Annotated in this window: 49 protein-coding genes and 1 pseudogene (1 of these 50 only partly in view); 29 read left to right on the top strand and 21 right to left on the bottom strand. The window is 71.9% G+C overall.

The window, feature by feature from the left end; all coding sequences use genetic code 11:
- Together AC07CM_RS05620 and AC07CM_RS05615 are read left to right on the top strand one after the other, a co-directional pair.
- Positions 1–1,201, top strand: partial view of an HTTM domain-containing protein gene (locus tag AC07CM_RS05620; RefSeq protein WP_478875057.1) — the 3' portion only. 17 nt of this gene lie to the left of the window's left edge; 1,201 of the gene's 1,218 nt are visible here — the last part of the coding sequence; the start codon falls outside the window, past its left edge; it ends in the stop codon at positions 1,199–1,201.
- Positions 1,198–1,953 (top strand): TrmH family RNA methyltransferase, encoded by a 756-nt coding sequence (locus tag AC07CM_RS05615; protein WP_478875056.1) that lies wholly within the window; start codon positions 1,198–1,200, stop codon positions 1,951–1,953. Before AC07CM_RS05620 ends, AC07CM_RS05615 begins: the two co-directional genes overlap by 4 nt.
- On the opposite strand, the gene paaN is transcribed toward AC07CM_RS05615, so the two are convergent.
- On the bottom strand, positions 1,950–3,641 hold the full coding sequence (paaN, locus tag AC07CM_RS05610) for a phenylacetic acid degradation protein PaaN (RefSeq protein ID WP_478875055.1): 1,692 nt from the start codon (positions 3,639–3,641) through the stop codon (positions 1,950–1,952). The genes AC07CM_RS05615 and paaN overlap by 4 nt on opposite strands.
- 159 nt (positions 3,642–3,800) lie before the next feature.
- Here paaN and AC07CM_RS05605 point away from each other — a divergent pair, with 159 nt between their 5' ends.
- Together AC07CM_RS05605 and AC07CM_RS05600 are read left to right on the top strand one after the other, a co-directional pair.
- Positions 3,801–5,324, top strand: coding sequence for a 3-hydroxyacyl-CoA dehydrogenase (locus tag AC07CM_RS05605; RefSeq protein WP_478875054.1), 1,524 nt, complete (start codon positions 3,801–3,803; stop codon positions 5,322–5,324).
- Positions 5,321–5,908, top strand: a complete 588-nt coding sequence (locus tag AC07CM_RS05600; RefSeq protein WP_478875053.1) for a TetR/AcrR family transcriptional regulator — start codon at positions 5,321–5,323, stop codon at positions 5,906–5,908. The genes AC07CM_RS05605 and AC07CM_RS05600 overlap by 4 nt, the downstream gene beginning before the upstream one ends.
- Positions 5,909–6,008: 100 nt before the next feature.
- On the opposite strand, the gene AC07CM_RS05595 is transcribed toward AC07CM_RS05600, so the two are convergent.
- The gene (locus AC07CM_RS05595; RefSeq protein ID WP_478875324.1) at positions 6,009–6,494 is read right to left on the bottom strand and encodes an Lrp/AsnC family transcriptional regulator; all 486 of its coding nucleotides are present in this window, start codon (positions 6,492–6,494) and stop codon (positions 6,009–6,011) included.
- A 190-nt stretch (positions 6,495–6,684) separates the two neighbouring features.
- On the opposite strand from AC07CM_RS05595, the gene pdhA (AC07CM_RS05590) reads away from it, so the two are divergent.
- The 7 genes from pdhA (AC07CM_RS05590) to AC07CM_RS05560 all read left to right on the top strand — a co-directional run bounded on the left by pdhA (AC07CM_RS05590) (position 6,685) and on the right by AC07CM_RS05560 (position 14,638).
- The gene (gene pdhA / locus AC07CM_RS05590) at positions 6,685–7,830 is read left to right on the top strand and encodes a pyruvate dehydrogenase (acetyl-transferring) E1 component subunit alpha (protein ID WP_478875052.1); all 1,146 of its coding nucleotides are present in this window, start codon (positions 6,685–6,687) and stop codon (positions 7,828–7,830) included.
- Entirely contained in the window at positions 7,827–8,831 is a 1,005-nt protein-coding gene (locus AC07CM_RS05585; protein ID WP_478875051.1) for an alpha-ketoacid dehydrogenase subunit beta, read from the top strand. Before pdhA (AC07CM_RS05590) ends, AC07CM_RS05585 begins: the two co-directional genes overlap by 4 nt.
- Positions 8,831–10,126, top strand: a complete 1,296-nt coding sequence (locus tag AC07CM_RS05580) for a dihydrolipoamide acetyltransferase family protein (RefSeq protein WP_478875050.1) — start codon at positions 8,831–8,833, stop codon at positions 10,124–10,126. The genes AC07CM_RS05585 and AC07CM_RS05580 overlap by 1 nt, the downstream gene beginning before the upstream one ends.
- Positions 10,127–10,228: 102 nt before the next feature.
- Positions 10,229–11,164 (top strand): NTP transferase domain-containing protein, encoded by a 936-nt coding sequence (locus AC07CM_RS05575; RefSeq protein WP_478875049.1) that lies wholly within the window; start codon positions 10,229–10,231, stop codon positions 11,162–11,164.
- Positions 11,161–12,513, top strand: a complete 1,353-nt coding sequence (locus tag AC07CM_RS05570; protein ID WP_478875048.1) for a molybdopterin molybdotransferase MoeA — start codon at positions 11,161–11,163, stop codon at positions 12,511–12,513. The genes AC07CM_RS05575 and AC07CM_RS05570 overlap by 4 nt, the downstream gene beginning before the upstream one ends.
- Positions 12,510–13,610: a potassium channel family protein gene (locus AC07CM_RS05565; protein WP_478875047.1), complete on the top strand. Its 1,101-nt coding sequence runs from the start codon at positions 12,510–12,512 to the stop codon at positions 13,608–13,610. Before AC07CM_RS05570 ends, AC07CM_RS05565 begins: the two co-directional genes overlap by 4 nt.
- Positions 13,611–13,657: 47 nt before the next feature.
- Positions 13,658–14,638 carry an NAD(P)H-quinone oxidoreductase gene (locus tag AC07CM_RS05560; RefSeq protein WP_478875046.1) on the top strand — a complete coding sequence of 327 codons (981 nt, stop codon included), beginning with the start codon at positions 13,658–13,660 and terminating at the stop codon, positions 14,636–14,638.
- An 8-nt stretch (positions 14,639–14,646) separates the two neighbouring features.
- Here AC07CM_RS05560 and AC07CM_RS05555 read toward each other — a convergent pair whose 3' ends face one another.
- On the bottom strand, positions 14,647–15,216 hold the full coding sequence (locus tag AC07CM_RS05555) for a hypothetical protein (protein WP_478875045.1): 570 nt from the start codon (positions 15,214–15,216) through the stop codon (positions 14,647–14,649).
- Between the two features lie 164 nt (positions 15,217–15,380).
- On the opposite strand from AC07CM_RS05555, the gene AC07CM_RS05550 reads away from it, so the two are divergent.
- Positions 15,381–15,923 carry a bacterial proteasome activator family protein gene (locus AC07CM_RS05550; RefSeq protein WP_478875044.1) on the top strand — a complete coding sequence of 181 codons (543 nt, stop codon included), beginning with the start codon at positions 15,381–15,383 and terminating at the stop codon, positions 15,921–15,923.
- A gap of 93 nt (positions 15,924–16,016) precedes the next feature.
- Here the strand turns inward: AC07CM_RS05550 and AC07CM_RS05545 are convergent, their stop codons facing one another.
- Positions 16,017–17,654: a protein kinase domain-containing protein gene (locus AC07CM_RS05545; protein WP_478875043.1), complete on the bottom strand. Its 1,638-nt coding sequence runs from the start codon at positions 17,652–17,654 to the stop codon at positions 16,017–16,019.
- Positions 17,655–17,997: 343 nt separating this feature from the next.
- Between AC07CM_RS05545 and AC07CM_RS05540 the strand changes: the two genes are divergently transcribed.
- Entirely contained in the window at positions 17,998–19,599 is a 1,602-nt protein-coding gene (locus tag AC07CM_RS05540) for a protein kinase domain-containing protein (protein ID WP_478875042.1), read from the top strand.
- 188 nt (positions 19,600–19,787) lie between these two features.
- Here AC07CM_RS05540 and AC07CM_RS05535 read toward each other — a convergent pair whose 3' ends face one another.
- Entirely contained in the window at positions 19,788–20,804 is a 1,017-nt protein-coding gene (locus AC07CM_RS05535; RefSeq protein ID WP_478875323.1) for a phosphotransferase, read from the bottom strand.
- A 588-nt stretch (positions 20,805–21,392) separates the two neighbouring features.
- On the opposite strand from AC07CM_RS05535, the gene pdhA (AC07CM_RS05530) reads away from it, so the two are divergent.
- The 3 genes from pdhA (AC07CM_RS05530) to AC07CM_RS05520 are packed head-to-tail and all read left to right on the top strand — an operon-like array spanning position 21,393 to position 25,008.
- Positions 21,393–22,604, top strand: coding sequence for a pyruvate dehydrogenase (acetyl-transferring) E1 component subunit alpha (gene pdhA / locus AC07CM_RS05530; RefSeq protein ID WP_478875041.1), 1,212 nt, complete (start codon positions 21,393–21,395; stop codon positions 22,602–22,604).
- 2 nt (positions 22,605–22,606) lie between these two features.
- Positions 22,607–23,593 (top strand): alpha-ketoacid dehydrogenase subunit beta, encoded by a 987-nt coding sequence (locus AC07CM_RS05525; RefSeq protein ID WP_478875040.1) that lies wholly within the window; start codon positions 22,607–22,609, stop codon positions 23,591–23,593.
- Between the two features lie 11 nt (positions 23,594–23,604).
- Positions 23,605–25,008, top strand: coding sequence for a dihydrolipoamide acetyltransferase family protein (locus tag AC07CM_RS05520; protein WP_478875039.1), 1,404 nt, complete (start codon positions 23,605–23,607; stop codon positions 25,006–25,008).
- Between the two features lie 88 nt (positions 25,009–25,096).
- On the opposite strand, the pseudogene AC07CM_RS05515 reads toward AC07CM_RS05520, so the two are convergent.
- Positions 25,097–25,522, bottom strand: a pseudogene (locus AC07CM_RS05515) (DNA-binding protein); the annotation flags it as partial.
- A 56-nt stretch (positions 25,523–25,578) separates the two neighbouring features.
- Between AC07CM_RS05515 and AC07CM_RS05510 the strand changes: the two are divergent.
- A complete protein-coding gene (locus tag AC07CM_RS05510; protein ID WP_478875038.1) occupies positions 25,579–26,241 on the top strand; it encodes a hypothetical protein in 663 nt (220 codons plus the stop codon).
- A gap of 117 nt (positions 26,242–26,358) precedes the next feature.
- Positions 26,359–27,255: an alpha/beta fold hydrolase gene (locus tag AC07CM_RS05505; RefSeq protein WP_478875037.1), complete on the top strand. Its 897-nt coding sequence runs from the start codon at positions 26,359–26,361 to the stop codon at positions 27,253–27,255.
- On the opposite strand, the gene AC07CM_RS05500 is transcribed toward AC07CM_RS05505, so the two are convergent.
- From AC07CM_RS05500 to AC07CM_RS05490, 3 genes are all read right to left on the bottom strand, one after another.
- Entirely contained in the window at positions 27,252–27,704 is a 453-nt protein-coding gene (locus AC07CM_RS05500) for a hypothetical protein (RefSeq protein ID WP_478875036.1), read from the bottom strand. The two genes, AC07CM_RS05505 and AC07CM_RS05500, sit on opposite strands and share 4 nt — an antisense overlap.
- Positions 27,701–28,243 (bottom strand): RNA polymerase sigma factor, encoded by a 543-nt coding sequence (locus AC07CM_RS05495; RefSeq protein ID WP_478875035.1) that lies wholly within the window; start codon positions 28,241–28,243, stop codon positions 27,701–27,703. The genes AC07CM_RS05500 and AC07CM_RS05495 overlap by 4 nt, the downstream gene beginning before the upstream one ends.
- Positions 28,244–28,310: 67 nt before the next feature.
- On the bottom strand, positions 28,311–29,216 hold the full coding sequence (locus AC07CM_RS05490) for a D-alanyl-D-alanine carboxypeptidase family protein (protein WP_478875034.1): 906 nt from the start codon (positions 29,214–29,216) through the stop codon (positions 28,311–28,313).
- Positions 29,217–29,405: 189 nt separating this feature from the next.
- Here AC07CM_RS05490 and AC07CM_RS05485 point away from each other — a divergent pair, with 189 nt between their 5' ends.
- Positions 29,406–30,056, top strand: coding sequence for a GntR family transcriptional regulator (locus AC07CM_RS05485; RefSeq protein WP_478875033.1), 651 nt, complete (start codon positions 29,406–29,408; stop codon positions 30,054–30,056).
- Entirely contained in the window at positions 30,053–31,348 is a 1,296-nt protein-coding gene (locus AC07CM_RS05480; RefSeq protein ID WP_478875032.1) for an MFS transporter, read from the top strand. The genes AC07CM_RS05485 and AC07CM_RS05480 overlap by 4 nt, the downstream gene beginning before the upstream one ends.
- A gap of 96 nt (positions 31,349–31,444) precedes the next feature.
- Here the strand turns inward: AC07CM_RS05480 and AC07CM_RS05475 are convergent, their stop codons facing one another.
- Together AC07CM_RS05475 and AC07CM_RS05470 are read right to left on the bottom strand one after the other, a co-directional pair.
- Entirely contained in the window at positions 31,445–32,224 is a 780-nt protein-coding gene (locus AC07CM_RS05475; RefSeq protein WP_478875031.1) for an SAM-dependent methyltransferase, read from the bottom strand.
- Between the two features lie 61 nt (positions 32,225–32,285).
- Positions 32,286–33,110, bottom strand: coding sequence for a maleylpyruvate isomerase family mycothiol-dependent enzyme (locus AC07CM_RS05470; RefSeq protein ID WP_478875030.1), 825 nt, complete (start codon positions 33,108–33,110; stop codon positions 32,286–32,288).
- Between the two features lie 169 nt (positions 33,111–33,279).
- Here AC07CM_RS05470 and AC07CM_RS05465 point away from each other — a divergent pair, with 169 nt between their 5' ends.
- On the top strand, positions 33,280–34,074 hold the full coding sequence (locus AC07CM_RS05465; protein WP_478875029.1) for a carbon-nitrogen family hydrolase: 795 nt from the start codon (positions 33,280–33,282) through the stop codon (positions 34,072–34,074).
- Positions 34,075–34,120: 46 nt separating this feature from the next.
- Here the strand turns inward: AC07CM_RS05465 and AC07CM_RS05460 are convergent, their stop codons facing one another.
- The gene (locus tag AC07CM_RS05460) at positions 34,121–34,615 is read right to left on the bottom strand and encodes an LURP-one-related/scramblase family protein (protein ID WP_478875028.1); all 495 of its coding nucleotides are present in this window, start codon (positions 34,613–34,615) and stop codon (positions 34,121–34,123) included.
- Between the two features lie 31 nt (positions 34,616–34,646).
- Positions 34,647–35,639, bottom strand: coding sequence for a GlxA family transcriptional regulator (locus AC07CM_RS05455; protein ID WP_478875027.1), 993 nt, complete (start codon positions 35,637–35,639; stop codon positions 34,647–34,649).
- 51 nt (positions 35,640–35,690) lie between these two features.
- On the opposite strand from AC07CM_RS05455, the gene AC07CM_RS05450 reads away from it, so the two are divergent.
- From AC07CM_RS05450 to AC07CM_RS05440, 3 genes are all read left to right on the top strand, one after another.
- Complete coding sequence (locus AC07CM_RS05450; protein ID WP_478875026.1) at positions 35,691–36,077, top strand: cupin domain-containing protein; 387 nt, start codon at positions 35,691–35,693, stop codon at positions 36,075–36,077.
- Positions 36,078–36,217: 140 nt separating this feature from the next.
- Complete coding sequence (locus tag AC07CM_RS05445; protein ID WP_478875025.1) at positions 36,218–37,078, top strand: calcium-binding protein; 861 nt, start codon at positions 36,218–36,220, stop codon at positions 37,076–37,078.
- A gap of 47 nt (positions 37,079–37,125) precedes the next feature.
- Positions 37,126–38,949 (top strand): thioredoxin-like domain-containing protein, encoded by a 1,824-nt coding sequence (locus AC07CM_RS05440; RefSeq protein WP_478875024.1) that lies wholly within the window; start codon positions 37,126–37,128, stop codon positions 38,947–38,949.
- A gap of 24 nt (positions 38,950–38,973) precedes the next feature.
- Here AC07CM_RS05440 and AC07CM_RS05435 read toward each other — a convergent pair whose 3' ends face one another.
- The 4 genes from AC07CM_RS05435 to AC07CM_RS05420 all read right to left on the bottom strand — a co-directional run bounded on the left by AC07CM_RS05435 (position 38,974) and on the right by AC07CM_RS05420 (position 44,309).
- Positions 38,974–39,225 carry a DUF6458 family protein gene (locus tag AC07CM_RS05435; RefSeq protein ID WP_478875023.1) on the bottom strand — a complete coding sequence of 84 codons (252 nt, stop codon included), beginning with the start codon at positions 39,223–39,225 and terminating at the stop codon, positions 38,974–38,976.
- Between the two features lie 94 nt (positions 39,226–39,319).
- A complete protein-coding gene (locus tag AC07CM_RS05430) occupies positions 39,320–40,954 on the bottom strand; it encodes a hypothetical protein (protein ID WP_478875022.1) in 1,635 nt (544 codons plus the stop codon).
- 123 nt (positions 40,955–41,077) lie between these two features.
- Complete coding sequence (locus AC07CM_RS05425; protein WP_478875021.1) at positions 41,078–42,376, bottom strand: M18 family aminopeptidase; 1,299 nt, start codon at positions 42,374–42,376, stop codon at positions 41,078–41,080.
- Positions 42,377–42,482: 106 nt separating this feature from the next.
- Positions 42,483–44,309 carry an acyl-CoA dehydrogenase gene (locus tag AC07CM_RS05420; RefSeq protein WP_478875020.1) on the bottom strand — a complete coding sequence of 609 codons (1,827 nt, stop codon included), beginning with the start codon at positions 44,307–44,309 and terminating at the stop codon, positions 42,483–42,485.
- A 143-nt stretch (positions 44,310–44,452) separates the two neighbouring features.
- Between AC07CM_RS05420 and AC07CM_RS05415 the strand changes: the two genes are divergently transcribed.
- The 3 genes from AC07CM_RS05415 to AC07CM_RS05405 all read left to right on the top strand — a co-directional run bounded on the left by AC07CM_RS05415 (position 44,453) and on the right by AC07CM_RS05405 (position 47,180).
- Positions 44,453–44,917, top strand: coding sequence for an SseB family protein (locus tag AC07CM_RS05415; RefSeq protein WP_478875019.1), 465 nt, complete (start codon positions 44,453–44,455; stop codon positions 44,915–44,917).
- A 114-nt stretch (positions 44,918–45,031) separates the two neighbouring features.
- On the top strand, positions 45,032–46,009 hold the full coding sequence (locus tag AC07CM_RS05410) for a pirin family protein (protein ID WP_478875018.1): 978 nt from the start codon (positions 45,032–45,034) through the stop codon (positions 46,007–46,009).
- 127 nt (positions 46,010–46,136) lie between these two features.
- On the top strand, positions 46,137–47,180 hold the full coding sequence (locus AC07CM_RS05405; protein ID WP_478875017.1) for an AI-2E family transporter: 1,044 nt from the start codon (positions 46,137–46,139) through the stop codon (positions 47,178–47,180).
- Here the strand turns inward: AC07CM_RS05405 and AC07CM_RS05400 are convergent.
- Entirely contained in the window at positions 47,153–49,300 is a 2,148-nt protein-coding gene (locus AC07CM_RS05400) for an ATP-binding SpoIIE family protein phosphatase (RefSeq protein WP_478875016.1), read from the bottom strand. The two genes, AC07CM_RS05405 and AC07CM_RS05400, sit on opposite strands and share 28 nt — an antisense overlap.
- 239 nt (positions 49,301–49,539) lie before the next feature.
- Here AC07CM_RS05400 and aspS point away from each other — a divergent pair, with 239 nt between their 5' ends.
- A complete protein-coding gene (aspS, locus tag AC07CM_RS05395) occupies positions 49,540–51,303 on the top strand; it encodes an aspartate--tRNA ligase (RefSeq protein WP_478875015.1) in 1,764 nt (587 codons plus the stop codon).
- Positions 51,304–51,410: 107 nt separating this feature from the next.
- The gene (locus AC07CM_RS05390; RefSeq protein WP_478875014.1) at positions 51,411–52,283 is read left to right on the top strand and encodes an intradiol ring-cleavage dioxygenase; all 873 of its coding nucleotides are present in this window, start codon (positions 51,411–51,413) and stop codon (positions 52,281–52,283) included.
- A 77-nt stretch (positions 52,284–52,360) separates the two neighbouring features.
- Here the strand turns inward: AC07CM_RS05390 and AC07CM_RS05385 are convergent, their stop codons facing one another.
- From AC07CM_RS05385 to AC07CM_RS05375, 3 genes are all read right to left on the bottom strand, one after another.
- Complete coding sequence (locus tag AC07CM_RS05385; protein ID WP_478875013.1) at positions 52,361–55,477, bottom strand: FG-GAP repeat domain-containing protein; 3,117 nt, start codon at positions 55,475–55,477, stop codon at positions 52,361–52,363.
- Between the two features lie 88 nt (positions 55,478–55,565).
- Positions 55,566–56,261: a nucleotidyl transferase AbiEii/AbiGii toxin family protein gene (locus AC07CM_RS05380; protein ID WP_478875012.1), complete on the bottom strand. Its 696-nt coding sequence runs from the start codon at positions 56,259–56,261 to the stop codon at positions 55,566–55,568.
- A gap of 60 nt (positions 56,262–56,321) precedes the next feature.
- Positions 56,322–56,621, bottom strand: coding sequence for a hypothetical protein (locus tag AC07CM_RS05375; protein ID WP_478875011.1), 300 nt, complete (start codon positions 56,619–56,621; stop codon positions 56,322–56,324).
- Between the last annotated feature and the right edge of the window lie 95 nt (positions 56,622–56,716).

The following is a 56,716-nucleotide window of genomic DNA, read 5'->3' as shown; positions in this document are numbered from 1 at the left end:
GACACTGTCGCGGGGCATCGCCCGTGTCACCGAGTCGCCGCTCGGCCGGTACCAGAGCGCCGTGATCCGCATCGGTTTCGCCGCGACCTGGCTGCTGTTCCTGCTGCGCGAGTTCCCCCACCGCCAGGAGCTGTACGGTCCCGACGGCCCCTGGAGCTGGGACCTGGCCCAGCAGCTGACCTCCGACAACCACGCCTTCACGGCCCTGATGTGGTCCGACGGGCAGGCCTGGTTCGAGGTCTTCTACCTGCTGGCGATCCTCTCCAGCGCCGCGCTGCTGCTCGGCTGGCGCACCCGGACCGCGTCCGTGCTGTTCATGGTGGGTGTGCTGTCGCTGCAGAACCGCAGCGTCTTCGTGGGCGACGGTGGCGACAACGTCCTGCACCTGATGTCCCTCTACCTGGTGTTCACGCGCTGCGGTCAGGTGTGGTCGCTGGACGCGCGGCGGGCCGCCCGTCAGGAGGCGGCACGCGCGCGGGGGGAGCGGGTGCGTGGTGACCGGGTGGGGCCGGTGCTGTGGGCGGTGCTCGGGCTCGCGCTCGGTGCCGTGACGCTGGCGGGCCGGTTCGACAACGGGTGGCTGGTGCCCGCGCTGCTGTGGACGGCATGGGTGGCGCTCGGCCTGTGGGGTGCGGTGCAGCGCCGGGAGCGGGCGCGCGAGCCGCGGATCCTGCTGGACGTGATCGCCAACGTCCTGCACAACGGCGCCCTGTTCGTGATCATGGCGGAGGCGTGTCTGATCTACGCCACGGCAGGCTGGTACAAGATCCAGGGCTCGCGCTGGCAGGACGGCACCGCCGTCTACTACCCGCTCCACCTGGACTACTTCTCCCCCTGGCCCGCCCTGGCCGACCTGATGTCCTCCAGCGGCACGATCATGATGATCGTGACCTATGGGACGGTCATGGTGCAGGTCGCCTTCCCGTTCACCCTGTTCAACCGGCGGGTCAAGAACGTCCTGCTGGTGCTGATGATGACCGAGCACGCCGTGATCGCGGTCGTCCTTGGCCTGCCGTTCTTCTCGCTGGCGATGATCACCGCCGACGCGGTGTTCCTGCCGACGTCGTTCCTGCTGCTGCTCGGCGGTCTCGCGGCACGCGCGCGTGGTCGGCTGATACGGCGCGGCGACGGCGACCGCACGCTGCCGCCGCCGCGCACGCCGGAGGAGAGCGCGCAGGGCCGCGTAGGGTTCACGGCATGACCGATCCCGCGTCCCGCTGGCGCGAGCGCGCCGGTGCCGCCGTGCTGCTCGACGGCTTCCACGCCCTCAAGCACGCGCTGCGCTTCGGCGCGGAGGTGCCGGTGGCGGTCACCACCGACCGGCGGGCGGCGCTGGCCCTCGCCGAGGAGCTGGCCGGCGACGTCCGGGACGCGCTGGACGCGCTGCTGAGCGAGGTGCCCCAGGAGACGTACGCCTCGCTCGTGCCGCGCCCCCATCCGACGGGTGTGGCGGCCCTGGCCGTACGGCCCTCTCGCGAGGTGAGTCTGCGGGCGCTCGCCCGCACGCCCCGCACCGCGCCGGTCGTGGTCCTCGACAACCCGCGCAACCTCGGCAACGCCGGTGCGGTGATCCGGCTGGCCGCCGGTTTCGGGGCGACCGGGGTGGTCACCACGGGCACGCTCGATCCCTGGCACCCCACGGTGGTGCGCGGCGGAGCGGGGCTGCACTTCGCCACCGCCGTGGAGCGGCTCGACGTCGGGGAGCTGCCTCCCGGGCCGCTGTTCGCCCTCGACCCGGAGGGCGACGACATCCGGGGCACGGAACTGCCGGACGACGCCGTGCTGGCGTTCGGCTCGGAGCGCAGCGGGCTGTCGCCGCAGGTGCGCGCGCGTGCCGACCGTCTGCTGCGGCTGCCGATGCGCCCCCAGGTCTCCAGCTACAACCTGGCCACGAGTGTGGCCATGACGCTGTACCACTGGAGTGTCACCGGGGGCGCACCCGCGCTCTCCTAGGCCTGTCGGCGGACCTCCACCACCCGGAACCGGCTCGCCACGAACGCGCCGTCGGTGAGGGCGGCGTTCGCCGCCGGGTTGCCGCCCGAGCCGTGGAAGTCGGAGAAGGCTGCGGTCTGGTTCACGTACACTCCGCCGGTCAGGTTGAGGGACAGCTGGGCGGCCTCCTCCAGGCAGACCTCCTCGACGGCCCGCTCGACGTCCGCGTCGGTGGTGTAGGCGCCGACCGTCATGGCGCCCTTCTCGCGGACCGTGCGGCGCAGCAGTTCGACCGCGTCGCTCAGCGAGTCGACCGCGACGGCGAAGGAGACGGGGCCGAAGCACTCGCTCATGTAGGCGGCCTCGTCGTCCGGCTTGGCGCCGTCCAGTTTGACGATCACGGGGGTGCGGACGACGGCGCGCGGGAACTCGGGGTTGCTGATCTCCCGGGAGGCGAGGGCGACCTCACCCAGGCCGGCCGCCGCCTCCAGGCGCGCCTTGACGTCGGGGTTGACGATCGCGCCCAGCAGGGCGTTCGCGCGGGCGTCGTCGCCGAGCAGGCCGTCGACCGCGCGGGCGAGGTCGGCGGTGACCTCGTCGAAGGTCCGGGGGCCCTCCTCGGTGCGGATGCCGTCGCGCGGGATCAGCAGGTTCTGTGGGGTCGTGCACATCTGGCCGCTGTACAGCGACAGGGAGAAGGCCAGGTTGGACAGCATCCCCTTGTAGTCGTCCGTCGACTCCACGACGACCGTGTTGACGCCGGCCTTCTCGGTGTAGACCTGCGCCTGGCGGGCGTTGGCCTCCAGCCAGTCGCCGAAGGACGTGGAGCCGGTGTAGTCGATGATCCTGATCTCGGGGCGGGTGGCGAGCGTCTTGGCGATGCCCTCGCCGGGGCGCTCGGTGGCCAGCGCGACCAGGTTCGGGTCGAAGCCGGCCTCGCTGAGTACCTGGCGGGCGACCTGAACTGTCAGGGCGAGCGGCAGCACCGCGCGCGGGTGGGGCTTGACCAGGACCGCGTTGCCGGTGGCCAGGGAGGCGAACAGGCCGGGGTAGCCGTTCCAGGTCGGGAAGGTGTTGCAGCCGATGACCAGGCCGATGCCGCGCGGGACCGGTGTGAACGCCTTGGTCAGCGCCAGCGGGTCGCGCTTGCCCTGCGGCTTGGTCCACTCCGCCGTGTCCGGTGTGCGGACCTGCTCGACGTACGCGTAGGCCACGGCTTCCAGGCCGCGGTCCTGGGCGTGCGGGCCGCCTGCCTGGAACGCCATCATGTAGGCCTGCCCGCTGGTGTGCATGACCGCCTGCGCGAACTCGTGCGTGCGGTCGCTGATCCGCTTCAGGATCTCCAGACAGACCACCGCGCGGGTCTCGGCGCCCGCGTCCCGCCAGGCGCGCTGTCCCGCCTTCATGGCGGGCAGCAGTGCGTCGACGTCCGCGTGCGGGTAGCTCACGCCCAGTTCGATGCCGTACGGCGAGACCTCGCCGCCGACCCAGTCGTCGGTGCCGGGCTGGTCGAGGTCGAGGCGGGTGCCGAGCAGGGCGTCGAAGGCGGCCTTGCCCGCGGCCGTGTCCAGACTGCCGTGCTCGCCGTAGGCCTTGGGGTGCTCGGGGTGGGGGGACCAGTACGCGCGCGTGCGGATCGCTTCCAGCGCCTGGTCGAGAGTGGGCCGGTGCTTCGCGATCAGCTCGTGCGCGGTCAGTTCGGCGGCCATGCGGGACCAACTCCTCGTCTGGTGAACTCGTGGTCGAGTTCACGACCTGGCAGAAAGAGCAGCGGGATGGGACGGTCAGGGCTAGAGTAACCGAACGATCGGTCGGGACAAGGGGGTCCGCCGCATCTGTGGAAAACGCCGTGCGGGAGGATCGCGCACATGACAGCACTCGCCCTCAGCAGCCCCGTGGCCGTCGTCGGCACCGGCACCATGGGCCAGGGCATCGCCCAGGTCGCGCTGGTCGCCGGCCACCCCGTGCGGCTCTACGACGCCGTTCCCGGGCGGGCCCAGGAGGCGGCCGAAGCGATCGGCGCGCGCCTCGACCGGCTCGTGGCGAAGGACCGGCTCACCGCCGCCGAACGGGACGCGGCCCGGGCCCGGCTCGCGCCCGCGGCCGGCCTCGCCGAGCTGGCCGACTGTGCGCTGGTCGTCGAGGCCGCCCTGGAGCGGCTGGACGTCAAGCAGCAGCTCTTCCGCGAGCTGGAGGGGATCGTCGCCGACGACTGCCTGCTCGCCACCAACACCTCGTCGCTGTCGGTGACGGCCATCGGTGGCGCCCTCGGCAACCCCGGCCGCTTCGTGGGCCTGCACTTCTTCAACCCGGCCCCGGTGCTGCCGCTGGTCGAGGTCGTCTCCGGGTTCGCCACCGACGTCACGTCGGCCACGCGCGCGTACGAGACCGCACGGGCCTGGGGCAAGACCCCCGTGGCCTGCGCGGACACCCCCGGCTTCATCGTCAACCGCATCGCCCGGCCCTTCTACGCCGAGGCCTTCGCCGTCTACGAGGCGCAGGCCGCCGACCCGGCCACCATCGACGCGGTCCTGCGAGAGTCCGGCGGCTTCCGGATGGGCGCCTTCGAGCTGACCGACCTCATCGGGCAGGACGTCAACGAGTCCGTCACCCACTCGGTGTGGCAGTCCTTCTTCCAGGACGTCCGCTTCACACCCTCGCTCGCCCAGCGCCGGCTGGTCGAGTCCGGGCGGCTCGGCCGCAAGAGCGGGCACGGCTGGTACGACTATGCCGATGACGCCGGTGCCGCCGAGCGCCCCGAGCCGCACACGGCGGAGAAGGAGCGGCCGCCCGCCCACGTCACCGCCGAGGGCGGCCTCGGCCCCGCCGCCGAGCTGCTCACGCTGATCCGCGAGGCCGGCATCCAGGTCCGCGAGGAGGACGAGGACAACGGCACCCGGCTGGTGCTGCCCAGCGGTGGCCAGCTGGTCCTCGCCGACGGCCAGACCTCCGTGGAGTTCCGCGACGTCGTCTACTTCGACCTCGCCCTCGACTACCGCAAGGCCACCCGCATCGCCCTGTCCGCCTCCCAGGACACCTCCCCGCGGACCCTCGCCGAGGCCACCGGCCTCTTCCAGGCGCTCGGCAAGGACGTCAGCGTCATCGGCGACGTGCCCGGCATGATCGTCGCCCGCACGGTCGCCAGGATCGTCGACCTCGCGCACGACGCCGTCGCCAAGGGCGTGGCCACCGAGGAGGACATCGACACCGCGATGCGTCTGGGCGTCAACTATCCGCTCGGCCCCTTCGAGTGGAGCCGCAGGCTCGGCCGGGGCTGGGCCTACGCCCTGCTGGACGACCTGCACCTGCGCGATCCCTCCGGCCGGTACGCGCCGTCCCTCGCGCTCTACCGTCACGCGTACGCCACCGAGAAGCGGGAGGGCACCGCATGACCACCGCCAAGCGCGACACGTACACCCCAGAGACGCTGCTCTCCGTCGCCGTCAAGGTCTTCAACGAGCGGGGCTACGACGGAACCTCCATGGAGCACCTGTCCAGGGCGGCCGGCATCTCCAAGTCCTCGATCTACCACCACGTCAGCGGCAAGGAGGAGCTGCTGCGCCGGGCCGTCAGCCGGGCGCTGGACGGGCTGTTCGGGATCCTCGAGGAGGAGCACGCGCGCGAGGGGCGCGCCGCGGACCGGCTGGAGCACGTCGTGCGGCGCATGGTCGAGGTGCTCATATCCGAGCTGCCCTACGTGACGCTGCTGCTGAGGGTGCGCGGCAACACCGAGACCGAGCGCTGGGCGCTGGAGCGGCGCCGCGACTTCGACCACCAGGTCGCCGAGCTGCTGAAGGCCGCGGCCGCCGACGGGGACATAAGGGGCGACGTCGAGGTGCGCCTGGCCACCCGGCTGGTCTTCGGGATGATCAACTCCGTCGTGGAGTGGTACCGGCCGGACACGCGCGGTGCCAGCGGCCGCGAGGTGGCCGACGCGGTGGTCCGGCTGGTCTTCTCGGGCCTGCGCCAGAGCTGAGGGCCGGGCCACCCCGGCCGGCTCGGTGCCCGGGCTCAGCGCTCCGGCTCTGGGCTCCGGCTCCGGGCTCCGGCTTTCGGCTCCGGCTCAGTGCTCCGGTTCAGGCCTCCGGCTCCAGGTCCTCCTCCTCGAACACCAGCAGCGTGCGGGTGCTGAGCACCTCTGGGATGGCCTGGAGCCGGGTGAGCACCAGCTCGCGCAGCGCCCTGTTGTCGGGCGTGTGCACCAGCAGCAGCACGTCGAAGTCACCGCCCACCAGGGCGATGTGGGAGGCGCCCGGCAGCTGCCTGAGCTGCTCGCGGACCGTGCGCCAGGTGTTCTGGACGATCTTCAGCGTGATGTACGCCGAGGTGCTGTGCCCCGCCCGCTCGTGGTCGACACGGGCGCTGAACCCCCGGATCACCCCGTCCTCGACCAGCCGGTTGATGCGCGCGTAGGCGTTGGCCCGGGAGACGTGGACACGCTCGGCCACCGACCGTATCGAGGCGCGGCCGTCCGCCTGGAGAATCTTCAGGATGTCCTGGTCGATGGCGTCCAGCGGACGCGGTGGCGGCAAGAGGGCCCCGTCCTGCGGTCCGTCGACCATTTGTTCAGCTGCCATGTCCCCCCGCTTCATCGCCGTGGACGTCCTGCATTCATTCCAGGTTGTGGAGAACCGTTTGTCCACAGCCTGACGGGGCCTGTAGCCAAAATGTGCCGACGACCGAACAATCGGTAGGTGAGGCGCTTCACAGCCGACGCGCCTCCCGTAGCCGCTCCCACGAGGAGGTGCCGTCATGACGGTCATGGAGCAGCGAGGCGCGTACCGGCCATCGCCGCCGCCCGCCTGGCAGCCCCGTATGGACCCCGCGCCGCTGCTGCCCGACGCCGAGCCGTACCGCGTCCTCGGCACCGAGGCGGCCGCGAAGGCCGACCCGGACCTGCTGCGCCGGCTGTACGCCCAGCTGGTGCGCGGCCGCCGCTACAACACGCAGGCCACCGCGCTGACCAAGCAGGGCCGCCTCGCTGTCTACCCGTCCAGCACCGGCCAGGAGGCCTGCGAGGTCGCCGCCGCCCTGGCCCTCGAGGAGCGCGACTGGCTGTTCCCCAGCTACCGCGACACCCTCGCCGTGGTCGCCCGGGGCGTCGACCCCGTCGAGGCCCTCACCCTGCTGCGCGGCGACTGGCACAGCGGCTACGACCCGCACGCCCATCGCGTGGCACCCCTCAGCACCCCGCTGGCCACCCAGCTCCCGCACGCCGTCGGCCTCGCCCACGCCGCCCGCCTCAAGGGCGACGACGTGGTCGCGCTCGCCATGGTCGGCGACGGCGGCACCAGCGAGGGCGACTTCCACGAGGCCCTGAACTTCGCCGCCGTCTGGCAGGCCCCGGTCGTCTTCCTGGTGCAGAACAACGGCTTCGCCATCTCCGTCCCGCTCGCCAAGCAGACCGCCGCGCCCTCCCTGGCCCACAAGGCCGTCGGCTACGGCATGCCGGGCCGGCTGGTCGACGGCAACGACGCGGCCGCCGTGCACGAGGTCCTCAGCGACGCCGTACGGCACGCGCGCGCCGGCGGCGGGCCGACCCTGGTGGAGGCGGTGACGTACCGCATCGAGGCCCACACCAACGCCGACGACGCCACCCGCTACCGCGGCGACGCCGAGGTCGAGGCGTGGCGCGCCCACGACCCGATCCAGCTGCTGGAGCAGGAGCTGACCGCGCGCGGCCTGCTCGACCGGGCCGGCCTCGAAGCCGCCCGGCAGGACGCCGAGGACATGGCCGCGGACCTGCGAGAACGCATGAACCGGGACCCCGAACTGAACCCCATGGACCTCTTCGACCACGTCTACGCCGAGACCACCTCGCAGCTGCGCGAGCAGCGCGCCCTGCTGCGCGCCGAGCTCGAGGCGGAGCAGGACGACCAGGAAGGCGGCCTGCGATGACGACGGTCGCCGTCAAGCCGGCCACCATGGCGCAGGCCCTCACGCGCGCCATGCGCGACGCGATGGCCGCCGACCCCTCCGTGCACGTCATGGGCGAGGACGTCGGCACCCTCGGCGGTGTCTTCCGGGTCACCGACGGGCTCGCCAAGGAGTTCGGCGAGGACCGCTGCACCGACACCCCGCTCGCGGAGGCCGGCATCCTCGGCACCGCCGTCGGCATGGCCATGTACGGCCTGCGCCCGGTCGTCGAGATGCAGTTCGACGCCTTCGCCTACCCGGCGTTCGAGCAGCTGATCAGCCACGTCTCCCGGATGCGCAACCGCACCCGCGGCAGGATGCCCCTGCCGATCACCGTGCGTGTCCCCTACGGCGGCGGCATCGGTGGCGTGGAGCACCACAGCGACTCCTCCGAGGCCTACTACATGGCCACCCCGGGCCTCCACGTCGTCACCCCCGCGACCGTCGCCGACGCCTACGGGCTGCTGCGCCAGGCCATCGCCTCCGACGACCCCGTGGTCTTCCTGGAGCCCAAGCGGCTGTACTGGTCGAAGGACACCTGGAACCCCGAGCAGCCGACGGACGTCGAGCCGATCGGCCGGGCGGTCGTCCGGCGCACCGGCCGCAGCGCCACGCTCATCACCTACGGCCCGTCCGTCCCCGTCTGCCTGGAGGCCGCCGAGGCCGCACAGGCGGAGGGCTGGGACCTGGAAGTCGTCGACCTGCGCTCCCTGGTGCCGTTCGACGACGAGACGGTCTGCGCCTCCGTCCGGCGCACCGGACGCGCGGTCGTGGTGCACGAGTCGACCGGGTTCGGCGGACCCGGCGGCGAGATCGCGGCCCGGATCGGCGAGCGCTGCTTCCACCACCTGGAGGCGCCGGTGCTGCGCGTGGCCGGCTTCGACCTGCCCTACCCGCCGCCGATGCTGGAGCGGCACCACCTGCCCGGCGTCGACCGCATCCTGGACGCCGTGGCGCGCCTGCAGTGGGAGGCCGAGGGCTGATGGCACAGGTGCTGGAGTTCAAGCTCCCCGACCTCGGCGAAGGCCTCACCGAGGCGGAGATCGTCCGCTGGCTGGTGCAGGTCGGTGACGTCGTCGCCGTCGACCAGCCGGTCGTGGAGGTCGAGACGGCCAAGGCGATGGTCGAGGTCCCCTGCCCCTACGGAGGGGTGGTCACCGCCCGCTTCGGCGAGGAGGGCACGGAACTGCCCGTCGGCGCCCCGCTGCTGACGGTGGCGGTGGGCCCCCAGGCCTCCCCGGCCCCCGGAGGCGGCAGCGAGGGATCGGGCAACGTCCTCGTCGGATACGGCACCTCTCAGGCGCCTGCGCGGCGCCGCAGGGTGCGCTCGACGGCTGCCAACGGGCAGGTCAGGGAGCCCTCTCCGGCACCGCCCGCCCCGGCCCCCGAGCCCGCCGAGGGCCCGGTGCCGGTGATCTCCCCGCTGGTGCGCAGGCTCGCCCGTGACAACGGCCTGGACCTGCGGCAGCTGACCGGTTCGGGTCCCGAGGGGCTGATCCTGCGGGCCGACGTCGAGGGCGCTCTGCGGGCCAATGCCGCTCCCGCCCCGGTGGCGGAGGCACCGGCCGTCCGTACCTCCGCGGTCCGCAACGGCATCCGTACCCCGCTCAAGGGCGTCCGGGGCGCCGTCGCAGACAAGCTCTCCCGCAGCCGCCGCGAGATCCCCGACGCGACCTGCTGGGTCGACGCCGACGCGACGGAACTCATGCGCGCGCGGGCCGCGATGAACGCCGCCGGAGCACCGAAGATCTCCCTCCTCGCGCTGCTCGCCCGGATCTGCACCGCCGCGCTCGCGCGGCACCCCGAGCTGAACTCCTACGTCGACACCGACGCCCGCGAGGTCGTCCAACTCGACCAGGTGCACCTCGGGTTCGCCGCGCAGACCGAGCGCGGCCTGGTCGTGCCGGTCGTCCGGGACGCCCACGCCCGCGACGCCGAGTCGCTGACCGCGGAGTTCGCCCGGCTCACCGAGGCCGCCCGCACCGGGACCCTGACGCCCGGCGAACTCACCGGCGGGACCTTCACGTTGAACAACTACGGCGTCTTCGGCGTCGACGGCTCCACCCCGATCATCAACCACCCCGAGGCGGCCATGCTCGGCGTCGGCCGAATCGTCCCCAAGCCCTGGGTGCACGAGGGCGAGCTGGCCGTGCGCCAGGTCGTCCAGCTCTCGCTCACCTTCGACCACCGGGTGTGCGACGGCGGCACGGCGGGTGGCTTCCTGCGGTACGTGGCGGACTGCGTGGAACAGCCGGCGGTGCTGCTGCGCACCCTCTGACCCGGCGGGCAGTCTCCCGGGGAACGCCGCACGCGCGCGTTCCCCGGGAGCCGCCGCCGCCCCTCGGTTCCCTGTGATCAGTGCGGCACGCATACTCGGGGGGTGACCGAGAACGCTCCCGCCGCCTCCGGGACCACCGTGCCGTACGACGCCGTCGTGCTGGCCGGCGGGGCCGCGCGGCGGCTCGGCGGGGTCGACAAGCCCGGTCTGCGCGTCGGAGGGCGCGCGCTGCTCGACCGGGTGCTCGCGGCCTGCGCCGGTGCGGCCACGACCGTCGTCGTCGCCGAACCCCGGCCCACCGTCCACCCGGTGCGCTGGACCCGCGAGGAGCCGTCCGGTGCCGGTCCCGTCGCCGCGCTGGAGGCCGGCCTGCGGCACACCACCGCCGACCACACCGTCGTCCTCTCCGCCGACCTGCCGTTCCTCGAAACGACCACGCTCGAGCGGCTGTTGACCGCACTGCGCGGCACGGGCGCCGACGGCGCGCTGCTCACCGACGCCGACGGCCGCGACCAGCCGCTCGTCGCCGCCTACCGCACCACCGCGCTGCGCCGCGAACTGGCCGCCCTCGCCACCGAGCACGACGGCCTGACCGGGCTGCCCCTGCGCCGGCTGACCGGCGCCCTCCGTCTCACCCGCGTCCCGGACCCGCTCGCGTCCTTCGACTGCGACACCTGGGACGACATCGCCAACGCCAGGGCACGCATCAGGGAGCATGGGCACGTGTTGGATGAATGGATCTCCGCAGTCAAGGACGAGCTGGGCATCGACCTGGACGTCGACACCGGCGTCCTGCTCGACCTGGCCCGCGACGCCGCGCACGGCGTGGCCCGGCCCGCCGCGCCACTGACCACCTTCCTCGTCGGCTATGCCGCCGCCCAGGGCAAGGGCGGCCCGGAGGCCGTCGCCGAAGCCGCCCGCAAGGCCGCCGCGCTGGCGCTGAGCTGGGAGGAAGACAACCCGAAGAACGCAGGGAACCCAGAGAACCCAGAGAACCCAGAGAAGGGTGCGGGCCCCACCGGCCCGGACGCCGGATGACCGCCCCCGGCATCCGGGCCCAGGCGCCCGCGGAGGACGGCGACGACCTCGACGTTGAGGAGGCCCTGGCCCTAGTGAGGGAACCGAAGGACGCCGGCGACGGACCCGTGCCCGCCCCCGCGCACGGCGAGCGGCGCCACGAACGGCACAAGGCCACCCCCTGGCCCAGGGCCCGCGAGATCGCCGCCCGCGCCGCCCGCTCGGGCAGTCGCCGCACCCCCGCCTCCGTCCCCCTCGGCGACGCCCTGGGGCTGGTCCTGGCCGACCCCCTGGACGCGCTCACCGACCTGCCCTCCTTCGACACCTCCGCGATGGACGGCTGGGCGGTCGCCGGACCCGGCCCCTGGGAGGTACGGGACGAGGGCGTGCTCGCCGGACACGCGCAGCCCGGGCCGCTGACCGACGGCGAGGCCGTCCGTATCGCCACCGGCGCCCGCATCCCCACCGACACCACCGCCGTCCTGCGCAGCGAACACGGCCGCATCGACACCCAGGGGCGGCTGCACGCCACCCGCGAGGCAGGCCACGGTCAGGACATCCGCCCGCGCGGCCAGGAGTGCCGCAACGGCGACCAGCTGCTGCCCGTCGGCACCCTCGTCACCCCGGCCGTCCTGGGCCTGGCCGCGGCGGCCGGATACGACACGGTCACCGTCGTGCCCCGTCCCCGCGTCGAGGTTCTTGTCCTCGGGGACGAGTTGCTCACCGAAGGGCTTCCGCACGACGGGCTGATCCGGGACGCGCTCGGCCCGATGCTGCCGCCCTGGCTGAGCGCGCTGGGTGCCGAGGTGACCGCCGTACGCCGACTGGGTGACGACGCCAGGGCGCTGCGCAGGGCGCTGACCTCCTCCACGGCCGACCTCGTCGTGACCACCGGCGGTACCGCGGCCGGACCCGTCGACCATGTCCACCCGACCCTGGACCGCATCGGCGCCGAACTCCTCGTCGACGGCGTCAAGGTGCGCCCCGGCCACCCCATGCTGCTGGCCCGCACCAAGGAGAACCAGCACCTCGTCGGCCTGCCCGGCAACCCCCTCGCGGCCGTCTCCGGCCTGCTCACGCTCGCCGAGCCCCTGCTGCGCACCCTCGCCGCCCGCCCCGCCCCCGAGCCGTACACGCTGCCGCTCAGGGAGACGGTCCAGGGACATCCGTACGACACGCGGCTCATCCCCGTGGTGCTGCGCGGCGACCACGCCGTACCGCTGCACTACAACGGCCCGGCCATGCTGCGCGGCATCGCCGCCGCCGACGCGCTGGCCGTCGTACCGCCGGGTGGCGCCCGGCAGGGGGAGGAGACGGAGCTGCTGGACCTGCCGTGGGCGGCGGCCGGAATCGGGGTGTGTTTCACGTGAAACTTCCGGGCCATGACGCCATCGCCCGCCAAGCGGACGAGCATCTGGTGACCCATCGGGTGAAACTCCCGAGGAAAGTGGTGGAGCGCCCGATCCGCCAGGTCGTCAAACGGCTGCTCATGGCCCTCGCGGTGCTGGTCGCCACCGCGCTGATCGTCTACGCCGACCGGGACGGTTACAACGACAACTCCGATGGCTCGGTCGACTTCCTCGACGCGTTCTACTACGCGACCGTCACCCTCTCCACCACCGGGTACGGAGACATCACCCCGGTCAGCGACAGCGCCCGGCTCACCAACATCTTCGTCGTCACGCCCCTGCGCGTGCTCTTCCTGATCATCCTGGTCGGCACCACGCTGGAAGTCCTCACCGAACGCACCCGGGAGGAATGGCGCCTGAACCGCTGGAGGTCCACCTTGCGTGACCACACCGTCGTCATCGGCTTCGGCACCAAGGGGCGGTCGGCCGTCCAGACCGTCTGCGCCACGGGACTGAAGAAGGAGCAGGTGGTCGTGGTCGACCCCAGCTCCAAGGTGATCGACGCGGCCACCGCCGACGGCTACGCGGGTGTCACGGGCGATGCCACCCGCAGCGACGTCCTCAGGCGCGCCGAGGTGCACAGGGCGCGGCAGATCATCGTGGCCCCGCAGCGCGACGACACCGCGGTCCTCGTCACCCTGACCGCCCGCCAGCTCAACCGGGGCGCGAAGATCGTCGCCGCCGTGCGCGAGGAGGAGAACGCCCCGCTGCTCAAGCAGTCCGGCGCCGATGCCGTCATCACCAGCTCAGGCGCGGCCGGCCGGCTGCTCGGCCTGTCCGTGCTCAGCCCGGCGGCCGGCATGGTCATGGAGGACCTGATCCAGCAGGGCAGCGGCCTGGACCTCATCGAACGCCCGGTGGTCCGGGCCGAGGCGGGCAGGTCCCCGCGCGAGACGGACGACCTGGTGGTGAGCGTCGTACGCGGACACCGGGTGCTCGGCTACGACGACCCCTCCATCGGCAGCCTCCAGCTGACCGACCGCCTGATCACCATCGTCCGGGTGACCCCCGGCGCAGCCGTGGTCGCCCCGCACACCCGCCCGCTGCCCGGTGACTGAGCGGGCCTGCCCCGGAGGCGGCGCCCGCGGGGAGTAGCGTCGCGTCCATGCATGCGATCACGATTCCCGAACCTGGTGGGCCCGAGGCGCTGGTGTGGGACGAGGTCCCCGACCCGGTGCCCGGCGAAGGCGAGGTGCTGGTCGAGGTGGTGGCCAGCGCCGTCAACCGTGCCGACATCCTGCAGCGGCAGGGCTTCTACAACCCCCCGCCCGGCGCGTCCGCGTACCCCGGCCTGGAGTGCTCCGGCAGGATCGCCGCGCTCGGCCCCGGTGTCTCCGGCTGGGCCGTCGGGGACGAGGTGTGCGCGCTTCTCGCGGGCGGCGGCTACGCCGAGAAGGTCGCCGTTCCGGCCGGGCAGTTGCTGCCCGTGCCCGACGGTGTCGACCTGAAGCGGGCCGCCGCGCTGCCCGAGGTGGTCTGCACCGTGTGGTCCAACGTCTTCATGGTCGCCCACCTGAGCCCGGGCGAGACCCTGCTGGTGCACGGCGGCTCCAGCGGCATCGGGACGATGGCGATCCAGCTGGCCAAGTCCATCGGCGCCAAGGTCGCGGTGACCGCCGGTACGAAGGAGAAGCTGGACTTCTGTGCCGAGCTGGGCGCGGACACGCTCGTCAACTACCGGGAGCAGGACTTCGTCGCCGAGATCGGGCAGGCCACGGACGGGGCGGGCGCCGACGTCATCCTCGACAACATGGGGGCCAAGTACCTGGACCGCAACGTCCGGGCGCTCGCCGTCAACGGCCGGCTCGCGATCATCGGCATGCAGGGCGGGATCAAGGGCGAGCTGAACATCGGCACGCTGCTGAACAAGCGGGCCGCGATCACCGCGACCTCGCTGCGGGCCCGGCCGCTGAGCGAGAAGGCGGCCATCGTGGCCGCCGTACGCGAGCACGTGTGGCCGCTGCTCGTGTCGGGGCACGTCCGTCCAGTCGTCGACCGAGAGGTGCCGATGCCGCAGGCGTCGGAGGCACACCGGGTGGTGGAGGCGAGCGGGCACATCGGCAAGGTGCTGCTGGTCGCGCCGTAGCGGGCCGGTCAGTTTCGCCGCACCCGAAGGCCGAGGAAGGCCAGGGCCAGGCCCAGGCCGATGAGGACCAGGCCGGTGCCCAGGGGCAGGATCTGCAGGGTCTGTTCGGCAGGGGACCCACCCTGGTGGACGGCGTCCTGCGCGGCGGGTCGCTGCGGGGGCCGGGCGGGGTCCAGCCCGGCCTCCGCGGGCGAGTCCGAGGCCGCCGGTGTTCCGGCCGGGGAGTCCGCCGTCTCCGGCTCCTCCGGGTAGCCGTCATGCGGGTTCGCGGTGCCGGGGGCCCGGGTGACCGTGCCGTCGTCGCCCTCCTCCTCGGCGAACGGCCCGTCCGGGCGTCCCGGACGCATCCGGCCCTCACCGGCGCCGCTCCCGGCCCGCGACGGCTCGGCGGTGGCGGAGAAGGCCGAGGACCGCGCTGCCGGGGCGGCGGACGCGGTGGGCCGGGACGAGGGCATGGGGGAGTCCGGCGGGGTGGCCTCCGCGCCGAAGGCGGAGGCCGTGCCGTAGACCGGTGCGGCCGTCGCGAGGACGAGCAGCAGTCGTACGAGCCGGAGCGTGAGTCGCAGCCATGGAGTCACGTCGGTGACCTCCCGGAGCCCAGTCGTCGAACATCGACGAGAGCCAGCCTCACATTTCATGGCGTACAGGGCATTTTGGATTGGGCCGTCGGGTCTAAACGGTGGATCAGCCCCCTGAGGGGGCAGCACGGTGATGAGGTGTAGGCGTGCGAGAGAATGGCGGCATGGAGATGCCGAGGAACGAACGGTCGCCGGAGAATCCTCAGATCCTTGTCGTGGGCCAGGACGGGTTGGCCCTCGGCGGCGGAGGAGACGAGGACTCCCGCGAGATCCCGGTGACGGAGCAGGTCGAACAGCCGGCCAAGGTCATGCGGATCGGCAGCATGATCAAGCAGCTTCTGGAGGAGGTGCGGGCGGCTCCTCTGGACGAGGCCAGCCGGGTGCGGCTGAAGGAGATCCACGCCAGCTCGGTCAAGGAGCTGGAGGACGGCCTGGCGCCGGAGCTGGTCGAGGAGCTGGAGCGGCTCTCCCTGCCGTTCGCGGACGAGGCGACCCCGAGCGACGCGGAACTGCGTATCGCGCAGGCCCAGTTGGTGGGTTGGCTGGAGGGTCTGTTCCACGGCATCCAGACGACGCTGTTCGCCCAGCAGATGGCCGCGCGGGCCCAGCTGGAGCAGATGCGCCGCGCGCTCCCGCCGGGCGTGGGAGGCCATGAGGGCGGCGACGAGAACCGGGCCGGGGGACGCTCGGGCGGACCGTACCTGTAAGCCGCATGAGCGAAGGGCCCGGCGGACGGTCGCCGGGCCCTTCGCTCATGCGGTGATGCCGGTCCCGGCACCTCGGTGCGGCGGGACCGCCCGTCACTGCTGGGGGTTGCCCGTCGACACGCTCAGCTCGACCGGCTGGTCACCCTTGGGGTCCACGTCGGTTCCAGGCGAGGGGAACTGGTTCAGGACGGTCCCGTCGCCCCAGGTGTTGTCGTCTTCCTTCTTGATCTTGTACTGCCAGCCGGCGGCCTGGAAGCACTCCTTCACGGAGTCGATGTTCTTGTATCGGAAGTCGGGCATCCGGACCTTCTTCGGATCGCTGTACGACTCCTGCGGCTCCGTGCACTCGGTCTTGTCGACCGTCTTCGACTTGTCCGGGCCCCGGTAGCCCGCCGCGTGGGTCGACGCCGAGGGGCTGGCGCCGCCACCGCCCCCGGTGTCGTCGCCGCCCTTGTTCAGCGTCAGCGCGACGATCAGGCCGGCGACCGCGACCAGGGACACGACGACGGACCCGATGATCACCGGCTTGTTGCCCTTGCCGCCGCCCCCGCCCGGGTTCTGGACCGCGGTCTGGGGCGTGATGTTGTACGGCGGCGGGGTCGCGGGCGCCTGCTGCCCGTACCCGGCCGGCGGGGTCTGGTAGCCGCCCTGCTGCGGATAGCCGTACGCCGGGGCCGGGGTGGGCGCCGGGGTGCCGTACGGGTGCGGGGCCGGAGTCGGCTGGTACGGCGTCTGGACCGGCCCGGTGGGTGCCGGGGTCGCCTGGTCGACCGGCGGGAACACGGCGGAGCCGACGCCCGCGCCGCTCTGCGCCGGCGCGGCGCCCGGCACGATGCTCGGTGCCACCGCCTGGAAGGAGGCGGCGACGCGCAGGCACTCGTCGCGCATGGACTCGGCGGTCGGGAAGCGCTCGTTCGGGTTCTTCTTCAGCGCGCGGGCGACCAGTGCGTCCACCGCGGGCGGCAGGGAGCGGTTGACCGACGAAGGAGCCACCGGCTCCTCCTGCACATGGGCGTACGCGATCGCCAGCGGGGAGTCCGCCTCGAACGGCAGCCGCCCGGTGACGAGCTGGAACAGCATGATGCCGACCGAGTACAGGTCGGAGCGGGCGTCCACTCCGCGGCCGAGGGCCTGCTCTGGCGAGAGGTACTGCGGGGTGCCGACGACCATGCCGGTCTGGGTCATCGAGGTGACGCCGGACTGCATGGCGCGGGCGATGCCGAAGTCCATGACCTTGACCACGCCGCGCTTGGTCATCATCACGTTGCCCGGCTTGATGTCGCGGTGGACCAGCCCCTTCTCGTGGCTGATCTCCAGCGCCGCCAGCACGTCCGCGGTGATCTTCAGCGCCTTGTCGGCGGGCATCGCGCCGAACTGCCGGACGTCCTCGTCGAGGACCGAGCCCAGCGGGCGGCCCTCGACGTACTCCATGACGATGTACGGCGTCGTCATGTCGTTCAGCTCGTCCTCGCCCGTGTCGAAGACGGAGACGATGTTGGTGTGCGTGAGCTTGGCCACGGCCTGGGCCTCGCGGCGAAAGCGCTCGCGGAAGGCCTGCTCCCGGCCCAGTTCCGTGTGCAGGGTCTTGATCGCGACCTGGCGGTCCAGCACGGCGTCGTACGCCAGGTGCACCGAGGCCATGCCGCCCTCACCGAGCAAGTCGCGCAGCTGGTAGCGACCGCCGGCCAGCGCCCGCCCCGCGTACCGGCCCTGTGCGCCGTCCTGGCTCATCTCTCCGCGTCCCCCACTGGCCGTCCGGCGCCGTCTTTGAGCGAACAAGCCTTGATCGAATGTGTCATTCCCGGCCAAGTCTGCCCCAGGGCACGGACACGTCAAGCGCGGTGCCCGTTCCGTGACCGTACGCGAAAGAAGCGTCGCGCAAGCGTTACAGCGGACGTACGAGCGGTACACAGAATTTGCACGAGAGCGCGTGCTAGAGGTTTCATGGCCGGTCCGTCTGGGGCCGGTCCCGGTACCGGATCCGGACCGGCGGCCCCCGCGAAGGCTGTAGCGTGGCCGACGGAGACCGTAACAACACCGCGCGCACCGCGGGCAGAAACGACGGCGAGGACCGATGGCACAGACGCACAGCGCCCAGGGCCCGTCCGACCCCGAGGCGTCTGGCGGCGGCATGTCAGAGACGCCGGAGATGTGGGGCAACGGAGGGCTCGTCGGCGACGGCCGGTACCGGCTGACCCACCGGCTCGGCCGCGGCGGCATGGCCGAGGTGTTCGCCGCCGAGGACGTCCGTCTGGGCCGCACGGTCGCGGTCAAGCTGCTCCGCGCGGACCTCGCCGAGGACCCGACCTCCAAGGCCCGCTTCACGCGCGAGGCCCAGTCGGTGGCCGGCCTCAACCACCACGCGATCGTCGCCGTGTACGACTCCGGCGAGGACTTCGTGGGCGGCCAGTCCGTGCCGTACATCGTGATGGAGCTGGTCGAGGGCCGCACCATCCGCGACCTGCTTCTGAACGCCGAGGCGCCGGGCCCCGAGCAGGCCCTGATCATCGTCTCCGGGGTGCTGGAGGCGCTCGCCTACTCGCACCAGCACGGCATCGTGCACCGCGACATCAAGCCCGCCAACGTGATCATCACGGACAACGGCGCCGTCAAGGTCATGGACTTCGGCATCGCCCGCGCCCTGCACGGGGCGTCGACGACGATGACGCAGACCGGCATGGTCATGGGCACCCCGCAGTACCTCTCCCCGGAGCAGGCGCTCGGCAAGGCCGTCGACCACCGCTCCGACCTGTACGCGACCGGCTGCCTGCTGTACGAACTGCTCGCGCTCAGGCCCCCGTTCACCGGCGAGACCCCGCTGTCGGTGGTCTACCAGCACGTCCAGGACATCCCGACCCCGCCGTCCGAGACCTCCGACGCCTGCCCGCCGGAGCTGGACGGCCTGGTCATGCGCTCGCTCGCCAAGGAGCCCGACGACCGGTTTCAGACGGCCGAGGAGATGCGCGGCCTGGTCCAGTACGGCCTGCAGATGCTGTACGACCAGGGCGGCCACACCGGCACCTGGAACACCGGTCCGGTGGCGATGCACGACGGCCGGCACACCCCGGCGGGCGGCTTCGCGGGGACGACCGCGATGCAGCACCCCGGCGACTTCGCCGCGGGCACCGCGCAGATCCCGCAGCCGATACTGCCCAACGGGTACGGGGGCGGCGACGAAGGCGGCTTCGAGGGGCACGGCAACAAGGGCAGCGGCCGCGGCAAGCTGTGGATCCTGGCCGTCCTCGCGGTGATCGCGATCTCGGCGGGCGTCGCGCTGGCCCTCAACCACAAGAACAACGCCGGCGGGGGCAGCGGCGGCGACACCAAGCCGACGACGACGCACTCGAAGTCCACGAAGGACGAGACGGCCTCCGAGACGCCGTCCGACGACTCCACCAGCCGGCCCTCGGACACGTCCACGAACACCGGTACGGACACCGGCACCGGCTCGGACTGGCCGCCGTCGTACACCCCGTCGTCGACCCCGTCCGACACGACCACCTCCGACCCGACCGACGAGCCGACGGACCCCGGGACCTCGCAGCAGCCTACGGATCCGCAGACCACCCCGTCGCAGTCGACGGACCCGGCGGACGGCGGCGTGGACGGCGGCGTGACCGACGGTGGCGCGGACGGGGGCGCCACGGACGGCACCACCGCCGGCGACGGGACTTGAAGGCCGTCGACGCCGTCCGCCCCGGCGGCGCCCTGAGACACCACGGCTAGCGCCTGCCCGACGGGCTCCGGCCCCACGCGCGCGTGCGAGCGACGGCTCCACGCGCGCCTGCCGTTGTGCAGCAGCATGGGCGACGCCGTGAGGTGGCCGCCCGCCGTGCGCCACCTCGCACCGCGGTCGTGCGGCGGTCATTCCGCGAACGCGTCGCACACCGCGTCGTACTCCCGTGTCCACCACACCGAGAGCGCCGAGGCGGCCGGGAACTGGCAGTCCGCCCGGGTGTCGCCGCGCTCGTAGTGCCAGCGCAGCATCCAGAAGTCGTTCAGGCGCTCCCACCACACCCGGTGCACGGCCGCCGCCAGCTCCGAGGGCGTGGCGCGCGCCGCGCGCCGGTACGCGCGCGCGTAGGCCCGCACCTTGCACAGGTCCAGCGCACCCGCGGGCCGTACGAAGAAGATCACGGCCGCGCGTACGGCCTCCTCGGCGCGCGGCTGCACACCCAGCCGGTCCCAGTCGACGATGGCGGCCGGGGCGTCGCCCTTGTAGAGCAGGTTGAACGGGTGGAAGTCGCCGTGCACCCAGCCCACCGGACCGCCGCGCGGCGGGCGCCGGTGCGCATGCTGCTCCAGGAGCGCGCGGCGCTCCAGGAGCCGGTGGCGGGCCAGTGCGTCGAAGGCATCGGCGGGGCGGTGCCGGCGGACGTGGGCGAGCAGGTCGTCGATGAGGGCGAAGGTGGCGGCCGGATCGGCGCTCTCCACGGGGTGCGGGCTCGTGGCGGGGCGCGTGCGCCCCTTGGGCGGCATCACGCGCTCCAGACAGGCGTGCACGGCGCCCAGGAGCGCCCCGAGGCGGGCGCTCTCCCCTCGGGTGAGCTGGCCGCCGTGGCGGTGCCGGCCGTCGATCCAGGGGTGCAGGGCGTAGGCGTGGCCGCCGACGACGGCGACCGTGCGGCCCTCGCGGTGCGCGAGCGGCGGGGCGACCGGGACACCGAGGTCGGCCAGGCGCTGGGTGGCCCGGTGTCTGCGTTCGATGGCGGCCGGGTCGGCGGTGTCGGGGTCGAAGTGGTGCTTCAAGAAGTAGCGGCCGCGGGTGGTGCGGAGCCGGTAGCCCCGGTTGAGCAGGCCCTGGTCGACGGGCTCGCAGGCGAGGGCGCTGCCGGCGGCGTACAGGCGCAGCAGGGCGCCCAGAGGGGGCGCGTGGGGCAGAAGGGGTGGTACACATGAGCGCGGCACGCGCCAGATGTTAGGGCACGCAAAGCGGCCGTGAGCTGGGCGTTGTCACAGGCAGTCATCGACGGTCGCTTTTGGTCACGCAGTGCACCGCGACGAACAGAAGCGCGACCGGCGCACCCGGCGCGAGCCGGGCGGAGCTTCCGCGGGACCTCCGGCCGGGTGTCCGGTGGCCGGAATCCGCGAGAACACCTCGTGCCCGCCCGGGCGGCCATACCCCGCTTTTTCCGCCTTCGCGTGTGAGGGCAGTGTCACACAAGGGCTCTTCCCGTGTCCGGGGTCGCCGGGATAACGTGCCGTAGCTCCGGCCTCCTGCAAGGCTGTGACCAGCGACCTTCCGGCCCTTGCGGATTTACTTGGAAATCCAAGCAAAAACGCAGGTCAGGAGGGGTTTCACAGAAATGTGGAGCACTGGGTAACGTAAAAGTCGCAGGGCGCTCGCCGGGGCACCTGTCACGCCTGTTCCCGGCCGAGTGGCACCCACCCCGTGCCCGGTGGTCGAGAACAGGTGAGCCGCACTGGCCTACCGGCAACCCCGGGGGCCGGAACGACGGAGGAGCACACGTGACCGTGGACAGCAGTGCCGCGCGCAAGCCGCGTCGCAGCGCCGCAGGCAAGGCCGGCACCACCGGCACCAGTACCGGAACCACCGGCACCAAGCGCACCACTCGCGCCACCAAGAAGAGCACCGACCCGGAACTCGTGCAGCTCCTGACGCCCGAGGGCAAGCGGGTCAAGAACGCCGAGTACGACGCGTACGTCGCCGGGATCACCCCCGACGAGCTGCGCGGCCTGTACCGCGACATGGTGCTCACCCGCCGCTTCGACGCCGAGGCCACCGCTCTGCAGCGCCAGGGCGAGCTGGGCCTGTGGGCGTCGCTGCTCGGCCAAGAGGCCGCCCAGATCGGCTCCGGCAGGGCCACCCGCGAGGACGACTACGTCTTCCCGACCTACCGCGAGCACGGCGTCGCCTGGTGCCGCGGGGTCGACCCCACCAACCTGCTCGGGATGTTCCGCGGCGTGAACAACGGCGGCTGGGACCCGAACAGCAACAACTTCCACCTCTACACGATCGTCATCGGCTCCCAGACGCTGCACGCCACCGGCTACGCGATGGGCGTGGCCAAGGACGGCGCGGACTCGGCGGTCATCGCCTACTTCGGCGACGGCGCCTCCAGCCAGGGCGACGTGGCCGAGGCGTTCACCTTCTCCGCGGTCTACAACGCGCCGGTGGTCTTCTTCTGCCAGAACAACCAGTGGGCGATCTCCGAGCCCACCGAGAAGCAGAGCCGCGTGCCGCTGTACCAGCGCGCCCAGGGCTTCGGTTTCCCGGGCGTGCGCGTGGACGGCAACGACGTGCTGGCCTGCCTCGCGGTCACCAAGTGGGCGCTGGAGCGCGCCCGCAACGGCGAGGGCCCCACCCTGGTCGAGGCGTACACCTACCGCATGGGCGCCCACACCACCTCCGACGACCCGACCCGGTACCGGGGCGACGAGGAGCGCCTGGCCTGGGAGGCGAAGGACCCGATCCTGCGCCTGCGCCGGTACCTCGAGGCGTCAAACCACGCGGACGAGGGATTCTTCGCGGAACTCGAGACCGAGTCCGAGGCGTTGGGCAGGCGAGTGCGTGAAGCGGTCCGTGCCATGCCGGACCCGGACCGCTTCGCCATCTTCGAGAACGTGTACGCGGACGGGCACGCGCTCGTCGACGAGGAGCGAGCCCAGTTCGCCGCCTACCAGGCGTCGTTCGCGGACGCAGAGGCAGAGGGGGTCTGATCATGGCAGCCGAGACCAAGACCATGGCGCTGGCCAAGGCGATCAACGAGTCGCTGCGCCGCGCCCTGGAGACGGACCCCAAGGTCCTCGTCATGGGCGAGGACGTCGGCAAGCTCGGCGGTGTCTTCCGGGTCACCGACGGCCTGCAGAAGGACTTCGGCGAGAGCCGCGTCATCGACACCCCGCTCGCCGAGTCGGGCATCGTCGGCGCCGCGATCGGCCTGGCCCTCAGGGGCTACCGGCCGGTGGTGGAGATCCAGTTCGACGGCTTCGTCTTCCCGGCCTACGACCAGATCGTCACCCAGCTCGCGAAGATGCACGCCCGCGCGCTGGGCAAGGTCAAGATGCCCGTCGTCATCCGTATCCCCTACGGCGGTGGCATCGGCGCGGTCGAGCACCACTCCGAGTCCCCCGAGGCGTTGTTCGCGCACGTGGCCGGCCTGAAGGTCGTCAGCCCCTCCAACTCCTCCGACGCGTACTGGATGATGCAGCAGGCCATCCAGAGCGACGACCCGGTGATCTACTTCGAGCCCAAGCGGCGCTACTGGGACAAGGGCGAGGTCAGCACCGACGCGATCCCCGGCCCGCTGCACAAGGCGCGGGTCGTCCGGGAGGGCACCGACCTGACCCTGGCCGCCTACGGCCCGATGGTGAAGCTGTGCCAGGAGGTCGCCGACGCGGCCGCCGAGGAGGGCAAGTCCCTGGAGGTGCTGGACCTGCGCTCGGTCAGCCCCCTCGACTTCGACTCCGTCCAGGCTTCGGTGGAGAAGACCCGCCGCCTGGTCGTCGTGCACGAGGCGCCGGTGTTCTTCGGCTCCGGCGCGGAGATCGCCGCCCGGATCACGGAGCGCTGCTTCTACCACCTGGAGGCCCCGGTGCTCCGGGTCGGCGGCTACCACGCCCCGTACCCGCCGGCGCGCCTGGAGGAGGAGTACCTGCCGGGTCTCGACCGGGTGCTCGACGTCGTCGACCGTGCCCTGGCGTACTGAGGAGAGGGTTCGTGACGACGATGACGGAAGCTTCCGTACGCGAGTTCAAGATGCCCGACGTGGGCGAGGGACTCACCGAGGCCGAGATCCTCAAGTGGTACGTGCAGCCGGGTGACACGGTCACCGACGGCCAGGTGGTGTGCGAGGTCGAGACCGCCAAGGCGGCCGTCGAGCTCCCCATCCCCTACGACGGTGTGGTCCGCGAGCTGCGCTTCCCCGAGGGCACCACGGTGGACGTGGGCACGGCCATCATCGCGGTCGAGGTGGCGGGCGGTGCGCCGGCGGCGGCCCCCGAGCAGCCGGCGGCGGCCCCCGAGGAGCCCGAGGAGGAGCCCAAGCCGGCCGGCCGCCAGCCGGTCCTGGTCGGCTACGGCGTGGCGGCCTCCTCCACCAAGCGCCGCCCGCGCAAGGGCCCCGAGGTCAAGGTCCCGGCGGCCGCCCAGGCCGTCCAGACCGAGCTGAACGGCCACGGCGCCCCCGCCGTCCCCGCCCAGGCCCGGCCGCTGGCCAAGCCGCCGGTGCGGAAGCTGGCGAAGGACCTCGGCGTCGACCTCGCGACGATCACTCCTTCCGGACCGGACGGTGTCATCACCCGCGAGGACGTCCACGCGGCGGCGGCTCCCCGGGCCGCCGAGGCTCCCGCTGCGGTGCAGCCGGCCGTGGAGGCCCCCGCGACGGCCCCGGCTCCCGCGGCTGTCGTGACCTACGACGGCGCCCGTGAGACGCGTGTCCCGGTCAAGGGTGTCCGCAAGGCGACGGCGCAGGCCATGATCGGTTCGGCCTTCACGGCCCCGCACGTCACGGAGTTCGTGACGGTGGACGTGACGCGCACGATGAAGCTGGTCGAGGAACTCAAGCAGGACAAGGAGTTCCAGGGCCTTCGGGTCAACCCGCTCCTGCTGATCGCCAAGGCGCTGCTGGTCGCCATCAAGCGCAACCCGGACGTCAACGCGTCCTGGGACGAGGCGAACCAGGAGATCGTGCTCAAGCACTACGTCAACCTGGGCATCGCCGCGGCCACCCCGCGCGGCCTGATCGTCCCGAACATCAAGGACGCCCACGCCAGGACGCTTCCGCAACTGGCCGAGGCACTGGGCGAGCTGGTGACGACGGCCCGGGAGGGCAAGACCTCCCCGGCGGCGATGCAGGGCGGCACGGTGACCATCACCAACGTCGGCGTCTTCGGCGTCGACACCGGTACGCCGATCCTGAACCCTGGCGAGTCCGCGATCCTCGCGGTCGGCGCGATCAAGCTCCAGCCGTGGGTCCACAAGGGCAAGGTCAAGCCGCGCCAGGTCACCACCCTGGCCCTGAGCTTCGACCACCGCCTGGTGGACGGCGAGTTGGGCTCCAAGGTCCTTGCCGACGTGGCGGCGATCCTGGAGCAGCCGAAGCGGTTGATCAGCTGGGCCTGACGGCCTCGAAGGGTAGCCTCGAAGGGTAGCCTCGAAGGCTCGGAGGGGACGGCCGCAAGTTTGGGTTGCGACCGCCCCTCCCCCTTTTTCACCCCTGGTTGAGCACGTACACCGGGGCCCCGTCCTCCGCTCCGCCCCGTGAGCGGATGCAGGTGTGGCGGCGCAGCAGGCGCAGGCACTCGTTGACGCGGTGCTCCGTGAGGCCCGTACGGGCCGCGATCGATTCGAGCGGCTCGCGCAGCTCAGCCTTCTCGACGAGCACGGGGGCGATCACCACGGCCACCGTCCACACGTCCTCCGTCACGGACAACCGCTGCCGCCAGTCGGCCAGTACGGACTCCGTGGTGGGGTGGACCACGGGTGCGGCGCGTTCGAGGACCAGGGCGTCGAGTCGGTCGGCGATGCGTTCCATCGCCCGGACCATGGCTTGTTGCACGGCGAGGGTGGCCTTCTGCGTGGCCAGCGTCTCCCTCTGGATGGCCGGCATCTCCTTCTGCAACCCGCTCGACTCGCGTGTCGTAGCCGGGCCCCCGTCGCCGCGTACACGAAGTCGCTGACGTCGATCGCCTCATGCCGTTCGCCCGCGGCGGGCCGCTTGCCGGGTTCGTTCATCTGAACCACCCGTCCGCGACCGACTTCAGCGACTGCCCCCCTCTGCCCGACGGCGTCGACCCGGCCCGCTGGAGATGCGAAGTGCACACCGCTGCCCCGCGGTTGACCATCGGCGAGGTCACCGTGGACCTCGCCCCGATCACCATGACGCACGCCGAGGGTCCGCTGCCGGACGGCAGCAACGGGCAGGTGTGGGGAGCGATGCACAGTGCGCCGACCGCGGTGCCGGGCGGGCTGACCGGCACCCCCGCAGGCGATCACGCGCCGGCCCTGGGGATCGCGATACAGCCGGAGTACGGTGGCCGGTCCGACTTCTACACCGGCCGGTTCAGCCTCCGCTTCCGGCTCACAGGCCCGCTGCTGCCCCACGGCTGCATCATCGGCGCGAGCGCACCCGCCGACTTCCAGCTGAAGCGCTCGGGCCCCTCCAAGTGGGTCTCCCAGGATCCGCCGGTGATCGAGTTCTCGGCGTACGACGACACCTTCACCGCTCCGGCGGCCGAGCACTGCGGGCCGCTCGCGGCGCCCCTGAACCGACGGCTCGGCCTACCGGCGGCCGACCACAACCTGATGTCCTACGACGCCTCCTACACCTTCAAGACCTACGACCAGCTCTCGTGAGAAAGCCCGCCTCGGAGACGAGAAGAAGAACGGAGGGAACCTTTCGCACCCGCCCCTCCTCCTGCCCCGGCGACGCGGACCCGTCGGGGGACCGCACCGGCCCGAGAGGGGGCATGGATGGCACCGCACACCGTCGTCGTGTCAGACCGGCTGATGCCGGAGGACATACGTGCGGAGCACCGCCGGTTGGAGGTCCGGGGCACCCGGCTGCACCTTGCCGAGTACGGCACCGGCGTACCGCTGCTGATGCTGCACGGGTTCCCGCAGCACTGGTACGCCTGGCACAAGGTCGCCGCCCTGCTGCCGGACGGGTACCGGCTGATCTGCCCCGACCTGCGGGGCTTCGGCTGGTCCGAACTCACCCGGCACGGCTACGACATGGACGCACTCGCCCAGGACGCCCTCGCGCTGCTCGACGCGCTCGGGCTGGAGCGGGTCGGCCTGGTCGGCCACGACTGGGGTGCCCACCTGGGGTTCCGGCTGTGCCTGCGGGCGCCGGAGAGGTTCACCGGGTACCTGGCCCTCAACATGTCCCACCCCTGGCCCCGGCACCGGGCGGTGCTGCCCAACGTGTGGCGGATGTGGTACACCGCGTTCGTCGAGTACCCGGCGCTCGGGCGGGCCGTCCTGCGGCACTGGCCCGGTTTCACCCGCTTCCTGCTGCGTCACCAGGTGGCCGACCCGTCGGTGTGGACGGACGCCGAGCTCGCCGAGTACGCGGCCGCGACCGCCGTGAGCGCGCCCGCCGCACAGTCCCTGTTCTGGCAGTACGTCCTGCACGACATCCCCGCGCTGGCCCGCGGGACCTGGCGCCGGCACCGGCTCGCCGTGCCCACGCTGCTGCTCGGCGGGGAGCGGGACGTCGTGGTCGCGCCGTCGCTGCTCGCCGGGTCGGAGCCGTACGCCGACGATCTGACGGTGCGGCTGGTGCCCGGCGCCGGGCACTACCTGCCCCAGGAGCGGCCCGGGGAGGTGGCGGAGGCCGTGCGGAAACTCTTCGTCCAGGCGCGCTAACGCGGCTCCGCCCGCTCGGCGACCCGGCGCACGAACGCCCGTCCGCGCCGCTCGCCGAGCAGGTGGCCGTAGAGCCACTGGACCGGGCGCAGGGCGGTGGGGCGTGTCGCGCCGAGGACCGCGAAGCGCGTTCCGCCGCCCTCCGGCGCGGCTGCCATGCCGCCCACGATCAGGCGTGACTGCATCAGGCACCAGCCGGGAGAGAGCCGTACCTCGAAGTCCTCGCGCAGGCCCGAGCGACCCACCGCCCGCGCCTGCTTGCGGTCCGCGTCGCCCGCCGGGACGCGGAACTCAAGCAGGAACGGGACCAGATGGGGCAGCTCGACGGAGAGGTCGGAGACCACGGCCCAGACCCGCTCGTACGGCAGCGCCAGGTGTTCCTCGGTGTACATGCCGGCGTGCAGACCGGCGGCCAGCACGCGCAGGCGCCGCACGGGGTCGTCGGTCATCTCGACCACGCCTTCCGGAAGGAGGAACGGGCCCGGTGCAGCCGGGACTTGACGGTGCCCGTGGGGACGCCGAGCAGGCCGGCCACGGCGGCCTCGTCCAGGCCCTCCAGCTCGCGCAGGACCAGTACGGCCCGGTGCCGGACCGGGAGACGGACGAGCACGTCCCGGACGTCGGCGGGCAGCTCCCCGTCGGACCCGGCGCGCAGTCCGCCGAGCCGGGCCAGGTCGGCGGGGTCGGCCGGTTCCTCGACGGCGGTGCGCCGGGCGACCCGGACCGCCTCGCGGACGGTGACCGTGCGCACCCAGCCGTAGAAGGCGAGCGGGTCGCGCAAGCCGCGCAGGCCCTTGAAGACCGCGACCAGCGACTCCTGGACGGCGTCGGGCACGTCGCCCGGGGCGATCGGGCGGCACAGCCGGGTCACGTACGGCGTCACCAGCGTCAGCAGCTCGTCCATGGCCAGGGCGTCTCCGCCCTGCGCGGCCCGGACCAGCGCGGCGGCCGTCTCCCACGGCTCGGCGGCGTCCCCCTGTGCGTCCATGACGGGGGCACCCTACGCGAACGGGCCCGCCGCGTGTTCGCGGCGGGCCCGTTCGTCTGTGAGGGTGTCAGCCGAGCTTGGCGAAGCCGTAGGTGAGGAGCTTCTTGGCGTCCGCCTCGCGCTGGGCGATGGAGGTGGAGGCGAGGACGGTGCCGATGACCGTCTTGCCGTTCCGGGTCGCGGCGAAGACCAGGCAGTACTTGGCCTCGGGGCCGGAGCCGGTCTTCACGCCGATGGTGCCGCTGTAGCTGCTGAGGAGCCCGTTGGTGTTGGTCCACGGGCTCATCGTGCGGGTGCTGCCCGTCTTGGTGATCGTCTTCGCGGTGTACGACTTCGTCTTGACGATCGTGCGGAACGTGGAGCTCTTCATCGCGCTGCTGGCGATCTTCGTCAGGTCGCGCGGCGTCGAGTAGTTGGAGCCGTTGCCGATGCCGTCGAACGAGTCGAAGTGGGTGTGCGTCAGACCCAGGTTCTTGGCGGCGGTGTTCATCTTGCCGATGAAGTTCGCCACGCGCTTGGCCCGGGTGGTGCCGGTGCCGTACTTGTCGGCGAGCGCGTAGGCGGCGTCGCAGCCGGAGGGCAGCATCAGCCCGTACAGCAGCTGGCGGACGGTGACCTTGTCGCCGACGATCAGGTGCGCCTGGGAGGCGTTGTTCCGGACGACGTAGTCGCTGTACTCCTTCTGGATCGTCACCTTGGAGTCGAGGTTGAGGTTCGACTGGGCGAGCACGACCTTGGCGGTCATGATCTTGGTGGTGGAGCCGGTGGAGCGCTGGGTGTCGGCTGCCTTCGTGTACAGCGTCGAGCCGCTCGAGTTGTTCATCACGTAGCCGCCCTTGGCCACGATCGAGGGCGTCGTGACGGCCTGCGCGGGCGCCGCGGTGAGGGCCCCGGTGGCGAGCATCGCGCCGGCGGTGACGGCGACGGCGGTTGCTCGGCGGATGCGGCGGGTGCCCTTGATGCCGGTAATCAAAGTGAAATACCCCGATTGTCTTGAATGCCCCTGATATGCGGCCGAGTTGAGGTGGCAAGCGAGTGGGGCCGCACGTGTGGGACACGTAAGTAGCACAGAAGGTTGTGCGGGCGCTGGGTGAGATCTGCGTCACGCCCGCATGGTGGACGGGGCACCCTCATGCGTACGTGTTGTATCTATCCTGTGGGCATGGCCACGCCCGTGAAGCAACCACCCGCCGCAGACCGTGTCTACAGCCACGTCAAGCAGGGCGTCCTCGACCGCCGCTACGAGGGCGGGACGCTGCTCACCGAGGGAGAGCTGGCCGAGGCCGTGGGGGTCTCGCGCACGCCCGTCCGGGAGGCGCTGCTCAGACTGGAGGTGGAGGGCCTGATCAGGCTGTACCCGAAGAAGGGAGCCCTGGTCCTGCCCGTCTCCGCGCAGGAGATCGCCGACGTCGTGGAGACCCGGCTGCTGGTGGAGCAGCACGCGGCCCGCAAGGCCGTACCGGCCCCGCCCGGGCTGCTGGAGCGGCTGGCGGAACTGCTGGAGCAGCAGAAGGCGCAGGCCGCGGCCGGTGATCTGGCCGCCGCCGCGAGGACCGACCGCTGCTTCCACGCCGAGATCGTGCGCAGCGGCGGCAACGAGATCCTCTCCCGCCTCTACGACCAGCTGCGCGACCGCCAGCTGCGGATGGGCGTCGCGGTCATGCACTCCCACCCCGACCGGATCGCCAAGACGCTGGCCGAGCACGAGGAGATCCTGGCCGCGCTGCGCTCCGGGGACGCGGAGGCGGCGGTCGGGATCGTGCACCGGCACGTGAGCTGGTTCTCACACCTCGCGCGGGGTGAGGTGCGATGAACAGCGCCACTCTGCCGGGGGACCCCCCGGGCGGCCGCCGCGCCGTCGCGGTGTGGTCCATCGGCGTCGCGGTCTACTTCGTCGCCGTCATCTTCCGTACGTCCCTGGGCGTGGCCGGCCTGGACGCGGCCGACCGCTTCCACGTGGGCGCCTCCGCCCTGTCGACCTTCTCGATCCTGCAGCTGCTGGTCTACGCGGGCATGCAGATACCCGTCGGGCTGCTGGTGGACCGGCTCGGCACCAAGAGGGTGCTCGGCATCGGCGCCGTCCTGTTCACGGCGGGCCAGCTCGGCTTCGCCTTCTCCCCCTCCTACGGCACGGCGCTCGCCTCGCGCGCGCTGCTCGGGTGCGGTGACGCGATGACCTTCATCAGCGTGCTGCGCCTCGGCACCCGCTGGTTCCCGGTCCGGCGCGGGCCGCTGGTCGCGCAGCTCGCCGGACTGGTCGGCATGGCGGGCAACCTCGTCTCCACCCTGGTCCTCGCCCGGCTGCTGCACGGCGTCGGCTGGACCCCGGCGTTCGCGGGCAGCGCGCTGGCCGGCGTGGTCGTGCTCGTGCTGACGCTGCTGTTCCTGAAGGACCACCCCGAGGGGCACGAGCCGGAGCCGTCCCCGCACCAGGGCGTGGCCTACGTACGCCGGCAGATCGCGGCGTCCTGGCGGGAGCCCGGCACCCGGCTCGGTCTGTGGGTGCACTTCACCACCCAGTTCCCGGCGATGGTGTTCCTGCTGCTGTGGGGCCTGCCGTTCCTGGTCCAGGCGCAGGGCCTCAGCCGTGCCACGGCCGGTGAACTGCTGACCCTGGTCGTCCTGTCCAACATGGTGATCGGCCTGGTCTACGGCCAGATCGTCGCCCGGCACCACGCGGCCCGGCTCCCGCTGGCCCTGGGCACCGTTGCGGCGACGGCTGCCCTGTGGGCGCTCACCCTCGCCTGGCCCGGCGACCACGCACCGATGTGGCTGCTGCTGACCCTCTGCGCCGTCCTCGGCGCTTGCGGCCCGGCCTCGATGCTGGGCTTCGACTTCGCCCGCCCCGCCAACCCGCCCGAGCGACAGGGCACCGCGTCCGGCATCACCAACATGGGTGGCTTCATCGCCTCGATGACGACCCTGTTCGCGATCGGTGTCCTGCTGGACGCGACGGATGACGACTACACGGTGGCGTTCTCGGCCGTGTTCGTCCTCCAGGCGCTGGGCGTGAGCCAGATCCTGCGGCTGCGCGGCCGGGCGGCCCGCCGGGAGCGGGAACGGCTGGTGGCGAGCCGGGTGGAGACGGTGCACGTGCCCGCGTGAGCCGCTCTCCGTCCCGAGCGCGCACCACCCGTGTCCGGAACGCGAACGCCAAGAACGCGAGACCACCGAGACCACCGGGGCCGCCGAGAACCTGTCTCAGGCGGCGACCGGCACGAGGGTGAGGTAGGCGAGGCCGAGCACGCCGCGGTAGGAGAGCCACTGCGCCCGGTGCCGGTCCAGGCGCTCGCGGATCGCCGCGGCCGACGGATGAGCGGGATGGGCCGCGAGCCACACCTCAGCGTCCGCCTGGTACGCCGACTCGAACTCCTCCCACTCGTCCAGGCTCGCCGTCTCCGTCCACTCGGGCCGGAAACCGGCCTCCACCGCGAGATCGAGCAGGGTGCCCAGGTCGTGGTGGTCGCCGGCGGACGCGTCCGGCCACATGCCGGCCAGCTCGGCGTCGGTGGGCGGACGCTGCCAGAAGCCCTCGCCGAGCAGCACCCGCCCGCCGTCGGCCACCAGCCGGCGCAGCTCGCGCAGCGCCTCGGCGACGGGGGGCTCGGCGGTGCTCAGCGCCTGGCTCGCGCCCAGGCAGAGCACCAGGTCGGCCGGGCCGCGCCGCGTGCCCAGGGCGGACTCCTCGACGAACTCCACCCGGTCCGCCAGGCCGCGCGCCTCGGCGTTCCCCCGGCCCCGGGCGAGGTCCGCACCGCTCACGTCGACGCCGACTACGCGGGCCCGCGGTACGGCCTCCAGCACGCGCAGCATCAACTCGCCCCAGCCGCACCCGATGTCCAGGACGCTGCCGGGCCGGGTGCCGGCGAGGCGCCGGACCATCCCCGCCGCACGGGCCTCGGAGAGGGGGCCGTGGAAGACGAGCCGGGTGAGCCGGGGCGGAAGGTCGTCGGTGCGGGGCGTCGCCGAGGTGTCGGTCATGCCCGCACGCCAGTGACGGCAGGTGACCGGCGACACCGATTGTCCGACCGCGAGAGGGACCTTACGACGTCACCGTGAAGTTGCGGAGGATCGCCGCCGTCAGATCCGGGTCGCCCTCCGTCTTGACGCGGTCCGCGACCGCCTCCGGGCTGACACGGCCGCAGGCCAGGCGGACGTAGGTCTCCCAGTCGAGGTTGAGCGTGGCGGCCGGGCCGAGGGCGGGGGCGGACTCCAGCGTGCCGCGGCCCTGGATGTCGACGCGGATGGTGCGCAGGAACTCGACGGGACCGTGCACGTCGAACACGATCGCCGAGCTGCGCGGCGCGTTCGCTTCCCGGGCGACGACCTCGGGCAGCGCGGCCAGCAGGACGTCACGGGCGATGTGCGCGCCCGGCGAGTCGAGGTTGCCGGGGCGGCCGAGGGCCGTGCGCAGGTCCTGCTCGTGCACCCAGACGTCGAAGGCCCGGGCCCGCATGGCCCGTTCGAGGGTGATGTCGGTGCTCATCGGGCCGCGCACGTTGGTGCCGGGGTCGCGGGACTCGTTGCGCAGCTGGCGGTTGCGGCGGATGACCGTGTACTCCAGCTCGGACGTCATCTCCGGCGCCGTGTGATGGCGGCGGACGTCGACCTGCATCTCGTTGTACCGCTGGTGCTCGTTGGTGACGTGGAAGAGGTCGCGGGGCAGGGTGTGGATGGGCCGAGGGTCGCCGAGCATCTCGCAGTCCAGGCCGATCACATGCGACACCACGTCACGGACTGACCAGCCCGGGCACGGGGTGCGCCGGTTCCACTCACCCTCCGGGAGCGAGCCCACCAGCTCGGATATCGCTTCGATGGAGTGGGTCCAGGCGTCGGCGTAGGGCTGGAGGGTGGGATGCAGACTCACGGAACGGGACCCCTCGGCGGTCGGTACACGGGCAGGTTGTGGCAGCGTTGCCAGCGGGAGGTGGGTGTCTTGAGACGCTAAGTTACGCTGCTGTGAGGCACCCCGGCAGTGCTTTCGTGTGACGATCGTAGGCCCGTGTGGACAACTCGAATGCCAGGACGGTGGTAGTGTGCGCGCCTCGCTGATCCAGATCGCCGTGGACGAGGGCGAATCGGTCGCCTCCAGGCGGCAGCGGGTGGCCGCGCTCGTCCGGGAACAGGCCGGGGCCGACCTCGTGGTCCTGCCCGAGCTGTGGACCACCGGCGCCTTCGCCTACGAGGAGTTCGGCCCGGAGGCCGAGCCGCTGGAAGGCCCGACGTACGAGCTGATGGCCAAGGCGGCGAGCGACGCGGGCGTGTGGCTGCACGCGGGCTCCGTCCCGGAGCGCGACCCGGACGGCCCGCTCTACAACACCTCCCTGGTCTTCTCCCCCTCCGGTGATCTGGCCGCGGCCTACCGGAAGATCCATCGCTTCGGTTTCGACAAGGGCGAGGCCGTGCTGATGGGTGCCGGGCACGACCTGGTGACCGTCCGGCTGCCCGGGACCACCCTCGGCGTGGCCACCTGCTACGACCTCCGTTTCCCCGAACTCTTCCGCTCCCTCGTCGACGCCGGCGCCGAGACGCTGGTGATCCCGGCGGGCTGGCCCGAGCGGCGACGCTCGCACTGGACACTGCTGGCTCAGGCGCGGGCGGTGGAGAACCAGGCGTTCGTGCTCGCGTGTGGAACGGCCGGGACGCATGCCGGAGTTCCGCAGGCGGGTCACTCGATCGTGGTGGATCCGTGGGGCGAGGTGCTCGCCGAGGCGGGCGCCGGCGAGGAGGTCCTCACGGTCGACTTCGACCCGGCGAAGGTGGCGGCCACCCGTGAGCAGTTCCCGGCCCTGAAGGACCGTGTCCTCGGCCTGGAGCCGCCGCGCCGCTGACGCTCGGGTGTGCCGGTGACAGGCCCCGGGACCGGACCGACCGTTCCTAGTCGTCCTCCCGCTCCTTCTGCGCCAGATGGATCACGCACACCGCCACCGCGATCAGCAGCGCCGGGTCCGCGTCGTCGCGCACGATGTCGACGCCGTACGTGTCCCGGACGTGCAGCCGGCGGCGGGAGATGACCGCGAGGAGTTCGCCGTCGTACTCGATGGCGAACTCGTGGTCGAGGATCTTGCCGCTGACGTCCAGGTCGGTGCCGTCGACCAGGGACACCCGGTAATGGTTGCGCAGCAGGGAGAGCCGCTTGCGCTTGATGGTGGCCAGGCCCTCGCCGTCCCGTTCGATCACCATGGTGTCGCGCAGCGCGAACATCTTCTGGTGGATGTCGATCAGGACCCGCCCCTGGGCGTCCTTCAGCTCGAAGGTGTCCCGCAGCCGCATGGCCTTGCCGTCGACGAGGAACACCTTCCGGCCGTGCTCGTCCTCGATCCAGTAGTCGTCACCGATACCGAGGAGCCGGTCGCGTACGAGGAATCTCATACGGTTACCGTTCCCCGACACGGAGTGATCCTCACGGAGCCGTAAGGAGGGGCGGACGCTTCGGCGGTCGCCCGAAAGCCCTCCGGTACCCCGACGGGCTCAGCCCCGTCTCGCGGCGCAGCCGTGCCCGGAGGTTGGCCGCGGTGCCCAGGCCGCTGCGGGCCGCGACGACGTCCAGGCGCTCCTCGCCCCGCTCGATCAGCCGGCACGCCAGCGCCACCCGCTCCCCGGTGAGCCAGGCCAGCGGGGTCGTGCCCAGCTGGCTGCGGAAGCGGCGGTGGAGCGTGGCCGGGGAGACGGCCGCGCGGGCGGCCAGGTCCGCCACCGTCAGCGGCTCGCCGAGCCGCTCCTGCGCCCAGGCCAGCAGCGGGCCCAGCGACTCGTCGGGCACGTACGGCACCGGCCGCTCCACGAACTGCCGCTGCCCGCCGTCCCGGTGGGCGGCGAAGACCAGCCGCCGGGAGACGTGGTTGGCGATCTCCGCGCCATGGTCGCGGCGCACGATGTGCAGGCCCAGGTCGAGCGCGGAGGCGCTGCCCGAGGCGGTGAGGATGTCGCCGTCGTCCACGAAGAGCACGTCCGGCTCCAGGAGCACTCGGGGGAAACGGACCCGGAAGGCCTCCGCCCACATCCAGTGGCAGGCCGCCCGGCGCCCCTCCAGCAGCCCCGCCTCCGCGAGGGTGAACGCGCCCGAGCAGAAGCCGACCAGCCGGGCGCCACGCGCGTGTGCCCGGCGTACGACGTCCAGGACACGCGCGGAGCGGGGGACCTCCGTGTCGGGCCGGTTCGGCACGATCAGCGTGTCGGCCTGCTCGGCGGCCTCCAGCCCGGCGACCCCGGTGAGCGTGAAGAAACCGTCCCGCATCCGGGTCTCGGGCTCCGCCGCGCACAGCCGGAACTCGTACAGGTCCCGTCCCAGTTCGGGCCGTCGCAGCCCGAAGATCTCGATGGCGCAGCTCATCTCGAAGGGGTTGGAGTTCTCGTCGACCACCAGCACGACACGGTGAGAGGATCCTTGCGGCATATGCGATTTCTAGCACTCGTCGGCCGCTCCGGCACCCCCGACGATGGACGCATGGAACCGATCTCCCTGGAGGCGGCCCTCGCCTCCTTCACCGAGCGGTGGAGCCCCCGCATCGTCGCGACCGTCAACGACTACGACGTCCGCGTGGCGAAGGTCGAGGGCGAGCACCTGTGGCACGTGCACGACGACACGGACGAGTTCTTCCTGGTCCTCGCGGGCGAACTGAGCATCGCCCTGCGGGAGCCGGCCGGTGAGCGCACCGTCGTCCTCCCCAGGGGGTCGGTGTTCACCGTCCCGCGCGGCACCGAGCACAAGCCGTACGCGCGCGTGCCCACCGAGATCCTGCTCCTCGAGCCCACCGGAACCCCCACCGTCGGCGACCGGCACGAGGAGGTACCCGAGCACGTGGACGCGACGACCGGTCACGCCCTCACCTGACCGGGCCCGGGACTCCACCGGGACAGGGGGTGGCCCGGCGGTGAACTTCCGGTGTTCTCGGGGTGGTTGACCAACCCCGGGTGACGATCCCGAGTCGAACGCGACGGAAGCGATCGATACGTTCCTCGTGGAGGTTCCCCATGTCCTCTCGTCCCGCCCGCCGCCGTGCGGCTCGCGCCGTCCCGGTGGCCGCCCTGGCCCTGGGCGCCGCCCTGGCCGTACCGCTCACCGTGGCCGGCACCGCCGGTGCCGCGACGCGGCCGGCCACCGCCGAGGTCAACCAGTACGGCTGGCAGCTCGCCTACCGGGCCGCCGCCGGCCAGACCAACAAGGCCACCGTCACCGCGTCGCTGACCGGCGGCGGCGCGGGCATCACCTACCTGATCGACGACGTCGTCCCGATCAGTGCGGGCCACGGGTGCGTCCACCCCGACAGGGCGGACGCCACCGAGGTCTCCTGCACGGTCACCACCGAGGAGAGCCAGGACCCGTACCCGGCCCTGACGATGGACCTCGGCGACCGCAACGACACGGTCGCCTACGACAACGCCACCGACCAGGTCTACTACTTCGCCCGGATCTCCCTGGGCGCCGGCAACGACCGGCTCACCGACACCGGACGCCTCGACGGCAACGACGTCTCGGGCGGCCCGGGCAACGACACGCTGACGGTGGGCGAGACCGGGCTGGCCTTCGGCGACGACGGCAATGACACCATCCACGCGGACGGAGACCTGGTCATCGCGAAGGGCGGCAAGGGCGACGACGTGCTGCGCGGCGGCGGCAGGGGCCAGGACCTGTCCGGCGACGACGGCGACGACACGATCCACGGCGGGGCCGGCGCCGACACGCTGTACGGCGGCAGGGGCGACGACGTGCTGTACGGCGACAGTGGCGACGACCGGCTGTACGGCAACAGCGGTAACGACCGGCTGTACGGCGGTCCGGGCCGGGACACGCTGTCCGGCGGCCCCGGCACGGACGTGGTCCGCCAGGGCTGAGACGGCCGCCGCACCCGTTGTCGGTGCACGGTGGCACCCTTGGAGCCATGACCGACTCCGCACCCCGACGCGTCCGCGTCCGCGCCCCCGAGCTGATCGGCAAGGGCGGCTGGCTGAACACGGGAGACAAGCAGTACACCCTGGCCGACCTGCGCGGACGCATCGTCCTGCTGGATTTCTGGACATTTTGTTGTGTGAACTGCCTGCACGTCCTCGACGAGCTGCGTGAGTTGGAGGAGAAGCACCGGGACACGGTGGTGGTCATCGGTGTGCATTCGCCGAAGTTCGTGCACGAGGCCGAGCACCGGGCGGTCGTGGACGCGGTGGAGCGGTACGGCGTGGAGCACCCGGTGCTGGACGACCCCGAGCTGGCCACCTGGAAGCAGTACGCGGTCCGGGCCTGGCCGACCCTCGTCGTCATCGACCCCGAGGGGTACGTGGTCGCCCAGCACGCCGGCGAGGGCCATGCGCACGCCATCGAGCGGCTGGTCGAGGAGCTGGAGGCCGAGCACGGGGCGAAGGGCACATTGCGCCGGGGCGACGGTCCGTACGTGCCGCCGGAGCCGGAGCCGACGACGCTCCGCTTCCCGGGCAAGGCGCTGCTCCTGCCGTCCGGGACCTTCCTGGTCAGCGACACCACCCGGCACCAACTGGTGGAACTGGCCGGGGACGCCGAGACGGTCGTACGGCGGATCGGCAGCGGCACCCGCGGGTTCGCGGACGGCGGCCCCGAGGAGGCCTGCTTCAGCGAGCCGCAGGGGCTCGCGCTCGTCGGCGACGGCACCGCGGTGGTCGTCGCCGACACCGTCAACCACGCCCTGCGCCGCCTGGACCTGGCCACCGGTGGGGTGACCACCCTGGCCGGCACCGGCCGGCAGTGGTGGCAGGGGTCGCCGACCTCCGGTCCGGCCCGCGAGGTCGACCTCTCCTCCCCCTGGGACGTGGCCGTCTTCGGCGGCAAGGTGTGGATCGCCATGGCGGGCGTCCACCAGCTGTGGACGTACGACCCCACTGCGCGGACCGTCGCCGTGGCGGCGGGCACCACCAACGAGGGACTGGTCGACGGACCCGCTGCCGAGGCCTGGTTCGCGCAGCCCTCCGGCCTCGCGGCCACCGCCGACCGGCTCTGGGTCGCCGACTCCGAGACCTCGGCCCTGCGCTGGGTGGACCCGGACGGACACGTCCACACCGCCGTCGGCACCGGCCTGTTCGACTTCGGGCACCGGGACGGGGCCGCCGAACAGGCGCTGTTCCAGCATCCGCTGGGCGTCACCGCCCTCCCGGACGGCTCGGTGGCGGTCGCCGACACCTACAACCACGCCCTGCGCCGCTACGACCCCGCCACCGGCGAGGTCAGCACCCTCGCCACCGATCTGCGCGAGCCCAGCGACGCCGTCCTCGTCGGCGACGACATCGTGGTGGTGGAGTCGGCACGGCACCGGCTCACCCGGCTGCGGCTGCCCGAGGAGGCGGTCCGCGTGGCGGCGGTGGCGCACCGCACCCGGCGCGCGGCGACCGAGGTCTCCCCCGGCCGCCTGCGGCTGGACGTGGTCTTCCAGGCCCCGGCGGGGCAGAAGCTGGACGTGCGCTACGGCCCCTCGACCCGTCTGCTGGTCTCCTCGACCCCGCCCGAGCTGCTGCTCAAGGGCGACGGAGCGGACACGGACCTCTCGCGCGAGCTGGAGCTGAACCCGGCCCTCACGGAGGGCGTCCTGCACGTCTCAGCGATGGCGGCGAGCTGTGACGACGACCCTGCCGACGAATACCCCGCCTGCCACGTCCACCAGCAGGACTGGGGCGTCCCGGTCCGCCTCACCGAGGGCGGCGCCGACCGGCTGCCGCTCGTCCTGGCCGGGATGGACGAGCGGTAGCCGACGCCCGGGAGCCGGCGAACCTCACACGCCGTACCCGTCGGTGTAGCCGTCGCCGCGGTGATGGTGGTGGGGTTCCTCCTCGACCACGGGCGTCGGCGGGACCACGACCCGCCGTCGCCGTGCGATGCCGCTGAACGTGGCGATTCCGATGAGCCCGACGGCCATCAGGATGATGCCGACGAGGTCGAGGTTGACCCCCTGCATGTGCCAGTCCGTCGCGAACGTGAGGATGGCTCCCACGGCGATGAGGATGATGCACCCGCCGAGGCCCATAAGTCGTCGCCTCCTCTTCCGGTTCCGGAATCTCCGGTGCCGTCCGGGTACCCGGTGCCGCCCCGGACATGCTCGGGGCGGCCCTGACGGGCGCTCAGGTCACGTCGACGTAGTCCTCGCGTCCGGAGCCGACCAGGTGGGTGCTGTTCGGGTACAGGAGCACCGCGACCCACGTGCCGTCCTTGGAGGCCGTGGAGCCCTTGCTGAACGTGCCGTCCGAGCGGGTGGTGGCGTTGCCCATGTCGTACCAGGTACTGGAGCCCTTGGGCCTGAACAGGATCTTCACCTTCTGGCCGCCGTAGGCCTTCCAGGCGCCCGAGGTGTAGTGCTGCAGCTTGCCCCGGTACGTGATCGTGCGGCCCTTGCGGACCGGCTCGGGCGAGGCGTTGCCGTCGGTGATCCGGGTCGGCGTGCGGGCGGCCTGCACGACGGAGCCGTACGACTCCTGGAAGTCGCGGCTGCCCTTGAAGTGCGCCCGGTAGTAGCCCTTGTAGGGCGCGTCGAAGGTGCCCTTGAAGGTGGCGCCGGTTCCCGGCTCGAAGCTGCCCGGGGTGACCGTCTTCATGGTCTTCCAGCCGGTCTTCCCGTCGGCCGAGTACTGCAGCTCGACCTTGTACACGGCTTCCGTCGGCCGGCTCTTGCCGGTGTTCAGCAGGCCCTTGGCGGTCAGCACGGAGTACTTGTCGAGGGTCGCGGTGAAGTTGGTCAGGGACGTCTTCTGTGCGACGTAGACCTTGACCCTCTGCAGCTCGCTGAACTTCAGGAAGGTCCCGCTGCGCACCTGCACTTCGACCGTGCCGGTCTTCGGCAGCGTCAGCTGTCCCGTGAAGCGGCCGTCGGCGCCCGTGACGGGCCGCGAGGCCACGCCGCCGAACTCGTCGGACCAGATCTCGTCCACCGTGGCTCCGGCCAGCGGCTTCCACGCCCCGCCGACGTACACCTCGGCGGTCCCGGAGACCTTCGCGGCCTGCCCGGCCTTGACGTTCAGTTCGGCTGCGTCGAGCGTCACGCGCGTGTCCGACTGCACGGCCCTGACCCCGACGCTCTCGTTGGCCCGGGACTGGTAGAAGGGATCGTCCAGCCGCAGCCAGGCGTTGACGTCGGCGCTGGACGCGTCGGTCACGGGGTACGTGAAGGTGAAGCGGCCGTCGGTGCCGGTCGTGGTCGTCCCGTCGTCCCCATTGAAGATCTCCAGGTCCACCTCCGCGCCCGCCGCGGGCGTCGTCTCCCCGGTGCGCGGGTCGGTGACAGTGAAGCCGCCGGTGACGGTGACGTCCTGGTGCTCGTAGTCCGGGTTCTGCGGCGTGGCCTGCAGATCCGTCAGGTTCGCTTCGAGCTCGTACTGGTAGGTGCCCTGGGCCGAGGTGGTGTCCCCGTCAGCGTCGGTCAGGTCGACGACGACGCGGTAGGTGCCGAGGTCGGCCAGGCGCAGCGGGGTGGTGGTCCGCCACATGTGCGAGAAGCCGGTGCTGGAGTCCGGGGTGAAGTCGCTGACCTCGGTGACCTCCGGGGCGTCGGCGGCGGAGCCCGGCGCGTACAGGTGGGCGGTGATCGAGGTGATATCGGTGTCGGACGAGGCGGACACCCGGACCAGGCCCTCGCCCGGGTGGTCACCGCTGCCGACGCCGTACAGCACGGGCGCGACCGCAGCGTGCGCGGCCGGCACCGGGCCGAGCAGCAGGCCGGCGGCGACGGAGGCGCAGGCGAGCGCCAGGGATCTCTTTCGCACGTGTAGTCCCCCCACGAGACCGGATACGCAGATCGTTGAAGAGCGAAGCGCATCGTACGCTGCGGCAACCATGTTTGAACAGGTTCAAAAATAACGGTTTCGCAGGGGGGCGAGCGGTGGGACTCAGCTCTCCAGGAACGCCGTCAGCGCGTTCGCCAGCAGGAACGGGTCGTCCGCGCCGCACAGTTCACGGGCGCTGTGCATCGACAGGATCGCCACGCCGATGTCGACGGTGCGAATGCCGTGCCGGGCCGCGGTGATCGGGCCGATGGTGGTGCCGCAGGGCATGGAGTTGTTGGAGACGAACGTCTGCACCGGCACGCCCGCCTTCTCGCAGGCGGCGGCGAACACCGCCCGGCCCGAACCGTCCGTGGCATAGCGGTTGTTGACGTTGACCTTGAGGATCGGGCCGCCGTTGACCCGCGGGTGGTGCGTCGGGTCGTGCCGTTCCGCGTAGTTGGGGTGGACGGCGTGGCCCGTGTCGGAGGACAGGCAGACCGTGCCGGCGAAGGAGCGGGCCCGGTCCTCGTAGGAGCCTCCGCGCGCGAACACCGAGCGCTCCAGCACCGTGCCGAGCAGCGGTCCGTCCGCACCGGTGTCCGACTGCGAGCCGTTCTCCTCGTGGTCGAAGGCGGCCAGCACGGGGATGTGGGTGAGCCCGGCGCCGGAGGTCGCGGCGGCGGCCAGGGCGGCCGCGCCGGCGTGCACCGACAGCAGGTTGTCCATCCGGGGCCCGGCGACCAGCTCACGGTCCCGGCCGAGGTACGCGGGCCGCTCCACCGGGTGCGTCATCAGGTCCCAGCCGGTCACCGAGCCCGCCGTCAGGCCCGCCTCCGCCTCCAGGAAGGCGATCAGGTCGCCGTCGCGCAGGTCGTCGCCGAGGCCCCACACCGGCTGCAGATGGCGCTGCTTGTCGAGCTTGAGCCCGTCCGAGGTCACGGTGCGGTCCAGGTGGATGGCGAGCTGGGGCACGCGCAGCAGCGGCCGGTCCACGTCGACCAGGACCGTGGAGCCGTCGCGCAGGGTCAGCCGGCCGGCCAGGCCCAGGTCGCGGTCGAGCCAGGAGTTCAGCAGCGGGCCGCCGTAGATCTCGACGGCGACCTGCCGCCAGCCGTGGGCCCCGCTGTCGGGCCGCGGCTTGACGCGCAGGTTGGGCGAGTCGGTGTGCGCGCCGACGATGTGGAAGGGGGTGTGGGGGGCGGCGCCCTCGGGGACGTACCAGGCGACGATCGCCCCGCCGCGCAGCACGTACCTGCCGCCGCTCGACCCGTCCCAGGCGTCCGTCTCGGCGACCTGCCTGAAGCCCGCCTTCTCCAGCCGCTCGGCGGTGTTCGCCACGGCGTGGTACGGCGACGGGCTCGCCGCCAGGAAGGACATCAGGTCGTCGGTGTGGCCGCGGTCGAAGCGGGCTGGTGCGCTCATGGGGCTTACCTTAACGACGTGCGTGGGCCCGCCCCCGGTACGGGAGCGGGCCCACGTCGGCGATCAGTGGGTGCGGAACCGGTCCTGGAGGTGGATCCGGAACCCTTTAGAACGCGGCCTCGTCCAGCTCCATCAGGTCCAGCTCGACGTTCTCCGAGATCTTGCGGGCCAGCGTGACGCCCGGCAGGACGTTGGCCGCGAAGAACTTCGCCGCCGCGATCTTGCCCGTGTAGAAGGCCTTGTCCTTGGCGGAGGCCGTCTGCAGCTTCTCGGCGGCGATGGCGGCGCCCTTGAGCAGCAGGTAGCCGACGATCACGTCACCGGAGGCCAGCAGCAGGCGGGTGGTGTTCAGGCCCACCTTGTAGATGTTCTTCACGTCCTGCTCGGTGGCCGCGAGGTCGGTCAGCATCAGGCCGACGATCGCCTCCAGCTCCACGGCGGCCTTCGCGAGGTGCTCGCGGGCGCCCGACAGCTCCTCGCCGCCGGTGCCCAGCGCCAGGAACTTCTTGATGTCCTCGGCGAGGGAGTTCAGCGCGGCGCCCTGGTTGCGGACGATCTTCCGGAAGAAGTAGTCCTGGCCCTGGATCGCCGTGGTGCCCTCGTACAGAGTGTCGATCTTGGCGTCGCGGATGTACTGCTCGATCGGGTACTCCTGCAGGAAGCCGGAGCCGCCGAAGGTCTGCAGCGACTGGGCGAGCTGCTCGTAGCCCTTCTCGGAGCCGTAGCCCTTGACGATCGGCAGGAGCAGGTCGTTGAGCGCGTGCTCGGACTTGGCGTCCTCGCCGTTGGCCTCCTTGACCGCGATCGCGTCCTGGACGGAGGCGGTGTAGAGGACGAGGGCGCGCATGCCCTCCGCGTACGCCTTCTGCGTGATCAGCGAGCGGCGCACGTCGGGGTGGTGGGTGATGGTGACCTTGGGCGCGGCCTTGTCCATGAACTGCGCGAGGTCGGGACCCTGGACGCGCTCCTTGGCGTACTCGAGGGCGTTGAGGTAGCCCGTCGACAGGGTCGAGATGGCCTTCGTGCCGACCATCATGCGGGCGAACTCGATGATGCGGAACATCTGGCGGATGCCGTCGTGCTTGTCGCCGATCAGCCAGCCCTTGGCCGGGTGGCGGTCGCCGAAGGTCATCTCGCAGGTGTTGGAGGCCTTGAGGCCCATCTTGTGCTCGACGTTGGTGGCGTAGACGCCGTTGCGCTCGCCCAGCTCGCCGGTCTCGAAGTCGAAGAGGTACTTCGGGACGAGGAAGAGGGACAGGCCCTTGGTGCCGGGGCCGGCGCCCTCGGGACGCGCCAGCACGTAGTGGAGGATGTTCTCCTCCATGTCGTGCTCACCGGAGGTGATGAAGCGCTTCACGCCCTCGATGTGCCAGGAGCCGTCCTCCTGCTGGACGGCCTTGGTGCGGCCGGCGCCGACGTCCGAGCCCGCGTCGGGCTCGGTGAGCACCATGGTGGAGCCCCAGGTCCGCTCGACGGCTATCTGGGCGATCTTCTTCTGGACGTCGTTGCCCTCGTCGTAGAGGATGCCGGCGAACGCCGGGCCGGAGGAGTACATCCACACGGCCGGGTTCGAGCCGAGGATCAGCTCCGCGTACGACCAGATCAGGGACGGGGGAGCCGTCGTGCCGCCGATGCCCTCGGGCAGGCCGAGGCGCCAGTACTCGGAGTCCATGAAGGCCTTGTAGCTCTTCTTGAAGGACGCCGGGACGGGGGCGGTGTTCGTCTCGGGGTCGAAGACCGGCGGGTTGCGGTCGGCGTCCGCGAAGGACTCCGCCAGCTCGTTCTCCGCGAGGCGGGTCAGCTCCTCGAGAACGCTCTTGGCGGTCTCCGTGTCCATCTCCTCGAAGGGACCGGTGCCGTAGAGCTTGTCGCGGCCGAGTACTTCGAAGAGGTTGAACTCGATGTCGCGGAGATTGGACTTGTAGTGCCCCATGGTGACGGCTCCGTATCGGACTCGGCGAGGCACTGGCTCCTCGCATCTGGTTCAGGTACCAACAAGTAGCTCCGATGATGCTACCCGTCAGTAATAAGACGCAAGCCCGTTCCGGTCATCTGTGACTGAGTACTCTTCTGCGCATGTACGGCTACGACCAGAACGTCGGCGCTCAGCAGCAGTACGCCGCACCCCAGCAGCCGATGGCCGGTGGCTACGGACAGCAGCCGCCGCTGTACCCCGAGCCGTCGCCGCCCTCGCTCGCGGACGCGGTGCGCGCCTTCACCACCGGGCAGATGGCGGCCGAGGACTTCCAGCAGATCTTCGCCACGTCCAAGGTGTACTGCCCGCGCGGTGACACCCCGGGCTTCCTCGCCCTGCACAACACCCAGCAGCCGGTGATCCCGATGTTCACCTCGCTCAAGGAGCTGCGCCGCTACGCGGGCAAGGAGTCCAAGTACTTCGTGATCACCGGCGCCGAGGTGATCGACCTGCTGCCGACCGGCTACGGCTTCGTCCTGGACATGGAGGGCGAGCACCGGATGGTGTTCGACGCGAAGGCGGTCGAGCAGATGGTCGACTTCGCGATGCGCAGAATGTATGGCTGACCAGCGGCCCAGCTCGGCGAGAGCCCGGAGGGAATGCCCTCCGGGCTCTCGCTGTTGTGGGGTGGCAGAAAGTTCAACGCTCAACTAAACTGGGCGCACAAGGAGGTACCGACCATGCCTGCAGTGACCGTCGAGAACCCGTTGACGCTGCCCCGCGTGACCGCTCCCGCCGACGCCGTGGCACGTCCCGTGCTCGCCGTCACGACCGCTCCGAGCGGTTTCGAGGGCGAGGGCTTCCCGGTGCGCCGGGCGTTCGCGGGGATCAACTACCGCCATCTCGACCCGTTCATCATGATGGACCAGATGGGCGAGGTGGAGTACGCGCCGGGCGAGCCCAAGGGCACCCCCTGGCACCCGCACCGCGGCTTCGAGACCGTCACCTACATCATCGACGGTGTCTTCGACCACCAGGACTCCAACGGCGGTGGCGGCACCATCACCAACGGCGACACCCAGTGGATGACCGCCGGTTCGGGCCTGCTGCACATCGAGGCCCCGCCGGAGTCCCTCGTCGTGTCCGGCGGCCTCTTCCACGGCCTGCAGCTGTGGGTGAACCTCCCCGCCAAGGACAAGATGATGGCCCCGCGCTACCAGGACATCCGCGGCGGCAACGTCCAGCTGCTGACGACCCCCGACGGCGGCGCCCTGCTGCGCGTCATCGCCGGCGAGCTCGATGGCCACAAGGGCCCCGGCATCACGCACACGCCGATCACGATGGTCCACGCGACCCTCGCCCCGGGCGCCGAGCTCACCCTGCCCTGGCGCGCGGACTTCAACGGTCTCGCCTACGTCCTCGCGGGCCGCGGCAGCGTCGGGGCCGAGCGCCGGCCGATCCATCTCGGCCAGACCGCCGTCTTCGGCGCCGGCTCCTCGCTGACCGTCCGCGCGGACGAGAAGCAGGACTCGCACACCCCGGACCTCGAGGTCGTCCTCCTCGGCGGACAGCCGATCCGGGAGCCCATGGCCCACTACGGCCCGTTCGTCATGAACACCAAGGACGAGCTGATGCAGGCCTTCGAGGACTTCCAGAAGGGCCGCCTGGGCACGGTCCCGGCCGTCCACGGCATGACGGAGACGGGCCCGCAGGGCTGACCCCCCGTCTCCAGGAGAGAGCCCCGTCCGGTACGCCGGGCGGGGCTCCGTGCCGCACGGCTCCGCCGTCACCCGGCCGGGCTGGCCGCGCAGGACAGTCCGGCCCGGGGCGTGATCCGCTGGGGGTGTGCAGTTGCTCCCCGAGCCCGTCCGGCGTCTGGCCGCCTGGTGTGTCGTGCTGCTGCTCGTCGCCGGGGTCGGATGGGTCGGGGTACAGCTGTGTGCCGAGTTCCGTACGGCCGTCGTTCCGGTGCTGCTCGCCCTGCTGGGGACGGCGCTGCTGGGGCCGCTGTACCGGCGGATGGTGGCCTCGGGGGTGCAGCGGTCGCTCGCGGCCGGGCTGACCTGCGTCGCCGTCGTCGCCGTCGTCGGCGGTGCCGTGTACATCGTCGTCGCCGCGCTCGTCGACACCGGCGACCAGATCATCCTCTCCCTGCGGGCCGCCGCCAGGTCCGTCTCCCGGCACTTCGGGGCCGCCGGCACCGGCCTCGACGACATCGCCGCCAACTCCCGCGAGCTGCTCGGCAAGTTCGGCGGGACCGCGGCCTCCAACGTCATCAGCGGGGTCAGCGTGGTGGGGGAGAGCCTCGCCATGGCGGTGCTCGCCCTGCTGCTCGTCTTCTTCTTCCTGCGCGACTCCCACCGGGCCGTGGGGATCCTCAGGGCCGTCGCGCCCGGTGGCACCGCCGACACCGCGGAGGCCATCGCCCGGCGCGCCTTCGAGGCGGTGGAGGGGTTCATGCGCGGGACCACCGTCATCGCCCTCATCGACGCCTTCTGCATCACCGTCGGCCTGCTCGTCCTGCGGGTGCCCGGCGCGGTCGGCCTCGGCGCGCTCGTCTTCGTCGGCGCCTACATCCCCTACCTCGGCGCCTTCATCTCCGGCGCGGTGGCCGTCCTGGTCGCCCTCGCCGACCGCGGCTTCGTCATCGCGCTGTGGGCGCTCGGGGTCGTGGTCGCCGTGCAGGTGCTGGAGGGCCATGTGCTGCAGCCGGCCATCCAGAGCCGGACCGTGCAGATGCATCCGGCGGTGGTGATGCTGGCGATCACCGCCGGGGCCTCCGTCGCGGGCATCCTCGGCATGCTGCTCTCGGTCCCGCTCACCGCGGCCGCCTTCGGGGTCGTACACGAACTCCGGACGCGTTACGCGGCGGAACCGTCGGACTCGTAGAGATCGAACCAGATGCTCTTGCCCTCGCCGCGCGGGTCCACCCCCCACGCGTCCGCGAGCACCTCGATCAGCATCAGGCCGCGCCCCGAGGAGGCCAGCTCCCCCGGCCTGCGCCGGTGCGGGAGGTCGTCGCCACAGTCCGCGACCTCCACCCGCAGCCGCCGCCCGCCCGGCTCCCCGGCGACCTCCGCGAGCAGCAGCGCGTCGGCGTCTGTGTGGACGAGGACGTTGGTGACCATCTCGGAGACCAGCAGCACCGCGGAGTCCACCTGGTCCGCGGACGCCCAGTCGTGCAGCAGCTCGCGCAGGTGCTGACGGGCCTCCGCGATCCGCCCGGGCTCGTCCTGCCCCACCGACAGCACCGTGCGCCGCGCCGCTGGCCGCAGGACCACCGTGTCCCCGCAGCCACAGCCGTCCCCGGGCCGGCCCAGCAGCAGCACCGCTATGTCGTCCTCACGGCGGTCGGCCAGCGGGCCGGCGGTGTGGTGCGAGGACGGGCCGTGCACGCCCTGCACCAGCGCGTCGGCCAGCGACTCCACATCTCCCCGGTGGTCCTCCAGGATCCCCCGGACGCGCCGCCAGCCGCTGTCCAGGTCGTGCCCGCCGGTCTCGATCAGCCCGTCGGTGCAGAGCATCATGGTCTCGCCGGGCTCCAGCGTGAACCGGGTCGTCGGATAGTCGGCGTCCGGGTCCACGCCCAGCGGCAGCCCGCCCGCGGTCGGCCGCATCATCACCGTGCCGTCGGCCATCCGGACCGCCGGGTCGGGATGCCCGGCGCGGGCGATCTCCAGCATCCCGGTCGCCGGGTCGGCCTCCCCGTACAGACAGGTCGCGAAGCGCAGGTCGGTCAGGTGCTCGTCGTGCGTGATGCCGTGCAGGAAGCGGGAGGCGCGGGAGAGCACCGCGTCCGGGCGGTGACCCTCGGCGGCGTACGCCCTGAGCGCGGTGCGGAGCTGGCCCATCAGGCCGGCGGCCCGCCCGTCGTGTCCCTGGACGTCCCCGATGACCAGCGCGAACCGGCCTTCGCCGGGCTTCTTCCGGGACGTGCCGCCGGAAAGCGGGATCATGTCGTACCAGTCCCCGCCGACCTGCGGTCCGCCGCCGGTCGGGATGTAGCGGGCGGCCACGCTCATGCCCGGGATCTCCGGGCCCGGCGACGGCAGTACGGAGCGCTGCAGCCCCTCCGTCAGCTCCCGCCGGGAGTCGGCGGCACCGGCCCGGGACAGGGCCTGGGCGAGCATCCGGGCGACCGTGGTCAGGACGGCACGCTCGTCGGGCGTGAAGGCCACCGGATGGGTGAATGCCGCCATCCAGGCGCCCATGGTGCGCCCGGCCACCGTCAGCGGCAGGAACGCCCAGGACCGGCGGCCGAAGCGCCGGGCCAGCGGCCAGGTGACCGGGTAGCGCGCCTTGTACTCCTCGGGGGAGGAGAGGTAGACGGCCCGGCCGGTGCGCACGATCTCGGCGGCCGGGTAGTCCGTGGCCAGCGGCATGTGGGAGAAGGGTCCGTCGTCGCCGGGCCGGTGCCCGTGATGGCCGATGACCGTCAGCCGGTCGCCCTCCACCCCGAACACCGCGAGCCCGTCCGGGGAGAACCCCGGCATGGACAGCCCGGCCGCGACCCGGAGCACCTCCTCCGTCGACCGCGCCTCCGCCAGCGCCCGGCCCGCGTCCAGCAGGAACGCCTCACGGGAGCGCCGCCAGTCCCCGGTGACCGCGCTGCGGGCCGCCGCCGTGCCCGGAGTCGGCTCGGTGACCTCCTGCAGGGTGCCGATCAGCTCGTACGCCCGCCGCTCGGGATCGAAGGACGGCTTCGAACGGCTGCGTACGACCCGTACGACCCGCCCCTGCTCGTCCATGATCCGGACGCGCACCTCGGCCAGGGTGCCCTCGGCGACCGCGAGCCGGACCACCCCGGTGATCTCGTTCCAGTCGACCGGGTGCAGCCGGGCCCGGGTCTGGGCCTCCGTGAGGGTGGTCGGCCGCCCGGGCAATCCGAGCAGCCGCGCCGCCTCCGCGTCCACCGTGACGAGCCCTGCGGCCGTGTCCCAGTGCCACAGCCCGGTCGCGACGGCGGCGAGGACGTCACCTACGGACGGCAGGGGCTCGCCAGTGCGCATTGCCCCACTTTAGGAAGATCAGCTGGATAGGTACCACTGTAAGAAGGTCTGACGAGCGGGGGGTCGCCGTTGGAGGTCCCGCCGAGATCCGGGCGCCGCTGCCGGGCGTGCGGGGGAAATGGTGGGGAGCCGATCTATGGGTGCCCGGTACCCTTGATGGGTCCGGGCCCCGTGCCCGGCTCGCGCCGAGGCGGCAGCCCCGGCACTCATCACCCCACCACGAAGGACGATGAACGACGATGCATCGGTACAGGTCCCACACCTGCGGCCAGCTCCGCGCCTCTGACGTCGGCACCGACGTCCGGCTGAGCGGCTGGCTGCACAATCGGCGCGACCTGGGCGGCATCCTCTTCATCGATCTGCGCGACCACTACGGCATCACGCAGCTGGTGGCCCGTCCCGGCACGCCCGCGTACGAGGCCCTGGACAGGATCTCCAAGGAGTCCACGGTCCGCGTCGACGGCCGGGTTGTTTCACGTGGAACCGAGAACGTGAACCCCGACCTGCCCACCGGTGAGATCGAGGTCGAGGTCGCCGAGGTCGAGCTGCTCGGCGAGGCCGCCCCGCTGCCCTTCACGATCAACACCGAGGACGGGGTCAACGAGGAGCGGCGCCTGGAGTACCGCTTCCTGGACCTGCGCCGCGAGCGCATGCACCGCAACATCATGCTGCGCACGGCGGTCATCTCGGCCATGCGCCAGAAGATGGCGGCGATGGACTTCAACGAGATGGCGACGCCGATCCTGTCCGCCACCTCCCCCGAGGGCGCCCGCGACTACGTGGTCCCCTCCCGTGTGCACCCGGGCAAGTTCTACGCGCTGCCGCAGGCCCCGCAGCAGTTCAAGCAGCTGCTGATGATCTCCGGCTTCGACCGCTACTTCCAGATCGCGCCCTGCTTCCGCGACGAGGACGCCCGTGCCGACCGCTCGCCGGGCGAGTTCTACCAGCTCGACATCGAGATGTCCTTCGTCGAGCAGGAGGACGTCTTCCAGCCGGTCGAGAAGCTCATGACCGAGCTGTTCGAGGAGTTCGGAGGCGGCCGGCACGTCACCTCCCCCTTCCCGCGCATCCCGTTCCGCGAGGCGATGGCGAAGTACGGCTCCGACAAGCCGGACCTGCGCGCCAAGCTGGAACTGGTGGACATCACCGACGTCTTCGAGGGCTCGGAGTTCAAGGCGTTCGCCGGCAAGCACGTGCGCGCGCTGCCGGTGCCGGACGTCTCCGCGCAGCCCCGCAAGTTCTTCGACCAGCTCGGTGAGTACGCCGTCGAGCAGGGCGCCAAGGGCCTGGCCTGGGTGCGCGTGGGCGAGGACGGCTCGCTCACCGGCCCGATCGCGAAGTTCCTGACCGAGGCGAACGTCGCCGAGCTGACCAAGCGTCTCTCCCTGGCCCCGGCCCACGCCGTCTTCTTCGGCGCGGGCGAGTACGACGAGGTCTCGAAGATCATGGGCGCGGTCCGGGTGGAGGCCGCCAAGCGGGCCGGCCACTTCGAGGAGGGCGTCTTCCGCTTCTGCTGGATCGTCGACTTCCCGATGTACGAGAAGGACGAGGAGACCGGCGGGATCGACTTCTCCCACAACCCCTTCTCGATGCCGCAGGGCGGCCTGGAGGCCCTGGAGACCCAGGACCCGCTGGACATCCTCGGCTGGCAGTACGACATCGTCTGCAACGGTGTCGAGCTGTCCTCCGGTGCGATCCGGAACCACGAGCCCGAGATCATGCTCAAGGCCTTCGAGATCGCGGGCTACGACCGGGACACCGTTGAGGAGAAGTTCGCGGGCATGCTCCGCGCGTTCCGCTTCGGCGCCCCGCCGCACGGCGGCATCGCCCCGGGCGTGGACCGCATCGTCATGCTCCTCGCCGACGAGCCCAACATCCGCGAGACGATCGCCTTCCCGCTCAACGGCAACGCCCAGGACCTGATGATGGGCGCGCCCACCGAACTGGACGAGACCCGGCTGCGCGAGCTGCACCTGAACATCAGGAAGCCGCAGCCGAAGTAGTACCGGGTCGTGCGTGCGCGCCGATCTGTCCTGACTCGCTCTTGACGATCGGCGCGCACAGCCGTCTCCGGGCCCGGTGACAGCTTCCGTCCCTACCGTCCCGGGCCATGACTGACACCCCTGGAAACGCAGGAGACCGGGACCTGACCCGTCGTACGGTGCTCGCGGCGGGCGCCGTCACCGCCGTCGCCGTCGGGCTGGGCGGTGCCCTGGCCGTCGACGCGTCCGCCGACGACGACTCCACCACGGACACCTGCTACACGCTCACCTCGGAACTGGTCGAGGGCCCGTACTACATCGACGCCGACAAGCTCCGGCAGGACGTCACCGAGGACCAGGACGGCGTTCCGCTGACGCTCACCCTCAAGGTCATCGACGCCGAGACCTGCCGGCCGCTGAAGAACGCGGCGGTCGACATCTGGCACTGCAACGCCGTCGGCGTCTACTCCGGGTACGAGGCGTCGGGCAGCGGCGGCGGAGGCGGCGGCCCGGCTCCGACGGACACCCCGACGGGCACCCCCACCGCCGCACCGCCCTCCGGCGGCCCCGGGGGCGGTGGCGGCCATCAGGAGCCCACCGACGACAGCCGCTATCTGCGCGGCACCTGGCGCACCGACAAGCACGGGTACGTCACCTTCCGGACGGTCTTCCCCGGCTGGTACCAGGGCCGCTGCGTGCACATCCACATCAAGGTGCACGTGGACGGGACGTGGACCGACGCCGGTTACGAGGGCGGGCACACCTGCCACACCGGCCAGCTGTTCTTCGACGAGAAGGCGGTGCTGCTGACCGGGGAGGTGGAGCCGTACTCGGCCAACGCCACGGCCCGCACCACGCTCGACGAGGACACGATCTACCCGGGCAACGGCCACGAGGGCGGCCTGCTGTACCTGAGGTACGACAGGAAGCGCATCGCCAGGGGCGTCCGTGCCCGTCTGACGCTGGGCGTGGCCCCGGACGCGACGCACGACGGCGGCTGACCGTCCGGCGGTGCGAAGACGGCAACGGGGTGCGGTCCCGGTGGGAACCGCACCCCGTTGCCTTGTCCGTCCAGGGCTCAGGACAGGGACTTGTAGCCGCCCCAGCCCGTCGCGATCTTCGTGCGGGCGCCGAAGGAGCCCTTGCCGTCGCCGCTGTTGCGGTAGACGTTGCCGCTGGTGTCACGCGAGACCAGGTCGGCCCTGCCGTCGTCGGTGAGGTCGCCGACGCCGACGACCGCGTTGTACGAGGCGCCCCAGTCGCCGAACACCTTCACTCGGGCCGCGAAGGTGCCGTTGCCCCTGCCGTCGTACCGGTAGAGGGTGTTGGCCTTGTCCTGGGCGAGCAGATCACCGATGCCGTCGCCGTTCAGGTCACCCGCGCCGATGATCTTCTTGTAGCCCGTCCAGCTGTCGTACAGCTTCACGCGGGCCCCCAGTTTGCCGTCGCTCGTGCCCTTGTGGAGGTGGACGGTGCCGGTGGAGGAGGCGCGGGTGACCAGGTCGGGGCGGCCGTCGCCGGTGACGTCACCGGGCGAGGTCAGCACGTCGTACTGGGTCCAGCCGCTGCTCGCGAGGGTCGTGTACGACGTCTTCGGGGTGACCGCGGCGCCGCAGCCCGGCTTGTACAGGCGCAGGGCCCCGCTGCTCAGCCGGACGAGGACGTCGTTGCAGCGGTCGCCGCCGAGGTCGCCGAAGGGGACGGCCTTGATGCTCGTGGCCCAGCCACTGCCGGAGGTCTTGGCACCGAACTTGCCCGTGCCGGTGCCTGCCTGGAAGGTCAGCTGGCCGGAGGAGTTGAGCGTGAGCAGGTCGCCCCGGCCGTCCGGGCCGTCGAGGCTGATGAAGTCGTGACGCACCGCCGCGCCCCGGGACAGGAAGCCCTTGCCGGTCGCCACGGTGACCGCGCCGGCGGTGCCGGTGCCGGTGGCCTTGAGGGTCCAGGTGAACTCCCCGTTGGGGAAGCGGACGTTGGTGGCCGTGGTGCCGTACCAGTTCGTCGTCACCCATGCCGAGGACGCGCCTCCGGTGATCGTGTCGGTCGCCCTGCCCGTCGCGCCGCTCTGGACGGAGGTGAACGTCACCGACCAGGACGTGACCGGGCGGGACAGCAGCCACGAGCCCTCGAAACGCATTCCGGGGTCCACATGGCTCGACGCCTCGGACTCGAAGGCCGTCACGGCCGACGGGGTGATGCCGGCCTTGGCGATGTGCGTCCGCTCGTACAGGTCGGTCCAGGCGACCAGACCCGTGTACTCGTCCACGGTCCACTTGAAGCGGCGGTCCACGGCGAGGCCGGTCTCCTGGACGGTGGAGGCGATCACCCGGGTGGCGCCGGTGGCCGCCTCGGTCAGCACCAGGGTGCCGGCGGCGTGGTCGTGACGGACCGTGAAGCCGTCGCCGAGCAGCACGTCACCGCCGGTCACCGCGCGGGACGTGCCCGCCTTGGTGTCGTACACGCCGGCCGAACCGTCGCCGCACGTCCAGTACACCCAGCGGCCCGCCGCCTGCAGTTCGCTCGGCACACAGCCGAGACCGGGCACGGTGACCGTGGCCAGAGTGCGGTTCTCGGCCAGGCTGTACGAGGTGAGCTTGCCGGTGGTGGTGGCGCTCCACAGCGTCGAACCGTTCAGCGCGGCGGCGCGCACGGACCGCTTCAGCTTCTGTCCCTGTCCGAACTCACCGACGTACTGCGCCGGGGCTGCGCCGCCGGAGTTGTAGACCGCGTAGTCGTCGGAGACGTCGACGATCGAGCCGCCCTCGGTGCGGAACTCCAGGGTGTGGTCGGAGGAGCCGTCGTTCATCGCGACCAGCCGGTCCGCGTCGCCCAGGCCGGTGCCGCCGTCGTCACCGTCGTAGAACGTGGTGAGGAAGGCGTCGCGCGGGCCGTCGCCGCTGTTGCCCCACAGCGCCGAGCAGTCGGCGCCCGCGTAGGGGCACACCGGACTGATCTTGTCGCCGGCCTGCGGCTCGGAGGCGGTCAGCCTGCCGCCGACCGTGGCGAGCGTGCGCACCGAGGTGGTGTCCATGGTGCCGCTCGGATCGTCCTCGGCGATGCGCAGACTGCCGCGGCTGAGCGCGACACCCGTCTTGGCGTTCTCCAGCGCGGGTACCTGCGCCACCTGCGTCAGGTTCAGGGAGCCGTCGGCGGCCACGCTCACCCGCCGCGTCCACCAGTCGGTGGCGGTGGTGCCGCCGGTGACCAGGGCGCCGTCGCCGGTGGCGTGGACCGCGTAGGCGCCGGCCTTGGCCAGCAGGGTGTGCGACGAGCCGTCGGCGAGGGACACGGCGGTCAGACTGATGCCGGTCCCGCTGCCGATGCCGCCGGACAGCGGCAGCAGCAGCCAGTCGCCGACGAGGACCGGGGCACCCTCCAGGTAGCCGCCCGTCGCGGGCAGGTCGAGCACCTGCTCGATGCCGCCCGGGTCGGTACGCGGCTTGAGGTGCAGGTCGCCGGAGCCGGCGTCGTACCAGCCGACGCGGTCGTCGCTCATGACGGTGACCGGACGGGCGCTCACGGCACTGAACACCTCGGTGGCGACGGCCGTGCCGACGTCGAGGTAGTACAGGTTCGTGCCCACCTGGAACAGCGCGCCGTGCGCGTCGGCGGCCTTGATCGCGCCCGAGTTGACCCGGATGCCGACCGGCGTGATGGCACGGGAGCGCCAGGCGCCGTCCACGCGGTCGTGCAGCGCCTGCTCGGTGATCACGGTTCGCCCGGCCAGCCCCCGGTACGCCTGGCTGGAGGTGAAGGACGAGGTCGTCCGGGTCGCCGGGTCCCAGAGGGCCACGGACCCGGCCGCCGGCAGCGCGACCAGGTCGCCGTCGGAGCCGTACCAGGCTTCCGGGCAGGTCGTCGAGCCCAGGTTCTCGCACGCCCCCGCGGGCGTGTAGGCGCCGCCGTCCGTGCCCACGACCACGGTCGCGCCGTCGGCGTAGTCCGTCCACAGCAGTCCGGCGATCCCGCTCTGCCGATGCAGGAATCCGCTCTCGCCGGCGACCAGCGGCCGGTCCGTGCGCGGGCGGCTGGAGCTGGGGTCGGTCAGCGTGATCTCGGTGGTGCCGGCCGCCGGGGCGGCCGGATCGGCCGAGGCGCCGCTCTCCGGCAGGACGGCGACGGATGCGGCCGCCACGGCGACCGCGAACGAGGAGACGGCCGCGGCAAGGCCGCGCCGTCCGGGGGCGTGTCTGCCCACGTGAGGTTCCCTCCCCGCGAGGGCCCCCGCCCTCGCCAAGTGAGCGGACTTTACCAGTGCTTTTACCGGGCTTGGCGAAGGGGTGGGGTTACTCGTCCGTGCCGGGCTCGGGCTCCTCGTCCGGGGCGGCGCCGTCCTCCAGCAGCCGCTCGGCGATGTCGTCGGACCAGTGCTGGGCCCAGGCGCGCAGGGCGGTGAGGTGCGGTTCGTCCAGCCCGTACCGCAGGAACTCCATGTCGGCGTAGAAGTCCGTGCCCGTGAGACGGGACTGGAGGGTGGGCAGGTCGAAGGGGTCGTGGGCGTGCCGGCGGCCCAGTTCTTCGAGCTCGGGCAGGGAGAAGCGGGCGGCCGCGGCCCGCGCGTCGATCAGGTCGACGGCCGCGCCCCGGTCGTAGAGCGCACGGATCTTCGTGCCGACGGCGTCCCCGAGGGAGAGGGCGGGACCGTACCCGGTCAGCTCGGGAGGCTGCCAGAACGCCTCCTTGTGCAGGGTGAGGGCGCAGGGCTCGCCGGTCGGTGGGTCCGTCACCGTCAGCTGCGCCGTTCGCGCGGTGTCGGTCCCGGCCCGCACCTGCCACCCCCGCGCCTCCAGGGCCGCACCGACGGCACCGGCGATCCGGTCCATGGTCTCGGGACTCTCGGTGGCGAAGTCGACGTTCGCGTGCGGCCGCTCGAGCAGCCCGTGCGCCTGGAGGGCATATCCACCGGCGAGCACAAGCCCGTACGGCCTGCCGACGGTGACGACGTCCGAGAGGAGGCGGTGGTGGGGGGTGGGGATGCTCACGACATCGGTACTTTGCCAGAACGGGGGCGGGGCGGACGCATGCGCCGCCCCCGTGTCCACTCAGGCCGACGGCGCTTCGTGGGTTTCCGCGGAGAGGTCCGGGGTTTCGGTGAACAGGTCCTCCGCCCGATCGACCGTGCGGGCCCTGTCGAGCCAGTCGTTGACGCGGTCGAGGTCGGTGCAGTCGGCGATGCGTCCGCGGACGTCGTCCGGCACGGGGATCCCGCGCACCTCGAGGACGGCCAGAACGCCCTTGGCCTCTCCCTTGGCCTCTCCCTGGGCCTCTCCCTTGGCCTTGCCTTCCAGATAGGCCCGCTCCATCACATGGCCGCGGCCGGGGAAGTAGTTGACGAACCCCATCAGGCCGACGGCGCTTCGTGGGTTTCCGCGGAGAGGTCCGGGGTTTCGGTGAACAGGTCCTCCGCCCGATCGACCGTGCGGGCCCTGTCGAGCCA

It is taken from the genome of Streptomyces sp. NPDC044061, assembly GCF_056434305.1.
Note: the sequence above shows the minus strand (reverse complement) of the source record. Positions and strands in the feature narration are given on the sequence as shown.

Coding starts and splice junctions, on each gene's coding strand:
- AC07CM_RS05615 (WP_478875056.1), top strand. CDS start 1,198: ATGACCGATCCCGCGTCCCGCTGGCGCGAGCGCGCCGGTGCCGCCGTG.
- paaN (WP_478875055.1), bottom strand. CDS start 3,641: ATGGCCGCCGAACTGACCGCGCACGAGCTGATCGCGAAGCACCGGCCC.
- AC07CM_RS05605 (WP_478875054.1), top strand. CDS start 3,801: ATGACAGCACTCGCCCTCAGCAGCCCCGTGGCCGTCGTCGGCACCGGC.
- AC07CM_RS05600 (WP_478875053.1), top strand. CDS start 5,321: ATGACCACCGCCAAGCGCGACACGTACACCCCAGAGACGCTGCTCTCC.
- AC07CM_RS05595 (WP_478875324.1), bottom strand. CDS start 6,494: ATGGTCGACGGACCGCAGGACGGGGCCCTCTTGCCGCCACCGCGTCCG.
- pdhA (WP_478875052.1), top strand. CDS start 6,685: ATGACGGTCATGGAGCAGCGAGGCGCGTACCGGCCATCGCCGCCGCCC.
- AC07CM_RS05585 (WP_478875051.1), top strand. CDS start 7,827: ATGACGACGGTCGCCGTCAAGCCGGCCACCATGGCGCAGGCCCTCACG.
- AC07CM_RS05580 (WP_478875050.1), top strand. CDS start 8,831: ATGGCACAGGTGCTGGAGTTCAAGCTCCCCGACCTCGGCGAAGGCCTC.
- AC07CM_RS05570 (WP_478875048.1), top strand. CDS start 11,161: ATGACCGCCCCCGGCATCCGGGCCCAGGCGCCCGCGGAGGACGGCGAC.
- AC07CM_RS05560 (WP_478875046.1), top strand. CDS start 13,658: ATGCATGCGATCACGATTCCCGAACCTGGTGGGCCCGAGGCGCTGGTG.
- AC07CM_RS05550 (WP_478875044.1), top strand. CDS start 15,381: ATGGAGATGCCGAGGAACGAACGGTCGCCGGAGAATCCTCAGATCCTT.
- AC07CM_RS05545 (WP_478875043.1), bottom strand. CDS start 17,654: ATGAGCCAGGACGGCGCACAGGGCCGGTACGCGGGGCGGGCGCTGGCC.
- AC07CM_RS05540 (WP_478875042.1), top strand. CDS start 17,998: ATGGCACAGACGCACAGCGCCCAGGGCCCGTCCGACCCCGAGGCGTCT.
- AC07CM_RS05525 (WP_478875040.1), top strand. CDS start 22,607: ATGGCAGCCGAGACCAAGACCATGGCGCTGGCCAAGGCGATCAACGAG.
- AC07CM_RS05510 (WP_478875038.1), top strand. CDS start 25,579: ATGCCGTTCGCCCGCGGCGGGCCGCTTGCCGGGTTCGTTCATCTGAAC.
- AC07CM_RS05505 (WP_478875037.1), top strand. CDS start 26,359: ATGGCACCGCACACCGTCGTCGTGTCAGACCGGCTGATGCCGGAGGAC.
- AC07CM_RS05500 (WP_478875036.1), bottom strand. CDS start 27,704: ATGACCGACGACCCCGTGCGGCGCCTGCGCGTGCTGGCCGCCGGTCTG.
- AC07CM_RS05495 (WP_478875035.1), bottom strand. CDS start 28,243: ATGGACGCACAGGGGGACGCCGCCGAGCCGTGGGAGACGGCCGCCGCG.
- AC07CM_RS05485 (WP_478875033.1), top strand. CDS start 29,406: ATGGCCACGCCCGTGAAGCAACCACCCGCCGCAGACCGTGTCTACAGC.
- AC07CM_RS05480 (WP_478875032.1), top strand. CDS start 30,053: ATGAACAGCGCCACTCTGCCGGGGGACCCCCCGGGCGGCCGCCGCGCC.
- AC07CM_RS05475 (WP_478875031.1), bottom strand. CDS start 32,224: ATGACCGACACCTCGGCGACGCCCCGCACCGACGACCTTCCGCCCCGG.
- AC07CM_RS05460 (WP_478875028.1), bottom strand. CDS start 34,615: ATGAGATTCCTCGTACGCGACCGGCTCCTCGGTATCGGTGACGACTAC.
- AC07CM_RS05455 (WP_478875027.1), bottom strand. CDS start 35,639: ATGCCGCAAGGATCCTCTCACCGTGTCGTGCTGGTGGTCGACGAGAAC.
- AC07CM_RS05450 (WP_478875026.1), top strand. CDS start 35,691: ATGGAACCGATCTCCCTGGAGGCGGCCCTCGCCTCCTTCACCGAGCGG.
- AC07CM_RS05445 (WP_478875025.1), top strand. CDS start 36,218: ATGTCCTCTCGTCCCGCCCGCCGCCGTGCGGCTCGCGCCGTCCCGGTG.
- AC07CM_RS05440 (WP_478875024.1), top strand. CDS start 37,126: ATGACCGACTCCGCACCCCGACGCGTCCGCGTCCGCGCCCCCGAGCTG.
- AC07CM_RS05435 (WP_478875023.1), bottom strand. CDS start 39,225: ATGGGCCTCGGCGGGTGCATCATCCTCATCGCCGTGGGAGCCATCCTC.
- AC07CM_RS05425 (WP_478875021.1), bottom strand. CDS start 42,376: ATGAGCGCACCAGCCCGCTTCGACCGCGGCCACACCGACGACCTGATG.
- AC07CM_RS05420 (WP_478875020.1), bottom strand. CDS start 44,309: ATGGGGCACTACAAGTCCAATCTCCGCGACATCGAGTTCAACCTCTTC.
- AC07CM_RS05415 (WP_478875019.1), top strand. CDS start 44,453: ATGTACGGCTACGACCAGAACGTCGGCGCTCAGCAGCAGTACGCCGCA.
- AC07CM_RS05410 (WP_478875018.1), top strand. CDS start 45,032: ATGCCTGCAGTGACCGTCGAGAACCCGTTGACGCTGCCCCGCGTGACC.
- AC07CM_RS05400 (WP_478875016.1), bottom strand. CDS start 49,300: ATGCGCACTGGCGAGCCCCTGCCGTCCGTAGGTGACGTCCTCGCCGCC.
- aspS (WP_478875015.1), top strand. CDS start 49,540: ATGCATCGGTACAGGTCCCACACCTGCGGCCAGCTCCGCGCCTCTGAC.
- AC07CM_RS05390 (WP_478875014.1), top strand. CDS start 51,411: ATGACTGACACCCCTGGAAACGCAGGAGACCGGGACCTGACCCGTCGT.
- AC07CM_RS05375 (WP_478875011.1), bottom strand. CDS start 56,621: ATGGGGTTCGTCAACTACTTCCCCGGCCGCGGCCATGTGATGGAGCGG.